Origin of the sequence: Glutamicibacter creatinolyticus (assembly GCF_006094275.1) — a bacterium.
In the GTDB taxonomy this organism is placed as follows: domain Bacteria; phylum Actinomycetota; class Actinomycetes; order Actinomycetales; family Micrococcaceae; genus Glutamicibacter; species Glutamicibacter creatinolyticus.
In genome coordinates, this window is sequence record NZ_CP034412.1 from 1 (window position 1) to 56,961 (window position 56,961).

51 protein-coding genes, 3 tRNA genes and 1 riboswitch (1 of these 55 only partly in view) are annotated in these 56,961 nt (G+C 65.9%); of the genes, 33 read left to right on the forward strand and 21 right to left on the reverse strand.

Annotated elements, in window-relative coordinates; all coding sequences use genetic code 11:
* The 10 genes from dnaA (at window position 1) to GcLGCM259_RS00045 (ending at window position 10,968) form a co-directional block, all read left to right on the forward strand.
* On the forward strand, window positions 1-1,443 hold the full coding sequence (gene dnaA, locus GcLGCM259_RS00005) for a chromosomal replication initiator protein DnaA (RefSeq protein ID WP_054820493.1): 1,443 nt from the start codon (window positions 1-3) through the stop codon (window positions 1,441-1,443).
* Window positions 1,444-1,973: 530 nt separating this feature from the next.
* Window positions 1,974-3,101: a DNA polymerase III subunit beta gene (gene dnaN / locus GcLGCM259_RS00010; RefSeq protein ID WP_138176445.1), complete on the forward strand. Its 1,128-nt coding sequence runs from the start codon at window positions 1,974-1,976 to the stop codon at window positions 3,099-3,101.
* A 54-nt stretch (window positions 3,102-3,155) separates the two neighbouring features.
* The gene (recF, locus tag GcLGCM259_RS00015) at window positions 3,156-4,319 is read left to right on the forward strand and encodes a DNA replication/repair protein RecF (protein ID WP_138176443.1); all 1,164 of its coding nucleotides are present in this window, start codon (window positions 3,156-3,158) and stop codon (window positions 4,317-4,319) included.
* Window positions 4,309-4,836, forward strand: coding sequence for a DciA family protein (locus GcLGCM259_RS00020; protein WP_138176441.1), 528 nt, complete (start codon window positions 4,309-4,311; stop codon window positions 4,834-4,836). The genes recF and GcLGCM259_RS00020 overlap by 11 nt, the downstream gene beginning before the upstream one ends.
* Before the next feature lie 343 nt (window positions 4,837-5,179).
* Complete coding sequence (gene gyrB, locus GcLGCM259_RS00025) at window positions 5,180-7,180, forward strand: DNA topoisomerase (ATP-hydrolyzing) subunit B (protein WP_138176439.1); 2,001 nt, start codon at window positions 5,180-5,182, stop codon at window positions 7,178-7,180.
* Window positions 7,181-7,259: 79 nt separating this feature from the next.
* Window positions 7,260-9,890 (forward strand): DNA gyrase subunit A, encoded by a 2,631-nt coding sequence (gene gyrA / locus GcLGCM259_RS00030; RefSeq protein WP_138925378.1) that lies wholly within the window; start codon window positions 7,260-7,262, stop codon window positions 9,888-9,890.
* Window positions 9,887-10,540, forward strand: a complete 654-nt coding sequence (locus GcLGCM259_RS00035; protein ID WP_138925379.1) for a DUF3566 domain-containing protein — start codon at window positions 9,887-9,889, stop codon at window positions 10,538-10,540. Before gyrA ends, GcLGCM259_RS00035 begins: the two co-directional genes overlap by 4 nt.
* A gap of 121 nt (window positions 10,541-10,661) precedes the next feature.
* Window positions 10,662-10,735 (forward strand) — tRNA-Ile (locus GcLGCM259_RS00040).
* A 30-nt stretch (window positions 10,736-10,765) separates the two neighbouring features.
* Window positions 10,766-10,885, forward strand: coding sequence for a DLW-39 family protein (locus GcLGCM259_RS15330; protein ID WP_212743898.1), 120 nt, complete (start codon window positions 10,766-10,768; stop codon window positions 10,883-10,885).
* A gap of 7 nt (window positions 10,886-10,892) precedes the next feature.
* Window positions 10,893-10,968: transfer RNA gene (locus tag GcLGCM259_RS00045), tRNA-Ala, on the forward strand.
* 81 nt (window positions 10,969-11,049) lie between these two features.
* Here GcLGCM259_RS00045 and GcLGCM259_RS00050 read toward each other — a convergent pair.
* The gene (locus GcLGCM259_RS00050) at window positions 11,050-12,195 is read right to left on the reverse strand and encodes a glycosyltransferase family 4 protein (protein WP_138925380.1); all 1,146 of its coding nucleotides are present in this window, start codon (window positions 12,193-12,195) and stop codon (window positions 11,050-11,052) included.
* Between the two features lie 98 nt (window positions 12,196-12,293).
* Between GcLGCM259_RS00050 and GcLGCM259_RS00055 the strand changes: the two genes are divergently transcribed.
* Window positions 12,294-13,286: a bile acid:sodium symporter family protein gene (locus GcLGCM259_RS00055; RefSeq protein ID WP_217496545.1), complete on the forward strand. Its 993-nt coding sequence runs from the start codon at window positions 12,294-12,296 to the stop codon at window positions 13,284-13,286.
* A gap of 84 nt (window positions 13,287-13,370) precedes the next feature.
* The gene (locus GcLGCM259_RS00060; protein WP_138925381.1) at window positions 13,371-14,258 is read left to right on the forward strand and encodes a DMT family transporter; all 888 of its coding nucleotides are present in this window, start codon (window positions 13,371-13,373) and stop codon (window positions 14,256-14,258) included.
* Between the two features lie 60 nt (window positions 14,259-14,318).
* Here the strand turns inward: GcLGCM259_RS00060 and GcLGCM259_RS00065 are convergent, their stop codons facing one another.
* Window positions 14,319-14,525 (reverse strand): hypothetical protein, encoded by a 207-nt coding sequence (locus GcLGCM259_RS00065; RefSeq protein WP_054820821.1) that lies wholly within the window; start codon window positions 14,523-14,525, stop codon window positions 14,319-14,321.
* Window positions 14,526-14,707: 182 nt separating this feature from the next.
* Here GcLGCM259_RS00065 and GcLGCM259_RS00070 point away from each other — a divergent pair, with 182 nt between their 5' ends.
* Together GcLGCM259_RS00070 and GcLGCM259_RS00075 are read left to right on the forward strand one after the other, a co-directional pair.
* A complete protein-coding gene (locus tag GcLGCM259_RS00070; protein ID WP_138176427.1) occupies window positions 14,708-15,253 on the forward strand; it encodes a peptidylprolyl isomerase in 546 nt (181 codons plus the stop codon).
* 348 nt (window positions 15,254-15,601) lie between these two features.
* Window positions 15,602-16,225: a rhomboid family intramembrane serine protease gene (locus tag GcLGCM259_RS00075; protein WP_246049659.1), complete on the forward strand. Its 624-nt coding sequence runs from the start codon at window positions 15,602-15,604 to the stop codon at window positions 16,223-16,225.
* A 570-nt stretch (window positions 16,226-16,795) separates the two neighbouring features.
* On the opposite strand, the gene GcLGCM259_RS00080 is transcribed toward GcLGCM259_RS00075, so the two are convergent.
* Window positions 16,796-17,407, reverse strand: a complete 612-nt coding sequence (locus tag GcLGCM259_RS00080) for a LysE/ArgO family amino acid transporter (protein WP_138176423.1) — start codon at window positions 17,405-17,407, stop codon at window positions 16,796-16,798.
* A gap of 71 nt (window positions 17,408-17,478) precedes the next feature.
* On the opposite strand from GcLGCM259_RS00080, the gene GcLGCM259_RS00085 reads away from it, so the two are divergent.
* Window positions 17,479-18,363 (forward strand): ArgP/LysG family DNA-binding transcriptional regulator, encoded by an 885-nt coding sequence (locus GcLGCM259_RS00085; RefSeq protein ID WP_138925382.1) that lies wholly within the window; start codon window positions 17,479-17,481, stop codon window positions 18,361-18,363.
* A gap of 37 nt (window positions 18,364-18,400) precedes the next feature.
* On the opposite strand, the gene GcLGCM259_RS00090 is transcribed toward GcLGCM259_RS00085, so the two are convergent.
* Window positions 18,401-18,652: a cell division protein CrgA gene (locus GcLGCM259_RS00090; protein WP_054820827.1), complete on the reverse strand. Its 252-nt coding sequence runs from the start codon at window positions 18,650-18,652 to the stop codon at window positions 18,401-18,403.
* A 207-nt stretch (window positions 18,653-18,859) separates the two neighbouring features.
* Between GcLGCM259_RS00090 and GcLGCM259_RS00095 the strand changes: the two genes are divergently transcribed.
* Window positions 18,860-19,624, forward strand: coding sequence for a class E sortase (locus tag GcLGCM259_RS00095; protein ID WP_138925383.1), 765 nt, complete (start codon window positions 18,860-18,862; stop codon window positions 19,622-19,624).
* Window positions 19,625-19,797: 173 nt separating this feature from the next.
* On the forward strand, window positions 19,798-20,439 hold the full coding sequence (locus tag GcLGCM259_RS00100) for an anthranilate synthase component II (protein WP_138176417.1): 642 nt from the start codon (window positions 19,798-19,800) through the stop codon (window positions 20,437-20,439).
* Between the two features lie 28 nt (window positions 20,440-20,467).
* On the opposite strand, the gene pknB is transcribed toward GcLGCM259_RS00100, so the two are convergent.
* From pknB to GcLGCM259_RS00135, 7 genes are read right to left on the reverse strand one after another with little or no spacing between them, the layout of a single operon-like run.
* On the reverse strand, window positions 20,468-22,318 hold the full coding sequence (pknB, locus tag GcLGCM259_RS00105) for a Stk1 family PASTA domain-containing Ser/Thr kinase (RefSeq protein ID WP_138925384.1): 1,851 nt from the start codon (window positions 22,316-22,318) through the stop codon (window positions 20,468-20,470).
* On the reverse strand, window positions 22,318-24,138 hold the full coding sequence (locus tag GcLGCM259_RS00110) for a protein kinase domain-containing protein (RefSeq protein WP_138925385.1): 1,821 nt from the start codon (window positions 24,136-24,138) through the stop codon (window positions 22,318-22,320). The genes pknB and GcLGCM259_RS00110 overlap by 1 nt, the downstream gene beginning before the upstream one ends.
* A complete protein-coding gene (locus GcLGCM259_RS00115) occupies window positions 24,135-25,586 on the reverse strand; it encodes a penicillin-binding transpeptidase domain-containing protein (protein WP_138176412.1) in 1,452 nt (483 codons plus the stop codon). Before GcLGCM259_RS00115 ends, GcLGCM259_RS00110 begins: the two co-directional genes overlap by 4 nt.
* A complete protein-coding gene (locus GcLGCM259_RS00120; protein ID WP_054821388.1) occupies window positions 25,586-26,971 on the reverse strand; it encodes an FtsW/RodA/SpoVE family cell cycle protein in 1,386 nt (461 codons plus the stop codon). Before GcLGCM259_RS00120 ends, GcLGCM259_RS00115 begins: the two co-directional genes overlap by 1 nt.
* Window positions 26,968-28,365, reverse strand: a complete 1,398-nt coding sequence (locus tag GcLGCM259_RS00125; protein WP_138925386.1) for a PP2C family protein-serine/threonine phosphatase — start codon at window positions 28,363-28,365, stop codon at window positions 26,968-26,970. Before GcLGCM259_RS00125 ends, GcLGCM259_RS00120 begins: the two co-directional genes overlap by 4 nt.
* Before the next feature lie 3 nt (window positions 28,366-28,368).
* Complete coding sequence (locus GcLGCM259_RS00130; protein ID WP_054821811.1) at window positions 28,369-28,848, reverse strand: FHA domain-containing protein FhaB/FipA; 480 nt, start codon at window positions 28,846-28,848, stop codon at window positions 28,369-28,371.
* Entirely contained in the window at window positions 28,845-29,687 is an 843-nt protein-coding gene (locus tag GcLGCM259_RS00135; RefSeq protein ID WP_138176408.1) for an FHA domain-containing protein, read from the reverse strand. The genes GcLGCM259_RS00130 and GcLGCM259_RS00135 overlap by 4 nt, the downstream gene beginning before the upstream one ends.
* 268 nt (window positions 29,688-29,955) lie before the next feature.
* Between GcLGCM259_RS00135 and GcLGCM259_RS00140 the strand changes: the two genes are divergently transcribed.
* A tRNA-Leu gene (locus GcLGCM259_RS00140) sits at window positions 29,956-30,039 on the forward strand.
* Window positions 30,040-30,162: 123 nt separating this feature from the next.
* On the forward strand, window positions 30,163-30,666 hold the full coding sequence (locus tag GcLGCM259_RS00145; RefSeq protein ID WP_138925387.1) for a metallophosphoesterase family protein: 504 nt from the start codon (window positions 30,163-30,165) through the stop codon (window positions 30,664-30,666).
* Window positions 30,667-30,713: 47 nt separating this feature from the next.
* Here GcLGCM259_RS00145 and GcLGCM259_RS00150 read toward each other — a convergent pair whose 3' ends face one another.
* Both GcLGCM259_RS00150 and GcLGCM259_RS00155 read right to left on the reverse strand, forming a co-directional pair.
* Window positions 30,714-31,781, reverse strand: coding sequence for an ABC transporter ATP-binding protein (locus tag GcLGCM259_RS00150; RefSeq protein ID WP_138925388.1), 1,068 nt, complete (start codon window positions 31,779-31,781; stop codon window positions 30,714-30,716).
* 114 nt (window positions 31,782-31,895) lie between these two features.
* Entirely contained in the window at window positions 31,896-32,939 is a 1,044-nt protein-coding gene (locus tag GcLGCM259_RS00155) for a LacI family DNA-binding transcriptional regulator (RefSeq protein ID WP_246049664.1), read from the reverse strand.
* A 166-nt stretch (window positions 32,940-33,105) separates the two neighbouring features.
* Between GcLGCM259_RS00155 and uriH the strand changes: the two genes are divergently transcribed.
* The 12 genes from uriH to GcLGCM259_RS00215 all read left to right on the forward strand — a co-directional run bounded on the left by uriH (window position 33,106) and on the right by GcLGCM259_RS00215 (window position 43,228).
* Window positions 33,106-34,101 carry a uridine-preferring nucleoside hydrolase UriH gene (uriH, locus tag GcLGCM259_RS00160; protein WP_138173190.1) on the forward strand — a complete coding sequence of 332 codons (996 nt, stop codon included), beginning with the start codon at window positions 33,106-33,108 and terminating at the stop codon, window positions 34,099-34,101.
* Between the two features lie 11 nt (window positions 34,102-34,112).
* On the forward strand, window positions 34,113-35,519 hold the full coding sequence (gene uriT / locus GcLGCM259_RS00165) for a uridine transporter UriT (RefSeq protein ID WP_138927123.1): 1,407 nt from the start codon (window positions 34,113-34,115) through the stop codon (window positions 35,517-35,519).
* Window positions 35,516-36,472, forward strand: coding sequence for a ribokinase (locus GcLGCM259_RS00170; protein ID WP_138925389.1), 957 nt, complete (start codon window positions 35,516-35,518; stop codon window positions 36,470-36,472). The genes uriT and GcLGCM259_RS00170 overlap by 4 nt, the downstream gene beginning before the upstream one ends.
* Window positions 36,473-36,687: 215 nt before the next feature.
* Entirely contained in the window at window positions 36,688-37,095 is a 408-nt protein-coding gene (locus tag GcLGCM259_RS00175) for a four-helix bundle copper-binding protein (protein ID WP_138173186.1), read from the forward strand.
* Between the two features lie 211 nt (window positions 37,096-37,306).
* The gene (locus GcLGCM259_RS00180) at window positions 37,307-38,005 is read left to right on the forward strand and encodes a dienelactone hydrolase family protein (RefSeq protein WP_138925390.1); all 699 of its coding nucleotides are present in this window, start codon (window positions 37,307-37,309) and stop codon (window positions 38,003-38,005) included.
* Window positions 38,006-38,096: 91 nt separating this feature from the next.
* Window positions 38,097-38,528, forward strand: coding sequence for a universal stress protein (locus GcLGCM259_RS00185; protein WP_138173182.1), 432 nt, complete (start codon window positions 38,097-38,099; stop codon window positions 38,526-38,528).
* A gap of 62 nt (window positions 38,529-38,590) precedes the next feature.
* Window positions 38,591-39,280: a LysR family transcriptional regulator substrate-binding protein gene (locus GcLGCM259_RS00190; RefSeq protein ID WP_138925391.1), complete on the forward strand. Its 690-nt coding sequence runs from the start codon at window positions 38,591-38,593 to the stop codon at window positions 39,278-39,280.
* A 67-nt stretch (window positions 39,281-39,347) separates the two neighbouring features.
* Window positions 39,348-40,136, forward strand: a complete 789-nt coding sequence (locus GcLGCM259_RS00195; RefSeq protein ID WP_138173178.1) for an enoyl-CoA hydratase/isomerase family protein — start codon at window positions 39,348-39,350, stop codon at window positions 40,134-40,136.
* Window positions 40,133-40,813, forward strand: coding sequence for an alpha/beta hydrolase (locus GcLGCM259_RS00200; RefSeq protein ID WP_138925392.1), 681 nt, complete (start codon window positions 40,133-40,135; stop codon window positions 40,811-40,813). Before GcLGCM259_RS00195 ends, GcLGCM259_RS00200 begins: the two co-directional genes overlap by 4 nt.
* Window positions 40,810-41,712 (forward strand): carbohydrate kinase family protein, encoded by a 903-nt coding sequence (locus GcLGCM259_RS00205; RefSeq protein ID WP_138173173.1) that lies wholly within the window; start codon window positions 40,810-40,812, stop codon window positions 41,710-41,712. The genes GcLGCM259_RS00200 and GcLGCM259_RS00205 overlap by 4 nt, the downstream gene beginning before the upstream one ends.
* A gap of 5 nt (window positions 41,713-41,717) precedes the next feature.
* A complete protein-coding gene (locus GcLGCM259_RS00210; RefSeq protein ID WP_175419469.1) occupies window positions 41,718-42,503 on the forward strand; it encodes an HAD family hydrolase in 786 nt (261 codons plus the stop codon).
* Window positions 42,500-43,228 carry a glycerophosphodiester phosphodiesterase family protein gene (locus GcLGCM259_RS00215; protein WP_138173169.1) on the forward strand — a complete coding sequence of 243 codons (729 nt, stop codon included), beginning with the start codon at window positions 42,500-42,502 and terminating at the stop codon, window positions 43,226-43,228. Before GcLGCM259_RS00210 ends, GcLGCM259_RS00215 begins: the two co-directional genes overlap by 4 nt.
* Window positions 43,229-43,354: 126 nt before the next feature.
* Here the strand turns inward: GcLGCM259_RS00215 and GcLGCM259_RS00220 are convergent, their stop codons facing one another.
* Window positions 43,355-44,335, reverse strand: a complete 981-nt coding sequence (locus GcLGCM259_RS00220) for a hypothetical protein (RefSeq protein ID WP_138925394.1) — start codon at window positions 44,333-44,335, stop codon at window positions 43,355-43,357.
* 89 nt (window positions 44,336-44,424) lie between these two features.
* Here GcLGCM259_RS00220 and GcLGCM259_RS00225 point away from each other — a divergent pair, with 89 nt between their 5' ends.
* Window positions 44,425-47,622 carry a beta-phosphoglucomutase family hydrolase gene (locus GcLGCM259_RS00225; protein ID WP_138925395.1) on the forward strand — a complete coding sequence of 1,066 codons (3,198 nt, stop codon included), beginning with the start codon at window positions 44,425-44,427 and terminating at the stop codon, window positions 47,620-47,622.
* 10 nt (window positions 47,623-47,632) lie between these two features.
* Here GcLGCM259_RS00225 and GcLGCM259_RS00230 read toward each other — a convergent pair whose 3' ends face one another.
* The 6 genes from GcLGCM259_RS00230 to GcLGCM259_RS00255 all read right to left on the reverse strand — a co-directional run bounded on the left by GcLGCM259_RS00230 (window position 47,633) and on the right by GcLGCM259_RS00255 (window position 55,104).
* Window positions 47,633-49,039 carry a sugar porter family MFS transporter gene (locus GcLGCM259_RS00230; protein ID WP_138173163.1) on the reverse strand — a complete coding sequence of 469 codons (1,407 nt, stop codon included), beginning with the start codon at window positions 49,037-49,039 and terminating at the stop codon, window positions 47,633-47,635.
* 60 nt (window positions 49,040-49,099) lie between these two features.
* Window positions 49,100-50,392, reverse strand: coding sequence for a uracil-xanthine permease family protein (locus GcLGCM259_RS00235; protein WP_138925396.1), 1,293 nt, complete (start codon window positions 50,390-50,392; stop codon window positions 49,100-49,102).
* A gap of 34 nt (window positions 50,393-50,426) precedes the next feature.
* The gene (locus tag GcLGCM259_RS00240; RefSeq protein WP_138925397.1) at window positions 50,427-51,869 is read right to left on the reverse strand and encodes a bifunctional hydroxymethylpyrimidine kinase/phosphomethylpyrimidine kinase; all 1,443 of its coding nucleotides are present in this window, start codon (window positions 51,867-51,869) and stop codon (window positions 50,427-50,429) included.
* The gene (gene thiE, locus GcLGCM259_RS00245; RefSeq protein WP_138173157.1) at window positions 51,866-52,507 is read right to left on the reverse strand and encodes a thiamine phosphate synthase; all 642 of its coding nucleotides are present in this window, start codon (window positions 52,505-52,507) and stop codon (window positions 51,866-51,868) included. Before thiE ends, GcLGCM259_RS00240 begins: the two co-directional genes overlap by 4 nt.
* A 69-nt stretch (window positions 52,508-52,576) precedes the next feature.
* A complete protein-coding gene (gene thiM / locus GcLGCM259_RS00250; RefSeq protein WP_138925398.1) occupies window positions 52,577-53,362 on the reverse strand; it encodes a hydroxyethylthiazole kinase in 786 nt (261 codons plus the stop codon).
* A riboswitch (TPP riboswitch) is annotated at window positions 53,354-53,448 on the reverse strand. It overlaps the preceding gene by 9 nt.
* Window positions 53,449-53,514: 66 nt before the next feature.
* Complete coding sequence (locus tag GcLGCM259_RS00255; protein ID WP_138925399.1) at window positions 53,515-55,104, reverse strand: hypothetical protein; 1,590 nt, start codon at window positions 55,102-55,104, stop codon at window positions 53,515-53,517.
* Between the two features lie 76 nt (window positions 55,105-55,180).
* Here GcLGCM259_RS00255 and GcLGCM259_RS00260 point away from each other — a divergent pair, with 76 nt between their 5' ends.
* Complete coding sequence (locus tag GcLGCM259_RS00260) at window positions 55,181-56,614, forward strand: aldehyde dehydrogenase family protein (protein WP_138925400.1); 1,434 nt, start codon at window positions 55,181-55,183, stop codon at window positions 56,612-56,614.
* A gap of 21 nt (window positions 56,615-56,635) precedes the next feature.
* Here the strand turns inward: GcLGCM259_RS00260 and pgm are convergent, their stop codons facing one another.
* Window positions 56,636-56,961 carry the 3' end of a phosphoglucomutase (alpha-D-glucose-1,6-bisphosphate-dependent) gene (gene pgm / locus GcLGCM259_RS00265; RefSeq protein WP_138925401.1) on the reverse strand. The gene runs 1,279 nt beyond the window's last position, so the window shows 326 of its 1,605 coding nt (coding positions 1,280-1,605); the start codon falls outside the window, past its right edge; the stop codon is at window positions 56,636-56,638.

Below are 56,961 nucleotides of genomic sequence, written 5' to 3' on the forward strand. Positions count from 1 at the left end.
GTGAGCACCGACGAGACCAATACCATTGGCAGCTCATGGCGTCAGGTGATCCGCCAGATCGAGGATGACGACCGGGTCAAGGCGCGCTACCGCCCGTTTGTATCGCTGGCCAAGGCCCAGGGTCTGATCGGCAGCACTCTCTTGGTAGCAGTGCCCAACGATCTCACACGCGATATTCTCCAGACGCAACTGCGCGAACCTCTTGACGATGCACTGCGCATTGTCTTCCAAGACGAGATTCGCTGTGCAGTCAGTGTTGATCTGACGCTGGCAGATTCTGAGGAAGAAGAGAAGGCCGAGGATGTCGCTGCTGCCGCAGCCATCGAAGAAGACACCGGGCCAGAGCCTACCGGCCCACGTCCCAAGCCGGCGCCGCAGCCGACTCCCCCATCGAATTCTCAAGAGTTCGGTCGTCTGAATCCGAAGTACATTTTTGACACGTTTGTGATCGGTTCCTCCAACCGCTTCGCCCACGCCGCAGCGGTGGCGGTCGCTGAAGCGCCGGCCAAGGCCTACAATCCTTTATTCATTTATGGAGATTCGGGACTGGGCAAGACTCACCTCCTGCACGCCATTGGGCACTATGCTCGCCACCTGTATAAGGGCATCCGGGTTCGCTATGTAAATTCCGAAGAATTCACAAATGACTTCATCAATTCAATTCGGGATGACGAGGGCGCAAGCTTCAAGCAGACCTATCGCAACGTGGACATCCTGCTCATTGACGACATCCAGTTCCTTGCGAATAAAGATGCCACCCAGGAAGAGTTCTTCCATACCTTCAATGCGTTGCACAACCACAACAAGCAGGTAGTGATTACCTCCGACCTGCCTCCGAAGCAGCTACAGGGCTTCGAAGACCGGATGCGTTCCCGCTTCGAATGGGGTCTACTCACGGATATTCAGCCTCCGGAGCTGGAAACACGTATCGCCATCCTGCGTAAGAAAGCAGATGCCGAGAACCTGTCCGCGCCCAGTGACGTCATGGAGTACATCGCTTCCAGGATCTCTACAAATATCCGCGAACTGGAGGGTGCCCTGATTCGGGTGACGGCGTTCGCTTCCCTGAATAATCAGCAGGTTGACCTGACGCTGGCGGAAACCGTGCTGAAGGATCTCATCAGCGAAGACGGCGCGCAGGAGATCACTCCCTCCACCATCATCAAACAGACCGCCGAATATTTTGGTTTGACTATTGACGAGCTGAACAGCAAGTCGCGAACGCGTACTTTGGTCACCGCGCGACAGATCGCCATGTACCTGTTGCGGGAATTGACCGACATGTCGCTTCCTAAGATCGGTGCGGAGCTGGGCGGACGTGATCATACGACGGTGATCCACGCCGATCGCAAAATCCGCGAACTTATGGCTGAACGTCGTGCCATCTTCAACCAGGTCACAGAGCTAACTAACCGCATCAAACAGAGCCAGCGAGAACATTAGGACCGAAAACCACAGCTGTGGATAGATTTGTGGATGAACTGGTGACAGCTCCAGAGGTCTCTGCGGATAACTCAGGGGGTCGCTGTGGATCTAAAAAACCGTGAAACTGAGTATCAACACCTTCGTGGAACTGAGTTCCACTTGAAACCACAGACTGTTCACATGCACAATCTGGGTTCGATCTGCCCTTTAATCGGTTATCCACAGGATCCACAAGGGTTATTAACACTCCCCCTTTAAACCCTTAGGCCTTCAAATAACGAGTCCTTGTTCCCCTGACCTATGCCTCTCACCGAACACCAAGATCAGCTGTCGCTGATGTCGGAGACATTCTGGACAACGCAGGAACCTCGTGACATCACATCGAGCCACTTACCGGAGCGATCAGCTTTTCTCGGTGAGAGCAATAGCTCTAAACATGGCAAGATTGACCTTGCTCCGTGGTTCGTTGTCTATGCTTAAGAACTCGGTAGAGATTGACCTCAAAGGCTTGCTGGCAAGCTAGTGCGCTCCGAAAGGCGGATTGATTCGTGAAGTTCAGCGTTGAAAAGGATGTGTTGGCTGAAGCCGTGTCCTGGACCGCTCGGTCTTTGTCTCAGCGTCCGCCGTCTCCGGTCCTAGCCGGTATTTTGCTGACCACCAATCAAGGAATGGTTCGGCTTGAAGGATTCGACTACGAGATCTCCTCGCATATCCAAATTCCCGCTGACATTTCCGAAGAAGGCTCGATTCTCGTTTCGGGACGCCTCCTGGCGGACATCACCCGAAGTTTGCCTCAGTCCACCGTGACGATTGAAACCGAAGGGTCAAAGATCACGGTGACCTGCGGTCGCTCACGGTTCCATCTGGCAACGATGCCAGTGGATGAATACCCTGAACTGCCCAAACTCCCGGAAGTCTCGGGAACCGTGGACGGTCAAGCTTTCGCCGAAGCAGTTTCACAGGTGATTGTTGCTGCCTCAAAGGACGACACCCTTCCGGTTCTGACCGGGATCAAGGTTGAAATTGAAAATGACCTGATAACGTTCCTGGCCACCGACCGTTACCGATTGGCCATGCGTGAGCTGCACTGGAAGCCTGCCCAGCCGGAAATCTCAACCTCACTGCTCATCAAGGCCAAAACGCTCAATGAAGTCGCCAAGACCTTGGCTTCAGCGGGAGAATTGAAGATTGCCATTGGCGAGAACGGCGAAATGGTCGGTTTCGAAAGCGCCAACCGGCGCACCACCTCGCTGCTGATCAACGGCGATTACCCCAAGATCCGATCGCTCTTCCCCGAAAACACCCCGATTCATGCGACCGTGCGCACCAACGAACTCATTGAGGCGGTTCGCCGCGTCTCGGTGGTGGCCGAACGAAATACTCCAGTACGCATGGCATTCACCGACGGACAGCTGACATTGGATGCTGGAACCGGGGAAGACGCCCAGGCCGAAGAAGCAATCGAAACCCAGCTCTCCGGTGAAGACATCACCGTCGCCTTCAACCCCACCTACCTGGGTGAAGGGCTGGGATCCTTCAACACTGACTACGTGCGCTTCTCATTCACCAGTGCACCTAAGCCGGCAATGATGACCGGACAGGCCTCGGCCGAGGATGACGATCAGGACCAGTACCGGTATCTGGTCATGCCTGTGCGCCTTCCGAACGCGAACTAACTACCTTTGCGGTGGGGGCAGGCAGCCCTCACCGCTTTCATTTCAGGACTCTTGGTGTACATCTCGCAACTCTCCCTCACCGACTTTCGCTCCTACGCGCAAGCCGATGTGCGGTTGGCTCCGGGGATCAACGTACTGATCGGTCCCAACGGGGTCGGCAAAACAAATATCGTCGAGGCCGTCGGCTACCTCGCCACCTTGTCATCGCACCGGGTGAGCAACGATGCGCCGCTGATCCGTTTCGGTGCCGAGCGGGCCATTATCCGCGGAGCCCTGCATCGAGCCGAGCGCGTCACCTCGCTGGAGGTTGAAATCACCAGCGGGAAGGTCAACAGGGCGCGGATCAACCGCGCCAATCCGGTGCGGGCGCGAGAAATCGTGGGGATTGTTCGCACCGTACTGTTCGCCCCCGAGGATTTGGCCTTGATCAAGGGTGACCCGTCCAACCGCCGCAAGTTCCTAGATGACTTGTTGCTTTCCCTGCGCCCAGCGGAAGTGGCCACAAAGAACGACTACGAACGCATCGTCAAGCAGCGCAATGCGCTGCTGAAGTCGGTGCGCGGACGCACCACCCTCAACTCATCGCAAGAAGCAACCCTGCAGGCATGGGACCTGCAACTGGCCGCCATGGGCGCAAGGTTGATGCACGGACGGCTTCGGGTGCTGGAACTGCTCGAGCCCTACATGGCGGCGGCCTACGCCGACTTGGCCGACGGCGCCAAGAGCGCGAGCACCCAATACCTCAGTTCGATCAGTGGAGAGGGTCCGGAGGCGGAACTGGATCATTCGCAGTTGCCCGGCCTCACCCAGCAGCAGCTGCAGGAACAGCTGCTGCACATGGTTGAATCCAACCGGGACCGTGAGCTGGAGCGGGGGATCACCTTGTTTGGCCCGCACCGCGACGACGTGGCCTTGTATCTGGGCAGCACCCCGGCCAAGGGCTACGCCTCTCACGGCGAAACCTGGTCCTTCGCACTGGCGCTGCGCCTGGCCGCCTACCGCGTGTTCGGCGATGACGACCCGCGTCCGGGATCCGGGCCGATCCTGATCCTCGACGACGTTTTCGCCGAATTGGATGCCACCCGCCGCGATCGCCTGGCCCATATTGTTGCCGGCGCGGAGCAGGTGCTGGTCACGGCGGCGGTGCCCGAGGATGTACCATCCACGCTCAAGGGCAGTTTCTTCCAGGTTAGTCCGGGACACGTCGATGACGTCTGAGGAAGAGATTGACCCGGCCAAGGCACTGCTGAACCGGATGCGCCGTCTGGCCGAGGAACGCGGGGAAACCCGCATCGATGCCGCACGCATGGCCCGCGTGCAGCAGCGCCAGGCGGCACGCAAGTCCGGGGACAAGGCTCCCCGCAAGGCCGCCGACGGGGGCCGGGACCCCAGGGTCATTGGCGAAGTGATTTCCCGTTTATCCAAAACCCGCGGCTGGGGAACCCAGGTGGCCGTGGGCTCGGTGCTCGGACGCTGGGAAGAGATCGTGGGTCCCGACGTGGCTGCCCACTGCAAGCCCGAGTCCTTTGCGGATACGGTGGTGGTGGTGCGCTGCGATTCCACCTCGTGGGCCACCCAGCTGCGGCTGCTGACCCACCAACTGCTCAAGCGCTTCGACGCGGAGCTGGGGCCAGGAATTGTCACCGTGATCAAGGTGCTGGGTCCCAACGCCCCCTCCTGGCGCCATGGCAGTCGTTCGGTCGCCGGCCGTGGTCCGCGGGACACCTACGGGTAGAAATTGCTGGCGTGCCATGTGGCGCTCTCACGCCCCCGGTGCATGCATCCCCCCTCAGTTGCGGTCCCCGAACCTCTTAGATGCAGGATTTTGTGCGTTTAGCGGCCTGTTTTGAGACGCCGATCCCAGCATTTTTCCATAAACCGGGTAGAATTGGTGTAAGTGTGCCCGCGCGGGAGTGTTGCGATTCATTCCGGTCAGGGCATAGGAACATGGCCGCGTCTTTCCGGATCAACCGGAAGCATCGGCCAGCGCATCAAAATTCGAGGAGTACGTAGCACCCGTGTCTACCGAAAACGCTTCACCGCAGGAGCCAGCGAACAGCCCCAGCTCCACGGAATCGATGTCTTCCAAAGTTGAACACACCTATGGAGCCCAGGACATCACGGTGCTCGAGGGCCTGGAGGCCGTCCGCAAACGCCCCGGCATGTACATCGGCTCCACCGGACCGCGCGGGCTGCACCACCTGGTCTATGAAGTCGTGGACAACTCTGTGGACGAGGCCCTGGCCGGGTACTGCGACACCATCGAGGTGACCCTGCAGGCCGATGGCGGGGTACGCGTGGAGGACAACGGCCGCGGAATCCCGGTGGACGTGCACCCCACCGAGGGCAAACCCACCGTTGAGGTCGTCATGACGATCCTGCACGCCGGCGGCAAGTTCGGCGGTGGCGGCTACGCCGTGTCCGGCGGCCTGCACGGTGTAGGCATTTCCGTGGTCAACGCGCTGTCCCGACGCGTGGAGACCGAGGTCCGCCGTGAGGGCTATGCCTGGCGGATCTCCTTCGCCAACGGCGGGGTCACCCAGCAGGAGCTGACCCGGGGCGAGGAAACCCAGGAAACCGGCACCATCCAGACCTTCTACCCGGATCCGGACATCTTTGACACCACCGAGTTCGACTTCGAGACGCTGCGGGCCCGCTTCCAGCAGATGGCGTTCCTGAACAAGGGGCTGCGCATCCGGCTGACCGACGAACGGGTGCTGCACACCGAGGACGCGCTGGAGGACGACGAGGCCGGGCAGGACGCCGACCCCAAGCCCCGCGTGGTGGACTACCTGTACGAAAACGGCCTGCTGGACTACGTCAAGCACCTGAACCAGGCCAAGAAGGTCGAGCTGGTGCATGATGAGGTCATCGCCTTCGAGGCCGAGGACACCGAACGCGGAATCAGCATCGAGGTGGCCATGCAGTGGACCACCGCGTACGCCGAATCGGTGCACACCTACGCGAACACCATCAACACCCATGAGGGCGGCACCCACGAAGAGGGCTTCCGTGCCGCGCTGACCAGCCTGATCAACCGCTACGCCCGGGAAAACAAGATCCTGCGCGAAAAGGACGACAACCTCACCGGCGATGACGCCCGTGAGGGGCTGACCGCGGTGGTCTCGGTCAAGCTTGCCGAACCGCAGTTCGAGGGGCAGACCAAGACCAAGCTGGGCAACTCGATTGCCCGCGGCTTCGTGCAGGGCGTGGTCAACGACCAGCTCGGCGACTGGTTCGGGCGCAACCCGGGCTCGGCCAAGGACATCATCCGCAAGGCCCAGCTGGCCTCCCAGGCCCGCGTCGCCGCCCGCAAGGCGCGTGACAACGCCCGGCGCAAGTCCCCCATGGAGTCCTTCGGCATGCCGGGCAAGCTCTCGGACTGCTCCTCGAAGAACCCCGAGGAATGCGAGATCTTCATCGTCGAGGGTGACTCGGCCGGCGGTTCGGCCAAGCGCGGGCGGGACCCGCACACCCAGGCGATCCTGCCGCTGCGCGGCAAGATCCTGAACGTGGAGCGCGCCCGCCTGGACCGCGCACTGGGCAACGCCGAGGTGCAGGCGATGATCACCGCCTTCGGCACCGGCATTGGCGAGGAATTCGACATGGCCAAGCTGCGCTACCACAAGATCGTGCTGATGGCCGACGCGGACGTGGACGGCCAGCACATCACCACGCTGCTGCTGACCCTGATCTTCCGCTTCATGCGCCCGCTGATCGAACAGGGCTACGTCTACCTGGCCTCCCCGCCGCTGTACCGGATCAAGTGGTCCAACGCGCCGCACGAGTTCGTCTACACCGACAAGGAACGCGACGACGCGCTGCTGGCCGGGCAGGCCGCGAACAGGCGCCTGCCCAAGGACAACGGCATCCAGCGCTACAAGGGCCTGGGCGAGATGGACTACTCGGAGCTGTGGGACACCACCATGGACCCCGAACACCGCACCCTGCGCCAGGTGGCGATGGACGACGCGGCCGCCGCCGACGAGGTGTTCTCCGTGCTGATGGGCGAGGACGTCGAATCCCGGCGCAGCTTCATTCAGCAGAACGCCAAGGACGTGCGCTTCCTGGACATCTAGTCCCAGGTGCGCTCCGCGCAGACACTTCGCCGCATGACGGCGTGACTACCTAAAAGCTTGACTTACCCAAAGGGATGAAATGAGCGACGAGCAGACTCCTGGCAGCGAACCGGTCGACGGGGAGATCGTGGCCGACGGCGGCGACGTGCTGGACCGCATCGACCAGGTTGACTTGCAGACCGAAATGCAGCGGTCCTACCTGGACTACGCGATGGCCGTGATCGTCGGGCGTGCGCTGCCCGACGTGCGCGATGGGCTCAAGCCCGTGCACCGGCGCGTGCTGTACGCGATGTACGACGGCGGCTACCGTCCCGAACGCGCCTACAACAAGTGCGCCCGCGTGGTCGGCGAGGTCATGGGCCAGTACCACCCGCACGGCGACAGCGCGATCTACGATGCGCTGGTGCGCCTGATCCAGGATTGGGTGATGCGCTACCCGCTGGCCCTGGGACAGGGCAACTTCGGCTCCCCGGGCAACGACGGGGCCGCCGCCCAGCGTTACACCGAAACCAAGATGGCCCCGCTGGCCATGGAAATGGTCCGGGACATCAACGAGAACACCGTTGACTTCCAGGACAACTACGACGGGAAGAACCAGGAGCCGGTGGTCCTGCCGGCCCGCTTCCCGAACCTTCTGGTCAACGGTTCCTCAGGCATCGCGGTGGGCATGGCCACCAACATTCCGCCGCACAACCTGCGCGAGGTCGCCGAGGGTGTGCAGTGGTACCTGCAGAACCCGGAGGCCTCCCGCGAGGAGCTGCTGGCCGCGCTGATGCAGCGCATCAAGGGCCCGGACTTCCCGTCCGGATCGATGATCCTGGGCACCAAGGGCATCGCCGACGCCTACCGCACCGGCCGCGGCTCGATCACCATGCGCGCGGTGGTCAACGTGGAGGAAATCCAGGGCCGCACCTGCCTGGTGGTCACCGAACTGCCGTACATGGCCAACCCGGACAACCTGGCGATGAAGATCGCCGACCTGGTGCGCGACGGGAAGATCTCGGGCATCGCGGACATGCGCGACGAGACCAGCGGCCGCACCGGCCAGCGTCTGGTGATCATCCTGCGCCGCGACGCGGTGGCCAAGGTGGTGCTGAACAACCTCTACAAGCACACCGAGCTGCAGTCCAACTTCTCCGCGAACATGCTCGCCATCGTCGACGGGGTGCCGCGCACCCTGCCGCTGGACGGATTCATCCGCCACTGGGTCACCCACCAGATCGAAGTGATCGTGCGCCGCACGCAGTACCGGCTGGCCAAGGCCGAGGAGGAAGCCCACATCCTGCGCGGGCTGCTCAAGGCCCTGGACGCGCTGGATGAGGTCATCGCGCTGATCCGCCGCTCCTCCACCACCGAGGCCGCCCGCGACGGGCTGATGGAGCTGCTGGACATCGACGAGGAGCAGGCCCGCGCCATCCTGGACATGCAGCTGCGCCGCCTGGCGGCCCTCGAGCGCCAGAAGATCCAGGACCGCCATGCGGAGTTGGAAACCATGATCACCGAGTTCAAGGCGATCATCGCCGACCCGGCCCGCCAGCGGGAGATCGTCTCGGAGGAACTGGCCGAGATCGTGGACAAGCATGGGGATGAGCGCCGCACCCGGATCCTGATGGGCTACGACGGGGACATGAGCGTCGAGGACCTGATCCCCGAGGAGGAGATGGTCGTGACCATCACCCGCGGCGGCTACGTCAAGCGCACCCGGATCGACAACTACCGCTCCCAGGCCCGCGGCGGCAAGGGCATCCGCGGGGCCAGCCTGCGCGGGGACGACGTGGTGGAGCACTTCTTCGTCACCTCCACCCACAACTGGCTGCTGTTCTTCACCAACCACGGCCGCGTCTACCGCACCAAGTGCTACGAGCTGGCCGAGGCCAGCCGGGACGCCAAGGGCCAGCACGTGGCCAACGTGATGGCCTTCCAGCCTGATGAGCACATCGCCCAGGTGTTGGATCTGCGCACCTACCAGGACGCCGAATACCTGATGCTGGCCACCCGCGACGGGCTGGTGAAGAAGACCCGCCTGGAGGACTACGACACCAACCGCACCGCCGGGGTCATCGCGATCAAGCTGCGGGAGGGCGATGAGCTGGTCTCCGCCCAGCTGCTGACCCCCGAAGATGACGTGATGCTGGTCTCACGCAAGGGACAGTCGGTGCGCTTCACCGCCACGGACACCGCCCTGCGCCCAATGGGCCGGGCCACCTCCGGGGTGACCGGCATGAAGTTCCGCGACGGGGACGAGCTGCTGGCCGCCGATGTGGTGCGTGATGACTCCTACGTCTTCACCGTCACCAACGAGGGCTACGCCAAGCGCACCGAAGTCTCCGAATACCGTGTGCAATCCCGTGGTGGCTTGGGCATTAAGGTGGCCAAGCTGAACGAGGAGCGCGGCGAACTGGTCGGCGCACTGATCGTGGAGGAAAGCGACGAGGTGCTGGTGGTGATGCAGTCGGGCAAGGTGGTGCGTTCGGCCGTTTCCCAGGTCCCATCCAAGGGGCGTGACACCATGGGCGTGATCTTCGCCAAGCCCGGCAAGAAGGACCACATCATCGCGGTGGCCAAGAACTCCGAGGAAGAGCTCGAAGAGAACTTGGAGGAAAGTGCAGTACCGTTGAACCCAGAAAATACGACCACTGAATCATCCGAGGACGATCACACCCCCACCGAGGGCACCGCGGATGAAAGCACTGACGGAGGTAACGCATGAGTACACCATCGACGCCTCGCCCGAGCGGTAATGGTGAATCAGGCAATGCGACACCACGGACCACTCAGGTGAAAAGGCCGGCGCAGGGCACCGCCCCGCGCGGCAACCAGCCCCGTCCGGCGGCCCGCCCGGGCACCGGCACCGCGCGTCCGGCCACCGGTTCCCGGCCCGCCGCCGGCCAGGCCCGCCCCGCAGGCGCCGCCCGCCCGGCAGCCGGTCGTCCCGCCCCGGCCAATGCCCGACCGGCCGGCAGCCAGGAGAAGCTGGTGCGTCCGGCTCCGAAGGCCAAGGTGCGCAAGGCCCGGCTGCTGGTGTCGAAGGTGGAGCCGTTCTCGGTGCTCAAGCTCGCCTTCCTGCTTTCGGTCGCCTTCGGCGTGGTCACCGTGGTGGCCGCGGTGGCGTTCTGGGCGGTGCTGGATCTGACCGGCACGTTCGACAGCTTCAACCAGCTGATGCGCGACGCGATCGGGGCCGACAGCGGCTTTGACCTGCGTGACGCGTTCTCGCTGGGCCAGGTCGCCTCCTACGCCACCATTCTCTCGGTGGTCAACGTGGTGGTCATTTCGGTGCTCTCGATGCTGGGCGCGGTCCTGTACAACATCGCTGCCTCGCTGGTCGGCGGCGTCGGAGTCACCCTGACCGACGACTAAACACGCACCGCAACGCGCTTTTCGAGCCCTGGAGGGATCTGTGATGGATGCCACCAGGGCTCGATTTGTGTCCGGGCCAAAACCCCGGTAATGTTTTATTTCGTTCCGAAGGGAATGGCAAGGGCGTATAGCTCAGGCGGTTAGAGCGCTTCGCTGATAACGAAGAGGTCCCAAGTTCAAGTCTTGGTACGCCCACGGAAACCTTGCCACTGGGAAAGAGGGAAAATGAAAAAGATCCTGATTCTCGGCTCGATCGCGGCCGCTGCAGCGGTTCTGATCAAGAAGGCCAAGGGTTCTTCGGAAACCAAGGAGACCTGGCAGCAGGTCACCGACAAGGTATCCTGATCCCTGCGGGGGTATGGCGCAATTGGTAGCGCATCTGCTTTGCAAGCAGAGGGTTAGGGGTTCGAGTCCCCTTACCTCCACCAGCACATAGAATCCCATCCCACACCGGATGGGATTTTTGCTTTAACCACGCCAGGTTCCCGGCGCCTGCCAGGAGAAAACGCTCAGCGGCCCGTCCATGCGTGCTCTGCGGCGGCAACGTAGTGGCCGAGCAGCTGATCCCCGATGCGGCCCCAGGAGCGCTCCTGGACGCTTTCCAGCGCCGCTGCGGAGAACGCCGCGCGCTTGGCGTCATCATAGATCAGATCGGCCACCTGGGAACGCAGCTGCATCAGGTTCCCGGGCTGATACAGCCAGCCGTTGTGCGAGGAAGAGACCAGGTCCACCGGTCCCCCGCGTCCAACCGCCACCACCGGGACCGCACTGGCCATGGCCTCCTGGATGGTCTGGCAGAAGGTCTCCGACTGCCCCGGGTGCACGAACAGATCCAGGGAGGCCAACATCTCGGCCAGCTCGATGCCGCGCAGGAAGCCGGGGAAAACGGCACCGGGCAGCTGCTGCTGCAGGCTTTCACGCAACGGCCCGTCACCGACGATCACCAGCCGCGTGCCGGGAAGGCCAGCCAGTACCCGCAGGTCGCCGACCTGCTTCTCCGCTGCCAGGCGTCCCACGTAGCCGATGATCCGCTGTCCGCCGGGCGCCAGGCGCTGCCGCAGTTGCTCGTTTCTTCGCACCGGGGTGAATAGGGCGGTGTCCACGCCCCGGCGCCACAGCTTGACGCGTCCCACCCCCAGCTGCTGCAGCTGCGAACGGGAGAACGTGCTGGGGGCCAGGGTCAGGTCCGCCGCCAGGTGAATGGCCCGCACATGTTCCCACAGCCGGGCCTCGAGCCAGGGCACGCGGTACGGACGGGCATAGGCCGGCACCTCGGTCTGGTAGACCGCCACGGTGGGCAGGCCCAGCTCCCCCGCGGCCCGCAGTGCCCGCCAGCCCAGCACGAAGGGACTGGCCAGGTGGACGACATCCGGGGCCGAGGCGTGGAACATGCGGCGCAACACCCCGACCGGGCCAGCGGCCAACCGGACGCCGGGATAGCTGGCTAGGGACATGGAGGGCAGGGTGCGTACCGGAAAGCCGCAGTACTGCCCCGGAACTCCCCTCCCGCGACGCTGCAGCGCATGGGAGGCGGCAGGGGCGATCACCTCGGCCTCGTGGCCGGTGGCCCGCAGATGCTCCAGGGTGCGCAGCACCGAATTGGTGACTCCGTTGGTGTGGGGCAGGAACGATTCGGCGACGATGCTAACCTTCACGCCACCCATCGTGGAAGGCGCATATGGCCGCTTCATGAACCGCTCGGCTCCCCGGGATGAACTTCGCGTTCGTGCACCGCCGTGCCATGATATTGCACATGCCCACGCACGACCAATATACCGCTGATGCCGCGCAGGAAAACGAAACCCGCAGTGCACGCACCGCGGTACTGCTCTTTCCGGCCTTGATCCTGCTTGGCGGGCTGACCGGCATGCTGATGCCCGCAGCCTTCCAGCCGCTGTCCCCGTTGATCAATCCGCTGCTGATGGTGATCATGTTCGGCATGGGACTGACCCTGACCCTGCCGGACTTCGGGATGGTGCTGCGTCATCCGCTTCCGGTGCTGGGCGGGGTCTGCGCCCAGTTTGTCATCATGCCGCTGGTGGGTTGGGCCATCGCCGCGCTGCTGGGCCTGGATCCCGCGCTGGCCGCCGGCGTCATCCTGGTCGGCTGTGCCCCCGGCGGCACCGCCTCCAATGTCGTGACCTACCTGGCACGCGGCAATGTGGCACTGTCCGTGGCCATGACCAGTATCTCCACCCTGCTGGCACCACTGCTCACTCCCCTGCTCACGCTTTGGCTGGCCGGGCAGTACCTGCCGGTGGCTGCCGGGTCGATGGCCGGCACCGTAGTTCAAATTGTGCTGATTCCGGTCCTGCTGGGCCTGGTCATCCGGTTGCTGTTCAACCGGGCGGTGGAAGCCGTCCTCAAGGCCCTGCCCTGGGTTTCCGTACTGGCGATCGCGTTCGTGGTCACCATCATCGTTGCCGGCAGCGCCCAGACCATTTTGCAGGCCGGACTGTTGGTGCTGGTTGCGGTGGTCCTGCACAACGCGGCAGGACTGCTGCTGGGTTATGGAGTCGGAGCCGCACTACGGTTGCCCGAGGGGTCCAAGCGCACCGTATCCATCGAAGTGGGAATGCAGAACTCGGGATTGGCCGCCGGATTGGCAACCCAGTACTTCTCCCCTGAAGCCGCTCTTCCAGGCGCGGTGTTCTCCGTCTGGCACAACCTCTCAGGAGCCCTCGTGGCCGCGTTCTGGCGACGTCGGCGCCAGAACGCCGAGGCAGCAGGCGCCTCCAAGAACTAGCCGGCCACAGGCGGCTACAGCACCTTGCGGCAACATAGGACTCGCGAGGCGGTCAACAGCGGGACGGAAATGTAGCCTTGATTGGTGACCATCCTTCTTGTGATCGTAGGCGTCCTGGGAGTCTCCGCCTCCGGCCCACTGATTGCGGCGTTTCCCGGTGTTCCCGTCTTGGCGATGGCCTTGTGGCGGAACTTCGGCGCCACCGCGGTGCTGGTGGCGCCGACACTGCACCGGGATCCGACCTCGTTTCGCCGCATGGGTCGACGCGAATGGGCCTTTTGCTCCATCGCCGGAGTCTGCTTGGCTTTGCACTTCGTCTGCTTCATGTACGCAGTGCGCATGACCTCGGTGGCTGCCGCAACGGCCTTGGTCTGCATCCAGGGTGTCTGGATTGTGGTGTTCCAACGGTTGCGGGGAGTTAGCTGCACCCGCATGGTGTTCCTGGGAATTGCGCTGTCCATCACCGGCGTCGTGATCATCACCGGTTTTGATCTCGGGCAGGGGCGTGAGGCCATTCTCGGTGACCTTCTGGCTATCCTCGGAGGAATGCTTGCAGGAGCATATACCCTAGCGGGGTCGTTGGCGCGGCGGACAATGTCAACCGGTGCCTATGCATCGGTCTGCTATGCCGTGACCTCCCTGGTACTGCTGGCGATTTGCCTCCTGGCCGGGGAGCGGATCTGGGGTTTTGACGCCTGGGGATGGTTTGGCATCGTCGCGCTCACCGTGTGTTCGCAGCTTCTGGGTCATACGGCCCTAAACCATTTGCTGAGCATCCTCGGTCCACTGACGGTCTCGACTCTCATTTTGCTCGAGATCCCCGGTGCGGCATTCATCGCGGCGCTGATGATCGGCCAGCTCGTGCCCGCCGGAACCATTCTGGGCCTGATCGTGATCCTCGGCGGCCTAGTTCTCGTGGTCCGCGGACAAGCCAAGCCCGAGCCACCCACTGTGCCCCTCGAATCACCGTAAAACTAGTCAAGCACGTGCATTCCCTTAAAGGAATACACGTGCTTGGCTTGGTCTTTTTTGCTATTCGGACGCCAGCTTGCGAATGTCTTCGGTCTCGGCTTCCGTGGACTTTGCCACTGGAGACTGCGGCTCAGTCGAAGGGGCCGGCATTTGCCAGGGGTCTTCAATCGGCTTTGACGCCTTCCACACCGCTACTAACGCGGCAACGGCCGCGGCGAGCACACCGATCATCATGAACTTGCCGAACCCGAACTTCTTCTTTTCCATGTGAACTCCTTTAGCTAGGCCACGCGCTGGCCCAATGGAAGACCTTCGACTCATCCAGCCTATGCACTTTCTCCCTGTCGCACCATGCGGGAATCGCCAGACCACGCCTTTACGGCGTTTTTCACTCAACGCGTACAGGTGTCTTTGGCGGTCGCCGGTCTCAACGTGGGAGAATAAGGAGCATGACCGCAATTGCAACGCATAAAGCCACAATCCACACCAATAAGGGCGACATCGTCGTCAACCTCTTTGGCAACCACGCCCCGAAGACCGTGAAGAACTTCGTGGGACTGTCCACCGGTGAGCAGGAATGGGTGCATCCCGAAACTGGCGATAAGAAGACCGATACCCCGCTGTACAACGGCACGATCTTCCACCGCATCATTTCCGACTTCATGATTCAGGGCGGCGATCCGCTGGGCCAGGGCTTTGGCGGCCCCGGCTACCAGTTTGATGACGAGATCAACCCTGAGCTGGACTTCAACGCGCCCTACAAGCTGGCCATGGCGAACGCCGGCATTCGCATGGGTCGTGGAACCAACGGATCCCAGTTCTTCATCACCACCGTTCCCACCACCTGGCTGCAGGGCAAGCACACCATCTTCGGTGAGGTTGTTGACGAGGACTCGCGCAAGATCGTTGACTCGCTGAACGCAGTGGCCACCGACGGGCGTGACAAGCCGCTTGAGGACGTCGTCATCGATTCGATCGATATCGAGACCCTCTAGGATCTTCGCGTCATCGACGCCGCGGGCTCCGGTCGCCATTGAAGTGGCGGTCGGAGCCCATACCTTTAACGTCCCCGCCGCTTCCCCAACACTAAATATCTGAGGAACACCCCCATGTCCTACGGGCAAGTCTCACCGGAATCAACGCAGGTACCGACGTGCTACCGGCATCCAGACCAGATCTCCTACGTGTCCTGCCATCGATGTGGGCGACCAGTATGCCCACGGTGCCAGGTCTCTGCCCCGGTAGGGGTGCAATGCATTGAGTGTGTCCGCAACGCCAACAGGGCCATACCCAGTGCGAAGACCGAGTTTGGTGGGACCGCCCGCTCGAGTGCAAAACCGGTGGTGACCTACACCCTGATCGGCGTAAATTTGCTGATATATGTCCTGCAATGGGTCATCCCCAATTTCACGCAGCAAATAGTGCTCGTCGGCGCACTGGCTTACTGGGAGCCCTGGCGTGTACTGACCAGCGCTTTCGCCCACTCGCAGGGGTCTTTGCTGCATATCGCCATGAATATGTACGGCGTGTATATCTGCGGGGTGCTGCTGGAACCGCGTCTTGGACGCATGCGCTTTGGCTGGCTCTATTTCCTCTCGGCCTTGGGTGGTTCTCTGGGCGTCTTGCTTCTCAGTGACCCGTACACTGCGACTTTGGGTGCATCGGGAGCGCTCTCGGGTTTGTTCCTGGCCTTGTTTGTGGTTTTCCGTACCAACCGGACCGCGTTGCGCCAAATGGGAATTGTCCTACTGCTAAATGTCGTTATGGGCTTCGTGGTGCCCGGAATCTCCTGGCAAGGCCACCTAGGCGGAGCAGTGCTTGGCCTAGCTGCCGCAGCGTCCATCGTACTTATCCCCAAGGGATCCCAGCGGACGACCTTGCAATTTGTTCTGCTCGGTATTCTCAGCGTGGTGGTAACGGGCATGCTCTATCTGGCAGCGGTGACCGTTCGTTTTCCACTGGCCTAGTTCGAACACTACTCCAGTGCCTTATCCACACTGCTTATCCACACTGTTAATAACTTACACACATGTAATTCCCGAGCCGAACCGGGTTGTTAGATGCCGTGGATTCCCTTGTTGCCGGGGCTGGAGGGCAGACGTTCAACTATTTTACACAGGAATCTCCACACCTGTGGATAACTTTTAAACAGGGCCTGTAGATTCACGTTTTCCGAGCATGGAAGCATTCGGATCGCCTGATTCGAATTTTTAAACGACTCAAGGCTGACATGTACTTATATGGACTTCTGGTGACTCAAAGTGCTCGTATCCACAGCGGTAATCCACACTGTTAATAACTTACAGGCGTGTAATTCCCCTCCCTCCACTTCCCGGGATCCCCGGGTTTTCGGTTCTTTTGGGGGAGGCGCCGACGGACTTCTCCCCAGCTGTGGATAACTTTGTGAACAAGTTGTCGCGAAAGATTCCCACAGGTGCTGTGGATAGATGTGGGGAGCTGTTGATAACTGCGCAATCAAATCGCCCGCCTATTAGGCAAGGAGGATGTCGCCGGCGGCTCGGGGCGGGATTTTCCGCCTAGAACAGGGGGAGGATCAGGCGGATCGCAAAGTAGAGCATGAACAGGCAGATGAACCCGTCGAGCAATTGCCAAGCGCGTGGCTTGGCGAAGATGCGCGCCAAATAACGCGAGCCAACACCGAGGGCCATGAACCAGACCAAGCTGGCGACGATGGCACCAGCACCAAACTGCCAACGGGCACCGGCAAATGAGTTGCCGATAGAACCCAAGAGCAGAACGGTATCAACGTAGACGTGAGGGTTGAGCCAGGTGAGGGCGAGGGTGGTCAACGCCACTCTCCATGCCGAGGATTCGCTGGGGGAGTTCTTGGTAGCCATGCTCGTGGGAGAGAGCGCGCGGCGTAGCGCGAAGAGGGCATAGAGTGCCAGAAAAAGTGCTCCACCTATGCGTGCCGCACTCATGATCCATTCCGCGCGCTCTATCAGGGCACCCAGGCCGGCAATACCCGCAGAGATCAGGACAATGTCCGAGAGCATGCAGATGATGATCGCCACCCAAACGTGCTGACGAGTGATTCCCTGGCGCAGGATGAAGGCATTTTGGGCGCCGATCGCGACGATGAGCGACAGTCCGGTGCCGAAGCCCAACAGGGCAGGTGTAGCAAGCATGTAGCAACAGTAGAAAAACCCCAGAACTGTTGTCGAACTTAAAAGTCTTAGGACACTTTAGAGTTGCTAATGTGAACTTCGATTTTGAGCAGCTGGAGACTCTCCTGGCGGTCATCGAGGCTGGCAGCTTCGATGGCGCCGCCATTGACCTGGGGATCAGCGCTTCAGCGGTGAGTCAGCGCATGAAGGCACTGGAGAAACGGGCCGGGACCATTCTCGTGTTGCGTAGTAAGCCGGTGCGGCCCACCGAGCCCGGTGTCACGGTGCTGCGCTACGCGCGCCAGATCGTCTCCCTGGGCAGAGAGCTGAACACGCATCTGGGGGAAGGGGAGCATGCGGAAACGCCCCAACGGATCACCATTGGCGTCAATGCCGATTCCCTGGCAACTTGGTTCATCGACGTTCTGCGGGAACTGGGTCGCCGCGAGGACCTCATTTGTGATTTGCGCAGGGGAGATGAGCACCGTAACGCGGAACTGCTGAGGAAGGGCGAGGTCAGTGGGGTGGTGACGACCGGCGCCGATGCGGTGCAAGGATGCGCGGTGCAAAAGTTGGGAACCATGCGCTACTGGGCGGTGGCATCAACGGAATTCATTGCCCGCCGAGGCGGAATGGCGCCACGTGACTGGCTGGCGGTGGCCCCGGTGGTGATCTTTGACCGCGACGATCCGCTGCAAGCCCAGCTGCGTGGGCGAGTGACCGGACAGTCAACGTGGGACGGAGTGGCGACGCACTATGTCCCGGACTCGTGGCGTTACGCTACGGCAATTGAGGCAGGTATGGGCTGGGGGATGCTGCCGGAACTGCAGCTGCGGCAGCTGCCTGAGCTGCACCGTCTTGACGATGCATGGAGCATTGAGGTGCCGCTGTACTGGCAACGGTGGTCCATGGGTTCGCGGGCACTGGACAGTTTCGGTCGGATTCTGATGTCCGCGGCACAGGCCGCCGGGCTTTAGGCTGTCTACGCTGCGGACCACAGCGGTGTTGCGGAAACTATTTCCAATTTGTGGTCATGAAGAAGCCGATCATGGCAATGCCAAAACCGATCACGATGTTCCAGCCACCAATGTTGGGGATGGGGAAGAGCGTCTGCGAAATGTAGTACACCATGACCCAGACCAGGCCAAGGAGCATCAGCCCGAACATTACCGGCTTGTACCAAACCGGATTCGGGCTCTCAGCGCTGCGCGCCGCGCGCTCCGCGGCGGCCTGGGGCTTCTTCGTGCGACGCTTCGATTCCGGCAATGTATAGCTCCCTAGCTTCATCAGCTCATTGTATTAAACAGGACTCGCCACGGCGTTCCCGGTAGTCTTAGGAACGAAGTATCACCGACAAGACGATCCATACTTCGCGTAGCTTCCATACTAGCCGTTGCGCCGCTTCCCGCGGGGGCTAACTGGCTATGATGCGAACAACTTTGCTCCAAGTATCCCGTGCTAAGGACCGCCCCTTTGAACCGAACGCTTGCCCGGCCCGGACGCCGAACCGACCGCCGTCCCGTCAGCGTGGGTAATCGTCTGCTCGGGTTTTTCGGGGAACTGCTGATCACCCTCGGAATTGTGTTGATGCTCTTCGTTGTGTGGGAATTATGGTGGACGAATATTGACTCGGCCCACGCGCAGAAGCAGGCCACCGGTGAGCTGGTGCAAAGCCTGGGCGAAGTGAACATCCCCGAGACGGTGGATGAAAAGGACTACGGACCGGCCCCCGTTACGGAGATCGCCGATGCAGAGACCTTCGGAATCATGTATTTTCCGCAGTTTGGCCGAAATGGAACGCATCATCCGGTCACCAATGGAGTGGGCAGCGATGTGATCGACAGCGTGGGCATCGGCCACTATCCCACGACCCAGAAGCCGGGGGAGCAGGGCAACTTCGCGGTCGCGGCCCACCGCCAGACGCACGGACAGGTTTTCTGGGACATCGACAAGCTCGGGGACGGCGACAAGGTCTACCTGCAGACCAGGCAGGGGTACTACACCTACACCTGGCGCAAAACCGAGATCGTCCCGCCCAGCGCCGGAGAAGTGCTGTTGCCGGTGCCCCACGAGTACGGAGCCGAACCGACCACCTCGATCCTGACCATGACCAGCTGCCATCCGCCGTTCACCACCCGTGAACGCATCATCGCCTACTCAGAACTGACCAGCTGGCGACCGCTGGAGGCGGGGCCTCCCGAGGAGATCCGGAACTTGGTCAAGGACGCCACGAGCTAGGGGTAGGAAATGTATTCATGGATTTTTCGTAATTTGCCCGGACCGCTGTGGTTTCGCGTCATCCAGGCACTGATTCTGATTGCCGCAGTCGTACTATTACTGATGGTGTATGTTTTCCCGTGGCTGAGCCAGTTCAGCCCCTTTACCGAGTCGACGATTGGTTTGAGGATACTGTGAGTGCGACAAAGATCCTGGTGATCGACAACTACGACAGCTTTGTCTACACCCTCGTCGGATACCTGCAGGAGCTGGGGGCGCAGACCACGGTCATCCGCAACGACGACCGGGACCTTTCCGGGGCCATTGCGCTGGCCCAGGAGCATGACGGGGTGCTCATCTCGCCTGGGCCGGGGGATCCGGCCGGGGCCGGGGTCAGCATTGACCTGATCAAATGGTGCGGCGAGCACAACAAGCCGATGCTTGGGGTCTGCCTGGGGCATCAGGCCCTCGCCGAGGCCTACGGTGGCACGGTGACCCACGCCGAACAGCTGATGCACGGCAAGACCTCGCTGGTGCGCCATGCTGAGCATCCGGTCTTCGCGCAGGTGGCCAACCCGTTCACGGCAACCCGCTACCACTCACTGGCCGCGGTGCGCTCCACGATCCCGCAGGAACTGGAAATCATCTGCGAAACCGAGGACGGGGTAGTGATGGGTCTGGCGCACCGCACCGCGCCGCTATGGGGGCTGCAGTACCACCCGGAATCGGTGCTGACCCAGGATGGCTACCTGATGCTGGGCAACTGGCTGCAGTTTGTGGGGCTCGAGGGAGCCGCTGCCAAAGCCGCCGGACTCAGCCCGCTCTTCTCCGCGTAGCCTCCCGCCCGGGGCGGGAGACAGGGAACTAGTCCTCCTTGGCCGAGGGCGAAGGGCTCTCGCTGGGGGATTCGCTGGACTCAGCCGATTCATCCGGCGACGGGCTGGAAGAGGCGGCCGCCCGGGCGATGGTCAGCTGGATGGTGCTGCCCTGTTCCACATCCTCGTTCGGGCCGGAGGACTGCTCGAGCACGGTGTCGACGGCTTCGCTGCTCTCCTCATAGGTGTACTGCACCTTCAGGCCGAGGTCATCGGCCTCGAGCTTCGCCTTGGCGTCATCCAGGCTGGACCCGGTGACATCCGGGACGGTGACCTTGCCGGTGGACAGGATCAGGTCTACCTGCGAGCCGACCTTGACCTTGGAACCCATTTCCGGGCTGGTCTGCACCACCCAGTCGGTGGGGATGCTTGGATGGTTGATCCTGGTGACTTCGCCAACTTCCAGCCCGGCTTCACGCAGTGCCTCGCGCGCGGCGACCTCTGTCTGGTTTGCCAGCGAATCGGGGATGGTGCGCTGTTCAGAGCCGTCGGAGATGTACAGGCGCACCAGGCTTTCCTTGGGCACCGAGGCACCGCTCTTCGGGTCGGTGCGCACCACCAGGTCCTCGTCGACGGCGTCGCTGTATTCGTGCTCCACCTGCACGTTCAGGTTCAGCGCGGTCAGCTGGGCGGTGGCTTCCTCCTCGGAGAGCTTTTCCACGTTCGGGATGCCCACCGGGGCGTTGCGCTCCTGGTCCAGCTGGATCATCCGGTAGACCATGAAGCCGGCGACGATGACCGCGATCGCGGCAATGATGGAGATCAGCCAGAACATGCCCCGGTTGGACTTGTGCCGCCGGGTCGCGTCGTGCAGCTGCTGGCGGCTGGCGAACACCGGGTGCTCGTCGGTGGGCGGACGGATGGCGGACGCATCGTATGCGGCGGCCTCGGCGTCCATCGCCTGGGTCGGCTCCTGGTAGAGGGCGACCGTGGGCTGGGTGCTGGTGGCCAGCTGCGGGTCCTGGTAGGGGATGCCGTGCAACGCGTCGTCCAGGGCCCGGGACAGGTCCGCGGCCGAGTCGAAACGGTCGTCGCGTTCCTTGGCCAGCGCCTTGAGCACCACAGCATCGTAGATCTGTGGAACGTCCGGGTTTGCCTCGCTGGGCGGCACCGGGTCCTCGCCGACGTGCTGGTACGCCACCGATACCGGGGAGTCCCCGGTGAAGGGTGGCTCGTGCACCAGCAGTTCATAGAGCAGGCAGCCGGCGGAGTAGATGTCGGTGCGGTGGTCCACGATCTCCCCGCGTGCCTGCTCCGGGGAGAGGTACTGGGCGGTGCCCACCACCGCGGCGGTCTGGGTCATCGTGGCCGAGGAGTCGTTCACGGCCCGGGCGATGCCGAAGTCCATGAGCTTGACGTGCCCGTCGTCGGTGACCATGACGTTGGCCGGCTTGATGTCCCGGTGCACCACGTGGTTCGCGTGCGAGTGCTCCAGCGCCTGGCAGACCCCGTGCATCACGTCCACGGCGAACTCGGGTTCGATCCGCTCTTCCTTCAGCATTTGGCGCAGCGTGCGCCCGGTGACGTACTCCATCACGATGTAGGGCAGCTCATCGGGCCGGGTGTCCCCGGCCGGGATGACCCCGGTGTCGTAGACGCCCACGATGTTCGGGTGGCTGAGCCCGGCCACCGCCTTGGCCTCACGCTCAAAGCGCGCCACCACCATCGAATCGCGCGCCATGTCCGGGCGCAGCAGCTTGATGGCGACCTTCCGGGAAAGCACCCGGTCCATGCCCAGGTACACGTCCGCCATCCCCCCGCGCCCGATCAGCGACTGCAGCTCGTAGCGCCCTGCCACCAGGTCGGGCACGCCCGGCGGAAGCACTGACTGTTCGTTCATCAGTTATCTTCCGTGGCCGATGCGGTGGGCGAGGAGGAGGGGGCGGCGGCAGGGGAGGAAGTCTCGGCCGGTGCCGAGGAGGTGGCTTCGGTCGGCTCGGGGCTGGGCTCCGGGCCGGAGGAGATGACCAGGCTGACCTTGCTCCCCGGGGTCTGGCTGCTGCCGGCGGCCGGGCTTTGGCTCAGCACGGTGCCGGCCGGCTCGTCGCTGGCACGCTCGGTCACCGAGCCGACCGACAGGCCGGCCTGTTTCAGCTGCGACCTGGCGGCACTGGAGGACTGGCCGACCACGCCGGGCACCTCCACGGTTTCCGGGGCAATGGCGTAGGTGACCCGCACGGTCGATCCCGCATTGACGGTGCCCATCGGGGAAATGTCGGTGACGTTGCCCGGATCCTCGTCCTGCATGGGCCGAGCCACCGCGTCCACCTTCAGGCCCAGGTCCCGCAGCTGCGCGGTGACCGCATCAATGTGCTGGCCGAGCAAGGCGTTGCTGACCTGCACCGTCTTCGGCGACTGCGCATCCTCGGAAGGGGAGCTGGCGGCGATGGTGCTCTGCGTCGGCTCGGTGGTTTCCTCGCTCGGCTCGCTGCTGGTCTCGCTCGCGCTCACCGTGGGGGAGACGCTGGACTCATCACCGTCGCTGGCGCCGGTGAACATCGGCATCAGCCAGGCCCCCAGGGCGATCAGCACCGCCAGGACGATGACCACGATCAGCGGGACCAGCCACGGGGCGCGCTTCCTCTCCTCCTGGTCGTGGGCGTCCTCGTTGTCTGCCAGCCCATCGGAGTCGAAGTCCTGGTAGCTGGAGGAGGCCTGCAGCGACTGGGTGGCCGCCGGGGTGACCGGTAGGGCGCTGGTGGCCGGGGCGGCAGCCTGCACCGTGGTGTCCTGGGTGGGCACCGCCTGGGTCTTCTCATCGTCCAGGTTCATCGCCTGGGTGGCGGTGTCCTCGATCCCGGTGCGCAGCATGCCGGGCACCGCGAGCACCGCGGTGTGCGTGTCCTCGTGGCGGAGGGCCTCGGCGGCGTCGGCCAGGGCGTTGGCGTTCTTCGGGCGGTCGGCCGGGTCCTTGGCCAGCATGGACATGATCAGCTGGCGCACCGGGGCCGGAATGGATTCGGGCAGCGGCGGGGGAGTGTCGTTGACCTGGGCCAGTGCGATGGCGATCTGGGATTCGCCGGTGAAGGGCCGGCGTCCGGCCAGCAACTCGTAGCCGATGACACCCAGCGCGTAGATGTCCGAGCTGCCGGTGGCGGTCTGCCCGGTGGCCTGTTCCGGGGCCAGGTACTGGGCGGTGCCCATCACCTGGCCGGTGGCGGTCAGCGGGACCTGGTCGGCCAGTCGGGCGATGCCGAAGTCGGTGATCTTCACCTTGCCCGAGGGGGTGACCAGGATGTTGCCCGGCTTCACGTCACGGTGCACCAGCCCGTGCTCGTGCGCTGCGGCCAGGGCCCGGGCGGTTTGGGCGATCAGCGACAGCGTGCGGTCCACATCCAGCTTGCGGTCCCGTTCAATGATGGTTGACAGCGGCGGGCCGGGCACCAGTTCCATGACCAGGTAGGCCGAGCCCTCTTCCTCGCCGTAGTCGAAGACGCCGGCGATGCCCGGGTGGTTCAGCAGTGCGGTGTGCCGGGCCTCCACGCGGAAGCGCGTGAGGAAGCCCTCGTTGCCGGTGTACTCCTCCTTGAGGATCTTGATGGCCACCAGCCGACCCAGCACCTGGTCGCGAGCCTTCCAGACTTCGCCCATGCCACCGATCGCGATGCGGTCGGTCAGCTTGTAGCGACCTCCCAATGTAGTACCGGTAACTGGTCTCACTGGTTGAACACCGCCTCTGTCATTTGCTTCATAAGGGAAACCGCCAACCGGTGGTTCTTGTCGTAGTCAATTCTTTCAAAGGCCACCGTGATGGCCACTTCGGGGTCATCGCCCGGGGCGAAGCCGGTCACCCAGGAGTTCACCGTGCGCCCCGGCTGGTCATCCGGCACATCCGCGGTGCCGGTCTTGACCCGCAGGTCCACGCCGGGCACGTTGGCCCGCATCGCCGTGCCGGACTGCACCGGGCCCTTCATCAGTTCGGCGACCTTGTTGGCCACCTCCTTGGTGGTGGCCGTGGAGAACTCCTTCGGCTTGGTCTCCTCCAGGACTCGCAGGTCCGGGGCGATGACCTTCTTGACCAGGTTCGGCTGCATGATCACCCCGTCGTTGGCGATGCCCATGGCGACCATGTTCATCTGCAGTGGGGTGGCCTGCACGTCACGCTGGCCAATGACCGACTGGGCCAGTTCGCCGGCGCTCATGTTGGGCTTGAACTGGCTTTCGGTTACCTTCAGCGGGATGTTCAGCTGTTGGTTGAAGCCGAAGCGCTCGGCCACGTCCTCGAACGGTGCCGAACCCAGCTTCTCGCTCATCTGCGCGAACGGCGTGTTGCAGCTCTGCGCGGTGATGAAGCGCAGATCCGCCTGCGTCCGGTTGGCGCAGATTCCCTCGGCGAAGTTGCTGATCTTCGCGCCCTGGATGTTCACCTGCTGCGGGTTGGGGACCGGGGTGTCCATGTCGTACTTCCCGGACTCCAGCCCGGTGACCAGATCCAGGATCTTGAAGGTCGATCCGGGGCTGAACCGGTTGCCCAGCGCCGGGTTGACGTAGGGGCTCAAACCCTTGACGCCGGTCAGCTTCTTCAGGTTCTCCGAGGCGGCCTTGGTGGAATGCACCGAGAGCTTGTTCGGGTTGTAGCTGGGCTTGGAGGCCATGGCCAACACGTCGCCGGTCTTCACATCGGTGACGATGATGGTGCCGCGCAGTCCGTCGGGCAGCATGTTGAACGCCTTGTGCTGCAGCTCGTCGTCGATGGTCAGCTCCACCGAGGCGCCCTCGGTGGTCTTGCCGGTGAACAGCGCGGAGAGCCGGTCAAAGAGCAGGTCGGAGCTCTTGCCGGTCAGCCAGTCGTTCAGCTCGCTTTCCAGATGAGTGGACATGTTGGCCAACGAGTAGAAGCCGGTCAGGTGCGCGTACACCTCCGGGTCGTTGTAGACGCGCTGGTAGGTGAACTGCCCGTCCTCGGTTGGCACCGACTCCGCGATCGGCTTGCCGTCCACCAGGATCGCCCCACGGGGCATGTCGAATTCACGGTACAGCTCACGCTTGTTCAGGGCGTTGCCCGCCAGCTGGTCGGCGGCGAAGAACTGGATATAGCTCAGCGCCCCGAAACAGACCAGGAACATCACCATCAGGGCAACCCAAACGCGCCGAATGGCCTGATTCACTAGCTTTTCACCGCCTTCGGATCGCTGGCACCGGGGGTGGCCACTTCATCGGTCGGGCCCACATGCCCGGTCATTGGTCTGCGTGAGTTGTGGGAGATCAGCAGCAGCAGCGCCACAATGATCCAGTTCGCCAGCAGTGAGGATCCGCCGGCCGCCATGAACGGGGTGGCCAGACCGGTGAGCGGGATCAGCCGGGTGACCCCGCCAATGATCACGATGCACTGCAGCGCCAGGGTGAAGGACAGGCCGGTGGCCAGCAGCTTGCCGAAGCTGTCTCGCGATCCCAGTGCGGCGCGCAGCCCACGGGAGACCAGCAGCAGGTAGAGCATGATGATGGCGGCCACGCCGATCAGCCCCAGCTCCTCGCCGAAGGAGGCGATGATCATGTCCGAGTTGGCCAGCGGCACCCGGTAGGGCGAACCGTTGCCCAGCCCCGTGCCGATCAGCCCGCCGTCGGCCATGCCGAACAGGCCTTCGACGATCTGCATGCTGCCGCCGGTGGCGTAGTAGATGTCCGGGTTGAACGCGTCCAGCCAGGTGGTCAGGCGTCGGGTCACGTGGCTCATGGTGGTCGCGGCGAACACGCCGCCGACCGCCACCATCAGCAGGCCGATGACCACCCAGGAGATGCGGGCGGTGGCCACGTAGATCATCACGATGAACAGGCCGAAGAACAGGATCGAGGACCCCAGGTCGCGCTGGACCACCAGCACGCCGATGGACAGGATCCAGGCGACCACCATGGGCGCCATGTCCCGCATGCGCGGCAGCTGCATGGGACCGACCTTGCGCCCGGCCATCAGGATCAGGTCGCGGTTGGAGGAGAGATAGCCGGCGAAGAAGATCGACAGGGTGATCTTGGCCAGCTCACCGGGCTGCAGGGAGAACCCGGCCACCCGGATCCAGATCCGCGCGCCGTTGATGGTCACCCCGAGCCCGGGAATCATCGGAAGCAGCAGCAGCACAATGGATGCCAGCAGGGCGATATAGGTAAAGCGGCGCAGGTTGCGGTGATCGCGCACCGCCCACATCACCACCGCGGCGATGAGCATGGCGATGCCCGTCCACAGCAGCTGGCGGAACGATTGCTCCGTGGACTTTGCCAAGTCCAGGCGGTAGATCATGGCCAGACCCAGCGAGTTCAGGGCGATCGTAATCGGAAGTATTACCGGATCAGAATATTTGGCGAAAAGCCGCAATAGGATGTGGACCAGCAGCGCCAGGCCACTGAGGATCCCCATCTCCAACACGAAGCCGCTGCGGTCGGTTTCCTCGGTGGCGGTCCCGATCAGGTAGAAGGCGGCGAAGCCAACTCCCAGGGCGAGCACGAGCAGGAGGAGTTCGAAATTGCGCCGGGGAACCGGTGCTGTCTGCAATTCGCTCATTGCATGATCTCCTCACAGTAGGCGGGCACGGGTTCCTGGTCATTGTTCTGGTCGTCCTTGGACGGGGCCTGCACCGGACATTTCTGCTTGGCGGTCACCAGCAGTTCGTGCACCATCGCCTGGGCGTGGTTCAGGTCCTGCGCGTAGAGCGAGGACTCGACCCGCTGACGCGAATAGGTGGGCAGGGCCTCGAGCGGGATATTGCTGACCGACTCCACCTCGGAGAGGGAGATCGGCCCCAATTCCTGGGGCACCCCGCGGTAGATGGCCACATTGCCGTCCTTGGGAGCCACGAAATACTGGGTTTGGGTCCACAGGTAGCCCCACGCGCCGACGATCACCACCAGCACGCTCATCAGGGTCAGCAGCGCCGGCAGGAACCAGCGTCGACGCGGGCCGTGGCTCTCGAGCGGGTCGAGCATGTCGCCCGCTTCCGGTGAACGGTGGGTGAGCAGGGCCGCGGCGCGGCGCTCACCGGTGCTCTGGGTTACCACCGGGATCTGCCCGGTCTGGGTGGCCAGGTCGGCGGCGCCCACCAGTACGTGCGGGCGCTGGGAGATCTCATGGCGGATCAGCGAGGCGCTGGCCTCGATGTCACCCTCCACGGCGATCGTCAGCTGTCCGGTGTCCGGTTCCGGCTCCCCGGAGACCGCCTGGACCGGGGGCAGGTCAGGAGTTTCGACAATGTCGAACAGGACGATGGTGACGTTGTCCGGCGCCCCGTTGTGCAGGGTCGTGGCCACCAGGTCGGCCGCGATCTCCTCCAGGTCCGCGGTGGTGCGCATCGCCTGCTCAATGATTTCGTCGGGCACCACATCGGTCAGGCCGTCGGAGCACAGCAGCCAGCGTTCACCGACCGCGGCCGGCAGCTGCTGGATGTCCAGTTCGGGGGAGGCATCCGAATCGCCAAGGACGCGCAGCAGCACGTTCTTGTGCGGGTGCACCGATGCTTCCTCGGGGCGGATTCGGCCTTCCTCGACCAGGCGCTGCACGAACGTGTGGTCCCGGCTGATCTGCTCGAACACCCCGTCCTTCAGCCGGTAGGCGCGCGAGTCGCCGATGTGCGCCAGGTGCAGCGTTTCCTCGGAGAGCAGCAGCGAGGTCACGGTGGTGCCCATGCCCGAAAGCTTCGGGTTCGCGCCCACCAGTTCGTTCAGCACCAGGTTCGCCGCCTGGATCTCATCGGGCAGCGCGTTCTGCGGGTCCGGGGTGTAGCGGCGGTCCAGGTGGATCAAATCCAGCACGGTGGAGGCCGAAGCCACGTCGCCACCGACATGCCCGCCCATGCCGTCGGCCAGCACCGCCAGGTACTCGCCAACGTAGGCCGAATCATCGTTCTTTGAACGCACTCGGCCTACGTCTGACAGGGCGGCAAACTTGAGCTTCAATGCCATAGGCTAGGCCTTCAACTCCAGCACAGTCTTGCCAATGCGGATCCGCTGGCCCAATTCCACGGGCTGCGGACGCGACAGCTGGTTCTCCCCGATAAAAGTGCCGTTGGTGGATCCCAGGTCCTCCAGGAACCAGCGCGAACCCTGCGGGAAGAGCCGGGCGTGGCGACCGGAGGCGTAGTCGTCTTCCAACACGACGGTTGCATCCTGGGCGCGCCCAAAGAGGATCGGCTGGCCGTCAAGCTTGATTTCGCGGCCGGAAAGTGGGCCTTCCACCACCTGCAGGGCGGTGGCCGTCTTGCGGGCGGTCGGTTCGGGTTCAGCCAGTGTCGGGTTCTTCTTGATCGCCCGGGCGCTGGGCTGGCCGGTGCGGGCGCGGGTCCCGATGACCAGGTCACGGCGCATGGCGCCCACGACGCTGAGCACCAGAAGCCACAGCAGAACCAGGAAGCCCAGGCGGAACAGGGCGAGCAGCAGGTCGTTCATGCGCGTCCCTTCTGCCCCTGGGCGATGAGTCGGAAGACAACCTTGGTCTTGCCCAGGGAAATGACCGAGCCATCGCCCACCCGGGTCTCGCCGTTGACCTTGCGGCCGTCGACGAAGGTGCCGTTGGTGGACCCCAGATCGAGCACCACGTAGTCATCTCCTCTTTGTTCGACACGGAAATGTTGCCGGGAAACGCCCGGGTCATCGATCGGGATGTCGGTGGAGGCTGAACGGCCCAGCACAATCGAATGATGGTGCAGGGCATAGCGCTGGCCATCAACCTCCAGCACGGCCTGTTTGGCCACCGGTGCCGGGGCGGCGCGTGCCGGTTCGGGGCGGGCCGCGGCCCGCGGCTGGGCGGTGGTGCGTGGCTGCTCGGCCGCCGGGGTTGCCGGAGCCGGTGCTGCGGCCGGTGTGGGAGCGGGAGCTGGATTCTTTACCGACGCGGAGGCGGCGGCGCCTGCCGCGCCTTCCTTGATGGAGGCGCTGATCTCGACTTCACCGCGGCGGCGGTCCTCTTCGCCCACGAAGTGAATGCGGATGTTGTCCCGCACCGAGTATCCCTGGCTCATCGCGTGCTCGGCGGTAACCTTGGCCATTTCGTTGACAACCGAGGAACCCCAGGCCTTGGCGGTCTGGTAGTCATCGTTGCTCAGGTGTACGACAAAGTCGTTGGGGGCAAGGCTGCGCCCTTCGCTGATGGCCAGGATGCCCCGGTCCATTTCATTGCGCAGGGCAGTAGTCAGTTCCACCGGTTTGATCTCCGCGCTGCTGTTGCCACGAAAGAAGCTGGTGACGACCTTCTCTAGACCACGTTCGACGTTGTCGAGAAAGCTCATTTCGAGCGCTCCTTTCTTAGATTCACGCATGTCGCAGGGCAAGTGCTTGGTTCCTGCGACCCGTGTGGCGCGGAACGTCTCTGTCGATCTTACTGTTTTCGGCTGTGGAAATGCAGGATGCCAACTGCACGCAGTCCGACGATACGGCAACGATTTGGACACCTAAAGAGTTTCAATTGTGTCGCTAACCACATTTGCCCATTTCGATTAGGAGAATCGAATCGAGTGTGTATAAGATTATTTTCGTTGCTGCGAGAGTAGCGAACAAGCGCGAGTGGCGGAATTGGTAGACGCGCTGGCTTCAGGTGCCAGTGCCCGCAAGGGCGTGGGGGTTCAAGTCCCCCCTCGCGCACACACCGGATATCCCGGGACATCACATAGTTGATGTCCCGGGATATTTCTTTAACCCAGGCCCCGCGAGCCAGTCTGGATTCGGCGCTTGTCCCCGGCGCGCCGAGGCCTGAAGATGTAAGGCATGGCCACACGACTTCTTCTGCTCGCCGACACCCACGTCCCCGCCCGGGCAAGGAAACTGCCCTCTGCGGTGCTTCAGGCCGTTGCGGCCGCCGATGCCGTGATTCATGCGGGGGACTGGATCGATCTGCCGACCTATGAACTGCTCTTTAACCGGGCCCGCCAGCTCCATGGGGTCTACGGGAACAATGACGGTCCGGATTTGCGGCAGCGGCTGCCGGAAGTCGCGCACTTCACCGTGGAGGAGCTGAAGTTCTCCCTCATTCACGAGACCGGGCCTGCCCGGCGCCGTGAGGAACGCGCGGACGCGGCGTTTGCCGGCAGCGACGTACTGGTGTTCGGGCACTCGCATATCCCCTGGGATACGGTTTCTCCCGGCGGGATGCGCCTGCTCAATCCCGGTTCCCCCACGGGCCGGCGCCGCCAGCCACACTGCACCATGATGAGCGTGGTGGTGACGGGGCGCCGCCTGGAGGTCGAATTGCACCGGGTGGAGCGCGACTAGGCCGGTCCTGGCCACCGGGCCCGGCGGCCAGGACCATCAGTGGGAAGTCAGGCCTGGGTCAGGCGCTGGCCCGAGGCGGTGTCGAACAGGTGGATGTGTCCGGGCTCCGGGACGATGTTGATCTTCTCGCCCCGCTGCGGCGGCTTGCGCCCATCCACCCGCATCACCACCGGGTGGTCCTTGCCCTCAAGGTGCACGCTGCCGTAAATGTAGGCGTCCGCGCCGAGTTCCTCCACCACGTCCACGTGCAGTTCGACACCCTCGCCCGGGGCTGCCCGGCGCAAATCCTCGGGACGGATGCCGAAGGTGGTGCCGCCGGAGGCTCCCGGGGCGGGGTAGGCCGTATTGCCGAAGGCCACCTGGCCCCCGGTCTCGGTGAGCTCCAGCAGGTTCATGGACGGGGAGCCGATGAAACCGGCGACGAAGACGTTGTTGGGCCGGTCATAGAGTTCACGCGGGGTTCCCACCTGCTGCAAGGTGCCTTCCTTCAAGACCGCCACACGGTCTCCCATGGTCAGCGCCTCCACCTGGTCGTGGGTGACGTACACGGTGGTGACCCCGAGCCGGCGGGTCAGCGAGGAGATCTGGGTGCGGGTCTGCACGCGCAGCTTCGCGTCCAGGTTCGACAGCGGTTCATCCATGAGGAACACCTGCGGTGAGCGCACAATCGCCCGGCCCATGGCCACCCGCTGGCGCTGGCCGCCGGACAACGCCTTCGGCTTGCGGTCCAGGTACTGTTCCAGATCCAGCAGTTGCGCTGCCTCGCGCACACGCCGGGCCCGTTCTTCCTTGTCCACCCCGGCGATCTTCAGCGCGAAGCCCATGTTCTCCGCCACGCTCATGTGCGGGTACAGCGCATAGTTCTGGAAGACCATGGCAATATCCCGGTCCTTGGGCGGAACGTTCGTGACGTCCCGGTCCCCGATGCGGATGGTCCCGCCGTCCACCTCCTCCAGCCCGGCCAGCATGCGCAGTGTGGTGGACTTGCCGCAGCCCGAGGGGCCGACCAGGACGAGGAATTCCCCATCGGCGATTTCCAGGTCGATGCCGTCCACCGAGGGAACCAGTGCACCGGGATAGATACGCGTGGCTTTCTCAAAAGTCACAGATGCCATGACGACATTCCTTTCACGGGCAGGTACGTGCCCGACGATCCGTAGTGAAAGTGATATGGGTAACAGCATTCTTGCACACTTCTGCCCCGGGTTCCGGCCTGGTGTTGTTGGCCCCTAGGCTTGGGCGACGGTGGAGCCGCGCACCACGAGCTGTCCGGGCAGCACCAGATGCGAGGCATCCAGCGGTTCACCCTCGATGAGCCGGCGCAGCTGCCGGGCGGCCCCGCTGCCCAGCCCTTCGGCGTCCAGGTTGATGCTGGTCAATGGAGGATTGGTGGTGGAGGAGTAGGGAAGGTCATCGAAGCCGGCCACGGCCAGCTCGTCGGGAAGCTGCAGCCCGGCCACCCGGGCCTCCTGCAGCACCCCGTAGGCGTGGGTGTCGGTGGCGCAGCCGATCGCGGTGATCCCCTGCGCCTGCCACTGCGGCCACGCCGCGGCGAAACCGGCGGCCGCCTCTCCCACGTCGATGGTGGTGGCGATCACCGCCCCCTCGGGTAGCTGCATTCCGTGTTCGTGCACGGCATGGGTGAAGGCCTGCTGGCGCTGGCGCAGGGTGGCGGTCCCGGTGTTCGCGTCCAGGTACGCGACCTTGCGGTGCCCGAGTCCGGCGAAGTGTTCGACCATGTCCCGGGCCCCCTGGGCGACATCCAGGTTGACGGCCGGCACCTGCGGCGGGGCGTCGGGGGCGTCGATGGCCACCACCGGGATGGGCGAACCCAGTTCGCTCAGGAACTGCCGGTTTGGCGCATCGATGAGCAGACCCGCCGGACGCAGGCCCAGCAGCCGGCGCACCTCCGGGACGCTGGGGGACTGGCCGGGATCGGTGACCGAGAGCAGCAGCTGGTAGTCCGAACCCAGGACCTTGCGCACCCCGGCGATCAGCCGGGCGAAGAAGGGGTTGGAGATGTCCGGGGCGACCATGATGACGGTGGAGCTCACACCCCGGGCCAGGGAGCTGCCGATCCCGTCCACCACGTACCCCAGATCGCTGATGGCCTGGCGCACCTTTTGCACGTTGCGCTCGGAAACCCGTCCGCTGGCCTTGCCGTTGGCCACCAGGGAGACGGTGGCGGTGGAGACCCCGGCCGCGCGGGCCACCATGGCCGCGGTGACGGGGCGTGGCGGCCGTTCGCCGGCGTTGGGGTCCTTGGGATTCATGTCACTATCCTATCCGCTGCGCCCTCTGGGGCAGGTGGGCGCGGGAACCCCAAACCCGAAGCCAAGTTAAGCGTTTGACGTAAAGCGCTTAACGGAGCAGAATCTTCCCAGAACCAAGCTCTGTACCGGCCCAAGCGGCCGGTTCCCCAATGATGTGGAGGACCTGATGGCCGTGACGAACCCCGATGCGCCGCGCAAGATCATCCTGGACTGCGACCCCGGGCATGACGACGCGGTGGCACTGCTGCTGGCCCATGGCAACCCGCGGATCGACCTGTTGGCCGTCACCACCGTGGTGGGCAACCAGACCCTGGAAAAGGTCACCGCCAACGCGCTGGCCGTGGGAACCATCGCCGGAATCACCGGTGTTCCCTTCGCCGCCGGTTGTGCCCGGCCGCTGGTGCGCACCATTGAAAACGCCCCCGACATCCACGGGGATTCGGGGATGGATGGACCGCTGCAGCCGGAACCGGCCATTGAACTGGATCGGCGCCACGCCGTGGACCTGATCATCGAGACGATCATGAGCCACGAACCGGGGGAAATCACCCTGGTGCCCACCGGCGGGCTGACCAATATTGCGCTTGCCGCCCGCAAGGAACCACGCATCGTCGAGCGCGTGCGTGAAGTGGTGCTCATGGGCGGGGGCTGCCATGTCGGCAACTGGTCGGCCGTGGCCGAGTTCAACATCAAGATCGACCCCGAGGCCGCGCACATCGTCTTCAACGAATCCTGGCCGGTGGTGATGGTGGGCCTGGACCTGACGCACCAGGCGCTGGCGACCGACGAGGTCATCGAACGGATCGAAGCGGTGGGCACCGCCCCGGCCCGCTTCGTGCGCGAACTGATGGACTTCTTCAAGGCCGCCTACAAGGACGCCCAGGGCTTTGACGCCCCACCGGTGCACGACCCCTGCGCAGTTGCCTACGTCATCGACCCCACCGTGGTCTCCACCGTCAAGGTGCCGGTGGACATTGAACTGTCCGGCGCACTGACCCTGGGCATGACCGTCGCCGACTTCCGCGCCCCGGCCCCCGCCGACTGCAACACCTCGGTGGCAATGGAGCTGGACCACGAACGCTTCTGGGACCTGGTGATCCAGGCGCTGCACAACATCGGTGAAGTCCAGCTGCCCACCGCACAGAACGCCGGTGCCCGGTGAGCGCCCCAGCGATGCCGGGAACCGACCGGCGCAATGCCGCGGGGTTGATGATCGCCCTGCTCACCGCCTGCGTGGCCTTCCAGCTCAACGCCTCCATGCTGTCCCCGGCCCTGGTCACCATGGGCGAGGAACTCAACGCCGACCAGGCCTCCATCGGGCTGAGCCAGACCTGGTTCTTCACCACGGCGGCACTGTTCTCCCTCTTCCTGCCGCGCTTCAGCGATGTGGTGGGGCGCAAGCGGGTGCTGGTGGGCATGATGCTGGCCACCGCCGTCGGTTCGATGATCGCCGCGCTGGCCCCCAACATCGGGTGGCTGTTCGTCGGGCGCATCATCCAGGGCGTCTCCGGGCCCACCGTGCCGCTGTGCCTGCTGATGCTGCGCAGCGCGGTGAGCGACCCGAAACGCTACGGCACCCTCATGGGATTGATCCTGGCCGTGAACGGCGGGGTGGCCGGGGTGGACTCCTTCCTCGGCGGCTACCTGGCTGAGAACTTCGGGTTCCGCTCGATCTTCTGGTTCATGGTCGTGCTCGCCCTGCTGGCCACCGTCGCGGTGGCGATGCTGTGCGCCGAAAGCAAGCCGCAGGCGGGGACCGGCATGGACTGGCGTGGAGTCATCTACATTGTGATCGCCGTGGGTGCGCTGCTCACGGCCCTGAACGAGGCGGCCACGCTCATTGGCGCCTTCAGCACCGACACGCTGCTGATTTCACTGGCGCTGCTGGCGCTCGCCGGACTGTGCTTTGCCGCGTTCTGGCGCACCGAACAGCGGGTCGCCGAGCCGATGGTGCAGATCCGCCATCTGCGCCTGCGTTCCACCTGGGCGCCGTTGTTGACCACCCTGCTGACGATGACCGGTATTTTCGCCGTCATCAACGGGATCATCCCGGCCTTCGTCCAGGCCGCCGAGCCCGGCTTCGGCATCGGGGCCACCCAGACCGCGCTGCTGATCCTGACCCCGTACGCCCTGCTGGGCTGGGTGTTCGGCCCCATCAGCGGACGGCTGGCCCCGGTCCTTGGCTACACCACGGTGCTGCGCGCCGGAATGATCGGCTCCATCCTGTCCCTGGTGCTGATCCTGGTCCTGGGCCTGAACTCCCTGCCGTGGATGATCGCCGGCAGCGCGTTGTTGGGCATCTGCTATGCCGGTACGGTGAACATCATGCTCAACGGACTGGGCGTGGTCCTCTCACCCCCGGGCAACCCGGGCTTCCTGCCGGGGATGAACGCCGGGGCGTTTAACCTCGGTGCCGGGGTCAGCTTCCTGCTGCTGCCGGCCGTGCAGGTGGCCGCGGCGCCGCTGGGCGTACACGGGTCCTACCTGGCCGTGCTGGTCACCGGCCTGGTCATTACCGTGCTGGCCCTGGCCACGTCGTTGTTGATTCCCAAGCCCGTCGATGCGGAGGTCGAGGCATGAACGCCACACCAGGACGAGAAATTATCGTAGTCGGATCGCTGAACGCCGATTTGGGGATCTACACCCACCGCCACCCCCAGCCCGGGGAAACCCTGCACGGGCACGGCTTCAACGTCGGGCCGGGCGGCAAGAGCGCCAACCAGGCCGTGGCCGCCGCGAAACTGGGGGGCCGGGTGGCCCTGATCGGAGCCGTGGGCAACGACGCGAACGGTGCGATGCTGCTGGATTCCTGCCGGGCCGCCGGAGTTGACGTCTCCAGCGTCTACCGCCGGGGACAGGTGGAGACCGGGGTCGCGGTGATCACGGTGGATGCCAGCGGGGAGAACACCATTGTCATTTCCGCCGGCGCGAACGGCACCCTGGACCGTGAGGATGTGGAGCAGGAGGAGCAGCGCTTTGCCCAGGCCGGCGTGGTCTGCCTGTGCCTGGAGGTTGCCCCCGATACAGTGCTGGCCGCCGCGCAGGCCGGCCAGCGGCATGGCGCCACCGTGCTGCTGAACCTTTCCCCCTACGCGGAGGTGGACCCGGCGCTGGTCCAGGCCACCGACGTGCTGCTGGTCAACGTGCATGAGGCTTCCCAGTTCCTGGGCGGGCAGCCGCTGCCCGATGCCCAGGCGCCCCTCGCGGCCTGGTCTGCGGTGACCGACCTGCTTAGCACGCGGGGGATCAGGAATGCGGTCATCACCCTGGGCAGTGCAGGCTCGGTGGTGCTCCAGGCCGGGATCGAGGCGGTGCGCATCGCTCCGACCAAGGTCAAGGCGATTGACACCACTGGTGCCGGGGATGCGTTTACCGGGGCGCTGGCCGCGCGGCTGGCCGCCGGGGATCCGCTGCACAGCGCGGCGGCCTACGCTTCGCGCAGCGCCGCGCTGGCCACCACCGCCAAGGGAACCCAGGCCGCCTACCCGGATGCGGGCCGCCTGGAAAGCAGCTTCGGCACCTCCCAGGTCTAAGGCCACTGCGGCGTCATTCTGCAACGCCTCGGGAGTCGTTGACTTGGCTGTATTCCAAGAATGGAATGTGATGTCGGAGCATGGTCATGGGAGAGATCGTCACGTCGCCTTGGTAAACGCTCAATCGGGTGTACTGCTCCTGGGGTTATCCCTAGTGTCATGAGCAAGGTGAGCCGGAGCCACCGGCGCACCGCGCTTGTGGAAAGGGGAACATCATGACGCACGTAAGCTCGATGCTCGAGACCTACCCGAAGGACCTGGCCGGGGTGGATCGCGAAAAGTTGGCCGCCTGCATTGCCGCCTGTTTTGAATGCGCCCAGGTCTGCACGGCCTGCGCCGACGCCTGCCTGGCCGAGGACATGGTGGCAGAGCTTCGCACCTGTATCCGCACCGACCTGGATTGTGCCGACATCTGTGCCGCCACCGGCGCGGTGCTGACCCGGCAGACCGGGGCGAACCCGACCCTGCTGCGCTCCATCCTCGAAGCCTGCCAGGCCGCCTGCGAGGTGTGCGCCGAGGAATGCGAACGCCACGCCGAGATGCACGAGCACTGCCGCATCTGCGCCGAGGCCTGCCGCCGCTGCGCCCTGGCCTGCGCCGACCTGCTGGCGTCCATGGCCTAGGCAAAGCGCCCCCGGCGTCGGCGCTGCCGCCGGCGCCCCGCCCAACGCCGTCGAGTCCCCGCCCCGTGGCGGTGCCCGGCGGCGTTGTCTCATTCCGGGGGGCGAATACGTGCGGAAACCGCTGGATTTTGTGATACCGATTAATGCCAAAGGCTCCGGCGATTACATAGACTGTTATCAAAGTTCAAGTCACCCCGACTAAGGATGTGTCATGGCTGTCAAAACTCCCCATCAGAACGTCACCTTCGACTCGGTCGACGGCGAGGCCCACGGATACCTGGCGGTGCCCGAATCCCGGCGCGGACCCGGGGTGATTGTGATCCAGGAATGGTGGGGCCTGACCGACCACATCCGCGACGTGGCAGACCGACTGGCCGCCGAGGGGTTCGTCGCCCTGGCCCCGGACCTCTTTGGCGGCTGGATCACCCATGACGGGGATGAAGCGGCCAAGATGATGAGCGAGCTGCCCGAGGCCGAAGGCGCCCGGCTGCTGGCCGGAGCCGTGGACTACCTGCTGGGGCGCGAGGAGGTCACCTCCACCAAGGTCGGTGCGATCGGCTTCTGCATGGGTGGTGGCTTCGTGCTGAACCTGGCTGCCCAGCAGGGGGAGAAGATTGCCACCGCCGTCCCGTTCTACGGGGTGGGCCAGGCGGTGCCGGATGACTACACGGGCGTCAAGGCCGCCATCCAGGGCCACTACGCCATCCATGACGGGTTCTACCCCGTCGAGGACGCCCGGGCCCAGGAAGAGCAGATCCGCCGCGAATCCGGGGCGGAGGTCACCTTCTACTACTACGACGCGGACCACGCCTTCCACAATGACCAGAACCCGGCGGGTAACTACAAGCCCGAATACGCCCGGCAGGCCTGGCAGCGCTCGGTCGAATTCCTCAAGAAGCACGCCGGCTAAGGACTTTCACGTGGCACGCATCACATAGAGTGGTGTGCACAAGCGCGTGCTACGCACAGAACTGGAACATCAACCCAAGGAGAAACGCATTATGTCTGAAACCATCATCGTGGGCGTTGACGGCTCGGAAACCGCACTGAAGGCCGCGCGCCGCGCCGCCGACCTGAGCGCCAAGCTCGGTGCCGAACTGGTCGTGGTGACCGCCCACGCCTCGGACAACACCGAGGTCGTCTCCATCGGCTCGGACACCTGGATCCTGGATGACGCCGAGCAGGCCCGCAAGCTGGCCGAGCGTGTGGCCCGCGACGTGCGCGACGCCCAGCCCGAGGCCAACGTCTCCGCCGCCGCCGGACACGGCAAGCCTGCCGAGGTGCTGATCTCCGAGGCCAACTCCCGCAACGCCTCGATGATCGTGGTCGGCAACGTCGGCATGCGCGGCCTGGGCCGCGTGCTGGGTTCGGTCGCCTCCTCGGTCGCCCACTCGGCACCGTGCGATGTGCTGGTTGTGAAGACCGACAAGTAGGACACTGCGCACCGCAGATGCGTGGCCACCGGGATCCGGCGGCCACGCATTAGTCTTTAAGCGTGCAACAGCTACGCATTACCTACGCCGCCGGGGTGGTTCCGGGCAAATGGATTGACCGTTTCGCCCAGCGCTACCCGCAGATCGAGCTCAGCGCCCGGCGCCACGACGCCGGGCCGATCCTGGAGGAACTGTCCGCCGGGCGCGCCGATGTGGTGTTCGTGCGCTACGCCCCCGGGCAGTCGCCGAAGGACGAGACCCGCCACGTGATCCCGCTCTACCAGGAGCTGGAGGTGGTGTGCGCCGCCCGTGAGCACGACGTGGAGTACTACGACGAGAGCATTCCGGCCGCCGAGGTGGAAAAGTTTGCGCTGCTGGACCTGGCGGACTACCCGCCCGAGCGCGGCGGGGTGGAGATGGCGCTGGAGGTGGTGGCCAGCGGCGCGTTCGTGGCCCGCATGCCGATGAGCCTGGCCCGGCTGCACGCCCGCAAGGACGTCATCCACCGCGTGATCGAGGACGGGCAACCCACCCAGATTGGCATTAGCTGGCCGGTGGACGCGGCGAACCTTGAGATCGTGGAGGAGTTCATCGGGGTTGTGCGCGGGCGCAGCGCCACCAGTTCCCGGCAGGCCTCGGTGCGCCAGAAGCAGCAGCACCAGGCCCGCACCGAACGCAAGGCCGGGCGCAAGCCCGCGGCGGGCGGCAACCCGTCCCCGGGACGCCACCCCAAACCCCGCAAGCGCCGCTAGCCCCGCCCCGGTGCGCCGGCCGCTAAAAGTCTAGTGGGGCAGGGGTTGGGCATGAGAAGGTGGGGTCATGGAGCAATTTGAGACACTGAGCCTACGCACCCAGGGCAGCGCCCTGATCGTCACCATCAACCGCCCCGCGTCGATGAACGCACTGGCCCTGGAGGTCGTGGAGGACCTGGAGAAGCTGGTCACGCACCTGGCGGGCACCGGGTTCGAGCACCGCGGCGTGGTGCTGACCGGGGCCGGGGAGAAGTCCTTCGTGGCCGGGGCGAACATCGTGCAGATGAAGGACATGGACGCCGACGCCGCCGACGCCTATGGCCGGCGCATGCACCGGGTCACCGAGGCGCTGGAGGCCCTGCAGGTCCCGGTCATCGCCGCGGTCAACGGCTTCGCCCTGGGCGGGGGCTGCGAACTGGCGCTGGCCTGCGACTTCATCTACGCCGCGGAGAACGCCAGCTTCGGCCAGCCGGAGGTCAACCTGGGCCTGGTGCCCGGGTTCGGCGGGTCGGTGCGCCTGCCGCGGCGGGTGGGCGTGGCCATGGCCCGCGAACTGATCTTCACCGGCCGGCGCATCAAGGCCGCCGAGGCGCTGCGCATTGGACTGGCCAACCGGGTGGTGCCGGCCGCGGAGCTGATCGACACGGCGGTGGCCACCATCGAGGAGATCGCCGCCGTCTCCCCGATGGCGGTGGCCAACGTGAAGGGGGCGATCAACCAGATCGCCGACACCGACGTGCACGCCGGACTGGACCTGGAGGCCGCCAGCTTCCGCAAGGCCTTCACCACCGAGGATTCGGTGGAGGGCCGGGCGGCGTTCGTGGAGAAGAGGAAAGCGCAATTCCCGGGCAAGTGATCCGCTACGGCACGCACCCGGACCAGTACCTGGAGGCGCACCTGCCCGCGGCGGCCACCGGGTCCGGGGCCGTGCTGATCATCCACGGCGGCTACTGGCGCACCGGCTACGACGCCGGCCTGGGCCGGCCCCTGGCCGCGGACCTGGCCCGGCGCGGGGTGGCGGCCTACAACCTGGAATACCGCCGCGGGCCGGGCAGCGCCCGGCAGATGGTGCAGGACGCGCGCACCGCGCTGGGGCTGATTCCCGCCGACGGGCCGCTGAGCGTCATCGGGCATTCGGCCGGCGCCCAGCTGGGTTGTGTGCTGGCCGCCGCCGAGCCGCGCATCACCCAGGTGATCAGCCAGGCCGGGCTACTGGACCTGCAATTGGCCCAACGGCTGCGGCTCAGTGACGACGCGGTGCCCCTGATGCTGGGCGACACCCCGTTGGCAGAGGTCAACCCGGTGGCGCTGTGGCCGATGAGGGCGCGTGTCATAATCTTTCATGGGAGCCAGGACGAGGATGTTCCGCTGCAGCTGGCCGAGCAGGCCGCCGCACAGGCCCGCGCCCGCGGCCAGGAGCACCGCACCGAAATTTTCGGCGGGGACCACTACACGTGGATTGACCCGGCCAGCGACCAGTGGCGGGCCTGCGTCGCAGAACTGGCACCCTGGCACTTTGGAGGAAGCACATGAACCCGACGGTGATCGGCGAGGCGCTGGTCGATGTCCTGGCCCCCGGGATTTCCCCGCCCCAGGAGTTCGTGGGCGGCAGCCCGCTGAACGTGGCCGTCTCGCTGGCCCGGCTGGGCTACCCCGGCACCCTGGTTTCCCGGTGGGGGCAGGACGAGAAGGGGCGCACCATCGAGCAGCACCTGGCCGAGAACCAGGTGAAGTTCCTGGGCGGCGCCGATGACAAGCCCACCGTGATCGCCCATGGCGTGCTGGACCCGGCCGGGGGAGCGACGTTCGCCTTCAACGCGTTCTGGCAGATGCCCACCCTGGTCACCGAACTGGATCCGGGCAGCCAGCTGGTGCACACCGGCTCGATCGCCACCCTGTTCAGCCCCGCGGAGCTGCTGCCGCTGATCACCCGCGCCCGGCAGCACGCGACCATCAGCTATGACCCGAACCTGCGCCCCTCGCTGGTCTCCAACCACGCCCAAACGGTGGCCGAGGTGGAGCAGTTCGTCGCCGCCGCGGACGTGGTGCGGGTTTCGGGCATCGACCTGCGCTGGCTCTACCCGATGCGCTCGGTCAAGCAGACCGCCCGCGCCTGGCTGGAGCTGGGACCTGCCATGGTGGTCTCCACCGCCGGGTCGGCCGGGTCCTTCGGGGTGGTGCGCGCCGGAACCGTGGAACAGCAGTCCAGGCTGGTGGAGGTCACCGACACCGTGGGCGCCGGGGACTCGTTCACCGCGGCGCTGCTGTGCTGGTTCGCCGACCACGGGCTGATCGGCGCCGGGCAGCGTGAGCGGCTGGCCGCGGTGAGTCTGCAGGAGCTGCAGGCCGCCCTGGACTTCGCCTCGAAGGCCGCTGCCGTCACCGTCACCCGGGCCGGGGCGAACCCGCCCTACCGCCGGGAGCTGGCGTGATCAAGATGATCGCCTCCGACCTGGATGGCACGATCGTCTCGGGAACCGGGCAGATCTCGGCCCGCACCCGGGACGCATTCCTGGCCGCCCGGGCCGCCGGGATCCACATCGTCTTCGTGACCGGACGGCCCTACCGCTGGCTGACCCCGATCGTGGACGCCTTTGGCGGGCTGGGAACGGTGATCTGCTCCAACGGGGCGGTGCTGTACGACCTGGAAAACGACCAGGTGCTGTGGGCGCAGACCATCGACATCGCCACCGCCCGCCAGGCCCAGCAGATCATCCTGCACCATGAACCCCAGGCCAGCTTCGCCGCCGAAACCACCAAGGGCCTGCACCTGGGCCAGGGGTTCGCCCAGGCCGGGCGCACCCTGGGCTCCCTGGCGGAACTGGACCTGCACAGCCAGGAGCTGGACACGGAGGGGATCGTGAAGTTCCTGGCGCGCTCGCCGGGGCTGCCGGTCGAGGAGTTCTACCAGGCCGTGTACCCGGATTTGTCCCAGCTGCTGTGGCTGACCCATTCGGCCACCGACGTCTCGCTGCTGGAGATGGCGCACCTGGAGATCCACAAGGCGCACACGCTGAATGAGTACGCCCGCAAACTGGACATCAAGCCCGAGGAGATCATGGCGTTCGGGGACATGCCCAATGACATTGAAATGCTGCAGTTCGTGGGGCATGGGTATGCGATGGCCGATGGCCACCGCGAGACGCTGGCCGCCACACGGCTGACCGCCCCGCCGTTTTCCCAGGACGGGGTGGCCCAGGTGATCGAACGGCTGCTGAAGTGAAGTTCGGTTTCAGCCACCGCGGGTACCGCCGCGGCGCCGAGGAGAACACGCTGGCCGCGTTTCAGCGCGCCTATGCGGCCGGGATCCGCCATTTCGAGACCGACGTGCGCGCCACCAGCGACCAGACCGTCTATGCCTTCCACGACGAAACCCTGGAGCGCATCACCGCCGGGACCGGCCGGTTCAACGACCTGAGCGCCGAGCAGGTCGGCGCGCTGCGGGCCGGCACCGAGCCGCTGGCCACCCTGGAAGAGCTCATCAACGCCTTCCCCGATGTCATGTTCAACATCGATGTGAAGGACGTGGCGGTCATTGCGCCGCTGGCCAAGGTCATTGAGCGCACCGCTAGCCATGACCGGGTGGCGCTGGCCTCCTTCGACACCGCCCGCACCCGGGCCACCGCCCACCTGCTCTCCCGCCCGGTGCGCACCAGCCCGGGCACCCGGGAAATGACCCGCATCTGGCTCTGGGCCCATCTGATCGGGCGGGTTCCGGCGAAATACCCCAAGGAGTTCTGGGCCGTCCAGGTTCCCCGGCGCCACGGCATGATCCCGGTGACCACCGGGCGCTTCATCCGCGCGGTGCGTCGTTCGGGCATGCAGGTCCATGTCTGGGTGGTCAATGACGAGCCGAGCATGCGGCGGCTGCTGGATCAGGGGGTGGATGCACTGGTCAGCGATGAGGCGCAGCTGCTCAGCCGGGTGCTGCAGGACTACCCCAGGTAGCGCTGCCGCCAGCTGAATTATCCGGCAAACCGCAGCCTCGCGCGCATGCCTCAGCTTCGATCGCCAAGCTCCTCCCCAGCAGCCCCGTGGCCTGGGACTCTGTGCGGGTGAACGCGGCCGGGACCGCTACCCGGAGATCTGCAGGGTCTGCAGGATCTGCGGGGCAAAGTGCTCGATCTCCGCCGGTTCGGCCTCCACCAGCAGCCGCAGCCAGGCCTCATGCTGGGCCAGCGGGGCGATCAGGCAGGCCGGGTCGATCAGCGCGTAGAGCTCGTCCGGGGTGCCGTAGGCGGAGAACTCCTCCAGGTAGGCGAACAGCGCCCGCATGATGCGCTCGTCCTGGATCTCGCAATCCCACCGCTGCTGCATCGCCGCCAGCGGCTGGGCCAGGGAGGAGAACGGGTGGGCCCAGTGCCCGGCCCCCAGGTTCAGGATCCGCCCGTGCAGCCCCACCTCCGGGGGAATGACCACCTGGTCCAGGCCGAAGGCGCCGTGTTCCACGCTCAGGGGAACCGGGGCCTGGGCCAGCACCTGGCAGGCTTCGGCCAGGGCCGGGGTGCCGGCATACAGCTCGTCGGCCTGTTCACCGGTGATTGCCAGCGGGTGCCCGTTTTCCAGGGACACGTGCAGCATCAGGGCCTGGTCGAACTGCTCGGGCAGGAACTGCGGATCCACCACCGGCATCCCGGCGTCAAAGAACGTCTGTTCCTGGCCCATCAGCCCCACCTGCAGCGAGGCCAGCGAACGCAGGGCAAATTCCCAGCTTTCCACGGTTTCCCCCAGGGCCTGCACCGTGTGCCCGAAGTCGGGGCTGAGCAGGTAGCCGGCGGTGCGGTCGATGGCCAGGGGCATGACCACCCGTTCGGGCAGCAGCTGCCCGGCCGCCACGGTGATCGCCGCCTCGGCCGTGAGGCCCGGGGCGGTGGCGGTGAAGATCAAATCGGCGGCGTCGGTGCGCACCAGGGCGCTGATCTGCTGCAGGGTGGCGGGCCAGAAGTCCACGTCCCCCTCACGTTGGATGCCATAGGCCTCGCACGCGGCATCGATCCAGGCGGCGGTGTCCTCACGCCATTCATTGCTGTTCCACACGTCTATCCAGTGAGCCACGTATTCCATCGTAGTATGTCGCCGCAAGCCCCCGATGTTGCTACCGTGGGGCTGACGGCCAGTTTGTCCTCCACCAAAGGATTTTGCCTGTGAACTCTTCGCGTCCGATGTACCGACACCGTGACTTCAAAGCCGTGCTCTTCGACCTGGACGGGGTGCTGACCCCCACCGCCCAGGTGCACCGCGAGGCCTGGCAGGAGCTGTTTGACCGGTTCCTCTCGGCCCGCCACCCCGAGGCGGCGCCCTACACCCTGGATGATTACTTCACGCTGGTTGACGGGCGCCCGCGCTACGACGGGGTGCAGGCGGTGCTGGATTCGCGCGGCATCAGCCTGCCGCACGGCACCGGGCGGGACCTGCCCGGGTTTGAGACCGTGTGCGCGCTGGGGAACCTGAAGAACGACGTGTTCATCGACATCCTGGAACGGGAGGGCATCGCCCCCTACCAGGGGTCCTTGGACTTCTTGAACCAGGTGCTGGATGCCGGGCTGGACGTGGCGGTGGTCTCCTCCTCGCGCAACGCCCGCACCGTGCTGAACGCCGCCGAGCTGGCGGACTTCTTCCCCACCGTCGTCTCGGGCACCGAGGCGACGCTGCGCCAGCTGCCGGGCAAGCCGGCGCCGGACACGTTCCTGGCCGCCGCCCGGGACCTGGGCTGGCGCCCGGAGGAGTGCGTGGTCATCGAGGACGCGGTCTCCGGGGTGCAGGCCGCGGTGTCCGGCGGCTTCCGAGTGATCGGGGTGGCCCGGGAAAACAACGCCGCCTCGCTGGCCGAGGCCGGCGCGGACTTTGTGGTCACCGACCTGTCCGAGGTGATGACCGACGAATCCGGGGATGCGCTGAGCTACGACCCGTGGTCCATCACCCTGGATGAGGCGCGCGACGACGAGGGCGCCCAGGACACCGTATTCTCCCTGGGCAACGGCTTTTTGGGGACCAAGGCCCCGATGCTGGGCGTGGGGGACCAGGCGGGGGGCAGCTTCATCAACGGACTGCACGAGACCTGGCAGATCCGCTACGCGGAGAACGCCTACGGGCTGGCCTCCACCGGGCAGACGATGATCGCGGCCCCGGACTTCCGCACCATGCGTGTGTACATCAACGACGAGGCGCTGGAGGTGGGCCGCACCGAGATCGTGCGCGATGACCTGCGCCTGGACTTCCGGGACGGCACCCTGGTCTCCACTACGCTGTGGCGCACCGCCGAGGGCCACCGGGTGGCGGTCACCAGCCGCGCCATGGTCTCCTTCACCGACCGGCACCTGGCGGTGATTGATCTAAACGTGCGCCTGCTCGACGCTCCGGGGCACGTGGTGGTGCAGTCCTCGGTGATCGGCATCCCGCCCACCACCCTGGTTCCCACCCCGGCGGACCTGGATGCGGGGGAACCCTCATCGTTGGATCCGCGCAAGTCCGAATCCACCGGGCAGAACCCGCTGCAGCCGGCCGGGCATTATGAGCGTAACGGGCAGGCAGGATTATCCTACATTGTGCGCGGCTCGGGAATGAGCGTGGCCACCGTCGCCGAACACCGGGCCAGCCTCACCGGCGGCTCATCCTCGGAGATTCAGAGCACCACGCATGTCAACGAGGAACGTTCGGACCACGTAGTGAGCGTTACACTGCAGCCTGGCCAGGGACTGCGGCTGAGCAAGTTCGTGGCTTACCACGCTTCGCGCCGGCACACGGCCCGGGAAATGGTGGCCCGCTCGCACCGTGCCCTGGGCCACCTGGTGCCGCGCGGCGCCGATGACCACTTCCGCGGCCAGCGCACCTACATGGGCGAGTTCTGGCAGCGCAGCGACGTGCGGGTGGACAGCGACGACAAGACGCTGCAGCGCAAAATCCGCTGGAACATCTTCCAGCTGGCCCAGGCCTCGGCCCGCGCCGACGGGCTGGGGATCTCGGCCAAGGGCACCAGCGGCAACGGCTACTCCGGGCACTACTTCTGGGACACCGAGATCTATGTGCTGCCGTTCTTGACCTACACGAACCCGCAGTGGGCGCGCAACGCGCTGCGGGCGCGGGTCTCGATGCTGCCGGCCGCGACCCGCCGCGCGCAGATCATGAACGAGGACGGGATCCTGTTCCCCTGGCGCACCATCAACGGTGAGGAGGCCAGCGCCTACTACCCGGCCGGTACCGCCCAGTACCACATCAACGCGGACATCGCCTACGCGCTGAACCGCTACATGAACGCGACCGGGGACGTGGAGTTCCTGCGTTCGGGCGGCGCGGAGATCCTGGTGGGCACCGCCCGGATGTGGTCCTCGCTCGGGTTCTGGCGGACCACCGGAAGCCGGCAGAGCTTCCACATCCACGGGGTGACCGGACCGGATGAGTACACCGCGATAGTGAACGACAACGTCTACACGAACGTGATGGCGCGCTTTAACCTGCGCTGCGCCGCGGACATGCTCGACACCCTGGCCAACCGCTTCCCGCGCTTCCACGCCGAACTCACCGAGCGCCTGCAGATCCGCGAGGGGGAGGCCGAGAACTGGCGCAAGGCCGCGCACTGCTTCCACATCCCGTTCTCCGAACGGGTGGGCATCCACCCGCAGGACGAGCACTTCTTGAACCGGGAGATCTGGGATGTGTCCAACACCGACCCGGCGAAGCTGCCGCTGCTGCTGCACTACCACCCGCTGGTGATCTACCGTTTCCAGGTGATCAAGCAGGCGGACACGGTGCTGGCCCTGTGGCTGCGCTCCAGCGACTTCACCGATGCGGAGAAGCTGGCGGACTTCAACTACTACGACCCGCTGACCACCGGGGACTCCTCGCTCTCCGCGGCCGTGCAGTCCATCGTGGCCGCGGAGGTCGGCTACCGGGACCTGGCCTACGAGTACTTCCAGGCGGCGCTGAACGTGGACCTGGAGAACTCGCACCGCAACACCGCCGACGGGGTGCACGTGGCCTCCACCGGCGGGGTGTGGGCGACGCTGATCTACGGATTCGCCGGCATGCGCGATGACGGGGACGTGCTCAGCTTCGACCCCCGGCTGCCGGCCAGCTGGTCCACGCTCTCCTTCCGGCTGGCGTGGCGCGGCTCGATGATCACGGTGCGGCTGAACAGCGATTCCATGCGGCTGAGCATGGAGGGCGGGGCCACCTTGTACTTCGCGGTGCGCGGGAAGAACTACTCGCTCTCGGCCTCCGAACCGGTGGAGATCGAACTGGACGCCCACGGCCAGGTCCGCGAGGGCAAGCCCAGCATGGAGCACGTGGTGGCGCTGCACAGCGAGGACTCCGCCGACGTCATGCAGCCCCCGCGCGGGTTCTGACCCGCGCGGGCTAGAGCGTCATCTCCTCCAGCTTGCGTCCCTTGGTCTCCTTGACCATGAACAGCACGAACAGGAAGGAGAGCAGCGCGAAGCTGGCGTAGATGCCGTAGGCCAGCTGCAGCCCGGCCTCGGCCAGGGACGGGAACGTGGTGGAGACCAGGAAGTTGGTCAGCCACTGCGCAGCCGCCGCCACGCCCAGGGCCAGGGTGCGGATGGAGTTGGGGAACATCTCCCCCAGCAGCACCCACACCGCCGGGCCCCAGCTGGCGCCGAAGCCGATCACGAACAGGTTCGCGCTGATCAAGGCGATGGTGCCCCAGGCCCCGGGCAGGCTCAGCGCCCCGTCGACGGTCACGGCCTGGGAGAACGCGAGCGTCATGGCCCCCAGGGACAGGGTCATGATCCCGGAGCCGAGCAGCAGCAGCAGCTTGCGCCCCAGCACGTCGATGAGCGAGATCGCGATGATGGTCGCCACGATGTTGGTCACCGAGGTGATCAGCGAGATGGTGAAGGAGTCCGATTCGGCGAAGCCCACCGACTTCCACAGGGTGGTGGAGTAGTAGAAAATCACGTTGATGCCCACCAGCTGCTGGAACATCGAAAGCAGGATGCCGATCCACACCACCGGGTGGAAGCCGAAGCGCCCGATCAGATCGGAGAAGGTCTGGTGGCGCTCCAGGTGCACGGTGGCGCGGATCTCCTCGATCTTCTGCTCGGTCATGGCGCCCGGCTCCATGCCCACATCCCGGGACAGGACCTGGGCGGCCTCCACGTAGCGTCCGCGTTCGACCAGGTAGCGCGGGGACTCGGGCAGCCGGGCGGCCAGCACCCCGTAGACCACCGCGGGCACCAGCAGCGACAGGTACATCCAGCGCCAGGCCTCCAGGCCGAACCAGCCCACCGCGTCGGCCGAACCCATCACGTACACCAGCAGCGCGCTGACCAGGAAGGCGATGAAGATGCCCACCACGATGCTCATCTGCTGCAGCGAGCCCAGCCGGCCGCGGTGCGCGGCCGGGGAGATCTCGGCGATGTAGGCCGGGGCGATCACCGAGGCGAAGCCCACGCCCAGCCCGCCCACGATCCGCCAGATGATCAGATCCACCGGACCGAAGCAGAATCCGGCGCCCAGGGCGGAGGCGCCCAGCAGGACGGCGGCGATGATCATGGTGCGCACCCGGCCCACCCGCTCGGCCACCACCCCGGCCACCCAGGCGCCGATCGCGGCGCCGATCAGGGCGCAGGAGACGGTGAAGCCGATGGTGACCGCGTTCAGCCCGAACTGTTCCTGCACCGCATCCACGGTGCCGTTGACGATGGAGCTGTCATAGCCAAAGAGCAGCCCGCCCAGGGCCGCGCCCAGCGCGATCCCGATCAGGCGGGCCGATATCTTGCCATCCGTTGTGTGTGAGCTCATGAGCCGATCGTAGCGCGTGGACGGTGCCAACCCTAGGCTTTCGCGTGCGCTGGTTTCCGGCTACCGCTGTTCGCCTGCGGCCGGGGCCGGGGCGTGGGCCGGATCGCTGCCGCGCCAGCGCGCCACCAGGGACATCAGGTGGTAGACCACCAGGGTGGCGATGGTCCCCAGCGCGATCCCGCCCAGCTGGAACTGGCCGAAGCTGATCTCGGAGGTGACCGCGATGGCGATGATCAGGCCCACCCCGGCGGTCATCAGGTTGATCGGGTTGCCGAAGTCCACCCGGTGTTCGATCCACAGCCGGGCCCCGATGATGCCGATCATGCCGTAGAGCACGATCCCGGCCCCGCCGATGACCCCGGCCGGGATGGTGCCGATCAGCGCCCCGAACTTGGGCAGGAACGCCAGCGCCATGGCGGCGATCGCCGCCACCCAGTAGGCGGCGGTGGAGTAGACGCGGGAGGCGGCCATCACCCCGATGTTCTCCGCATAGGTGGTGGTCGCCGAGCCGCCGCCCAGCCCGGCCAGCACCGAGGCAGCACCGTCGGCCATCAGCGCCCGGCCGTTGAAGCGGGACAGGTCCCGCCCGGTCATCAGCCCCACGGTGCGCACGTGGCCGATGTTCTCGGCGATCAGCACGAACACGGCCGGCAGGAACATCAGCGCGGTGTCCAGGTGGAAGCTGGGGGTGTTGAATTCGGGCAGCCCGAACCAGGGGGCGTCGGCCACCGGGGCGAAGTCCACCTGCCCCTGGGCCAGGGCCACCAGGTAGCCGAGCACCAGGCCCACCAGGATCGAGAGCCTGCCCAGCAGCCCCTTGAACACGACGGTGGCCAGCACCACGGCCAGCACCGTGGCGAAGGTGGTCAGCGGAACCTGCTTCATCGGCTCCAGGGTCGCCCCGGCCAGATTCAGGCCGATCAGCGCCACGATGGTGCCCATCACCACCGGCGGCATCAGCGCGTGGATCCAGCCGGTGCCGGTCTTCTGCACCACCAGCCCGACCACGAACAGCAGCGCGCCGGTCATCACGATCCCGCCCAGGGCCGCGGACATGTCATGGCTGGACATGGTGGCCATCACCGGGGCGATCAGCGCGAAGGAGGAACCCAGGTAGCTGGGCACCTTGTTCGCGGTGATCAGCAGGAACAGGATGGTGGCCACCCCGGTGAACAGCAAGGTGGTGGTGACCGGGAAGCCGGTCAGCGTGGGCACCAGGATGGAGGAGCCGAACATCGCCAGGATGTGCTGGGTGCCGATGGAAATGGTCTGCGGCCAGTGCAGCCGCTCATCCGGGGCGACCACCTCACCGGGGGTGATGGACTTCCCGTCGCCGTGGATCGACCATTTCATGCGTGTTCCTCCTGATTATGGGCCGGGAAGTATCTTACGCTTCGGCCCCCGATTGCGCGAAAAACGCCAGCTCGTGGCGGCTGGAGGTCTCAAAGGCCCGCCACATTGCCTGCCGGGTGCGTTCATCGGCCCGCCGGTAGGCGGCACGCACCATGCCGATCGCCGCCGCGGTGGCCGCATCGAACTCGGCGGATGAGTAGGTGGCCAGCCACTGCCGGTAGGGGTGTTGCCCGTGCCCGGCCGCCGCCAGCCGGGACCCGACGTCCTGGTAGATCCAGTAGCAGGGCAGGATCGCGGCGATCAGCACCGGGTAGTGGTGCCCGGCCGCCGCCAGGTGGTTCACGTAGTTCGCGGTGGTCTCGCTTCCGTGCGCCGCGGTGTCCAGCGCGAATTCGCGGTGCAGCGCCATTTCCTCCTCGAACGTCGCCGAGGCGGCGGCGGCCCAGAAGCGCTGGGCGGCCGCGTCCGGGGCGATGATGCTGGCCTGGGCCAGCACCTGGGCGTAGCCGCGCAGGTACAGGGCGTCCTGGTTGATGTAGTAGTCGAAGTTCGCCCGCGGCAGGGTGCCCGCCCGCAGCTGGCGGATGAAGTCCAGCTCATCGATCCCCTCCCGGATCCCGGCGATGTCCTGCCACCACTGCTGCATCGGGTCCTGCGCCGGCGCCAGCCCCTGCCCGGACCACAGCCCGGCCAGGTGGTGCACCGGCCCGTGCCCGGCCCCCACTGACAGCTGCCCGGAGGCGGCGATCGCCTCGGCCAGGTACTCCTTGGCCGCGCCCAGCGCCGCCGCCCAGTTACCGCCGCGCGCGTACAGGCTGGCCAGGGCGCTGGAGAGCGTGCACCCGGTGCCGTGCGTGTTTTCGGTGTCGATCCGCGCGGCCGGGAAGTCGGCCAGCACCCCGGTAGCGTCCACCAGCGCGTCCGGGCACTGCTCCCCGCCCAGGTGCCCGCCCTTGGCCACCACCAGCACGTCGTGGGCGGCGGCCAGGCGCTGCGCCTGGGCCAGCACGCCATCCCAGGTGGTGGCGCGCGCTTCACCCAGCAGCACCGCCAGTTCGTCCATGTTCGGGGTCAGCACCGTGGCCCGGGCCAGCAGCCGGGACATCGCCTGGTGGGCCGCGTCATCCAGCAGCCGGTCCCCGCTGGTGGCGATCATCACCGGGTCGAGCACCACCGGCAGCCCGGCCGGCTGTTCGCCCAGCCACTGCTGCACCGCGTCGATGATCCCGGCGTTGGCCAGCATCCCGATCTTCACCGCGTCGATGCGCACATCGGCGGCGATGCTGCGCAGCTGGGCGGTGACGAACTGCGGCTCAACGGCCTGCACCGCGTCCACGCCCCGGGTGTTCTGCGCGGTCAGGGACGTGATGGCGGCCATCCCGTAGCCCCCGGTCGCGGCGATCGCCTTCAAGTCCGCCTGGATTCCGGCGCCCCCGGAGGGGTCGGAACCGGCGATGGACAGGATGTTGTGGATCATTTCGCCTCCTGCCAGGCGCGCAGCAGCCCGCCGGCGGCCGCACCGGGGTCGGTGCTGGAGCAGATGGCGCGCACCACCGCCATGCCCTCGGCCCCGGCCGCGCGCAGCGCCGGGGCGTCCTCGGCCTGCAGCGCACCGATGGCCACGCAGGGCAGCTGGGCGATCTTCCGGGCCCGGGCGAAGCCCTCGATCCCGATCGGGGTGGGGTGGTCCTTCTTGGTGGGGGTGGCCCGGATCGCCCCGACGCCCAGGTAGTCGATCATCGAGGCGTTCGCGTTCGCCGCCGCCAGCTGCTCATCGGTGGAGGCGCTCAACCCCAAGGTGGCGTCCCCGATCAGTTCGCGCACCCGCTGCACCGGCAGGTCCTGCTGCCCGATGTGCACCCCGGTGACCGCGGCCCCGGCGGCCCGTGCCGCCAGGTACACGTCCACCCGGTCGTTGACCAGCAGTTCGGCCCGGCCCGCGGTGAGCTGACCGGCGGCCAGGGCCAGTTCATAGAATTCGCGCGCGCTTTCCTCCTTGGCGCGCAGCTGGATCCACTGCACGCCGGCCTGCACGGCGGCCTGGATGACCTCAAGGGTGCGGTGCGGGGTGCAGCTGGCGGTGTTGGCGACCAAATATACGCCGAGATTTCGCATGATTGTCCTTAAACCGCCCCCCTGCGGGGCCGGCGGGTTGACTCGTGGGCGGAATGAAGAATGAGGGATCTAGAGTTCCTCGATGCGCACCGCACCCAGTTCCTGCGGATCGGTCAGGGCCAGGGCGTCGAGGAACTGCGCGGCAAAGCTGCCCGGCCCCAGGGACAGGGCGGCGGCGCGTTCGGCGGCCCGCCCGTAATAGGCGTGGGCGGCCACGGTGGAGGTGAACACGTCCTGCCCGGCGGCGATCGCCGCCGCGGCGAACGCACCCAGAGCGCACCCGCCGCCGGTGACGCGGGTCAGTTCGATCCCGTCGGTGTGCACCATGACCGTGCGCTGGGCACTGACCACGGCGTCGGCCGGCCCGGAAATCGCGACCACCGCGCCGTGGCGTTCGGCCAGTTCCCGCCCGGCGGCGATGGCCGCGGCCACGGGGTCGGCCGAATCCACCCCGCGCCCGGTGGACCGGTGCCCGGCCAGGGCCATGATCTCCGAGGCGTTGCCGCGGATCAAGGCGGGGCGCAGCGAAACGATGCGCTGGGCGTAGCGCGTGCGCACCGGCAGCGCACCAACGGCCACCGGGTCCAGCACCCAGGGCGTGTTGGCCTGGTTCGCGGCCTCGATCGCCTCATCCATGGCGGCCAGCTGTTCGGTGCTGGGGGTGCCCAGGTTCACCAGCACCGCGCAGGCGGTCTTCGCGAACGGCCCGGCCTCCCCGGGCAGGTTCGTCATGGCCGGGGCGGCGCCGGCGGCCAGCAGCGCGTTGGCGGTGAAGTTGGCGACCACGGTGTTGGTCAGGCAGAACACCAGGGGGCTGGTGTGGCGCAGTGAATGGATCACGGCAGGCAGGGTCATGTGCGACATCCCTCCGCTAGTTTGAACTAGTTCAGGTTCGACGGGTGTCATCTCAGTCGGCGGCGCCGACACCCCGTGTCACTCGTGACCGAGCGTACGCAATCGCCCACCCGTTGACAAACCTGTGACGCGCCGCACCGCGCCGCCCCCGGTCAGGGCCGGCCCGGCGCGCCCGGCGGTGCTGCAGGGCCGGCAGCAGCCGGGCGCCCATGTGCCGCTGCCGGGTGCTTTTCGGGGCCGGGGTGCGGGATGAGCAGCCGCGCCGGGAAGCACAGCACCGCCAGGCTGAGCCCGACCCATCCGTAGTCAAACCCGTAGCCGCAGAACAGCAGGGCGCCCAGGGCGGCGGTCACGGTGCGCAGCGAACGCAATTCGATCACCTGCCGGTACCAGCGCTCCCAGTGCCCATCCACCGCCCAGGCCACCTGCATCCGCCGGCTGGCCAGACGCACGGCGGCGTGGGCCAGCAACAGCACCGCCACCAGCAGCAGGATGAACGCCGCCGGGGCGGTGACCAGCCCCCACAGGTAGTCCAGTGGCGGGCGCAGCAGGAAGTAGACGCTGGCGGCCATCAGCAGCCCGGCCACCGGGTAGATCCAGCGCGGAAGCGGCCCCCAGTGCCGGGGCCCGGTCCGACCGGCCTTGCCGTGCACGTACCCCATGCTGCTGCCGGTAATCACCAGGTAGAGCAGGGCGGCGCCGGTGATCAGCGCCATCAGGTGCATCCCCGGCCGTGCATCGGGCAGGGCCTGCGGCTGCGGTGAGTGCGTGGGCCACAGGACGAGCAGCAGGATCAGTGAGGCGCCCAGCGCCACGTACTGGGTGGCGAACAGGTGATCGCGCAGGGCGCGCACCGGATGCCGCGGCACGGCGGTGACGCCCTCGAAGTTCTGCGGCGGGCGCCAGAACAGCATCACCAGGGCGACGCCGAGCACGGCGTAGTTCCCTACCGAATCCCAGCCGTCGCCCAGCGCGCGCAGCCGCTCAAGGTCCCCGACCGCGGCCTGCTGGTGGAACCACCGGGCCTTGTAGTGCAGGGCGGCCGCGCCGTTGGCGGCCAGGACCACGGCCACGGTGCGGTACAGCCGGTTCAGCCACACCCGGCGCAGCACCCGGTTGTCGTGCCGCGAGATCCCCGGCAGCGGCCTGCGGCGCAGGATCACCAGGCTGGCCAGGAGGGTGGCGGCCACCAGCAGCCCCAGGCAGAGGGCCAGGTACGGCAGCACCTCGCCGGCCGGGCGCAACCCGTCGGCGGCCGGGATGAAGTAGCTCATTTCCTCTTCGCTGAGCTCGCGCTGCGCGGTGGGAGCCCGGTAGGGCACATCGCCCGCCGCCCACAGCGCGGTGAGCGAGCCGGCCAGGACCAGGACGAGGGCCGCCACCAGCTTGCCCGGCACCAGCCCGGTGCGCGGCTGCGGGTCGGCGCTGCGCTGCACGCGCGGCCCGGTGAACTGGGCCAGCACGTAGACGAACCCGACCCACAGCGCCGGGGTGGCGGCCCGCCCCACCGCGCCCGGCCAGCCGCCGGGCACCGCCTGCCCCTCCGCGCTGATCAGGTAGAAGGCATCGAACCAGTCGGTGGAGACGGCGGCGAGGAATCCGATGAGCGCGCACCACCGGGCGTACCGGCGCGCCTGGGACAGCAGGTTCCCGCTCCCGCTCGGGCTGAGGGCCCGCAGGATCAGCGCCACCAGGGCGGCGGCGACGGCGAACGAGCCCAGCGGGGCGCTCAGGTCGGTCATCGGCCCTCCTTTATCCAGCCCAATGTATCAACCCGGTGGCGCAAACGGGGGCCGGGGGATGACGTACGCTCGAGCCATGGGAATCTTCACCTCACAGCAGCCGCCGGAACCGGTCGGGGAAACCGCGCCGCCGGTCGACGAGCACCCGGGCAAGATCGCGGAGATGATCGCGCACCTGCGCCGCTCCGCCGACGCGCGCATCACCCATCCGCGCCGTTTCCGCGCCCAGCAGCTGCGGGCCCTGGAGAAGATGCTGGCCGAACGCGAGGAGGACTTCATCGCCGCGCTCGCCGAGGACCTGGGCAAGAGCGCGACCGAGGCGAAGTTCTCCGAGATCGACTTCCTGCGCACGGAAATCGACGTTGCCCAGCGCCACCTGGCCGAGTGGATGGACTCCACCTCGGTGAAGGTGCCGCTGTCGCTGCAGCCGGCGATGGCCAAGATCGAGCCGCGGCCGCTGGGGGTGGTGCTGATCATCGGCGTCTGGAACTATCCGCTGCAGCTGCTGCTGGCCCCGCTGATCGCCGCGATCGCGGCCGGCAACGCGGCGGTGCTCAAGCCCTCCGAACTGGCCCCGGCCACCTCCGGCACGATCGCCCGGCTGCTGCCGCACTACCTGGACCCGCGGGTGTACGCGGTGTGCGAGGGCGGGGTGGACACCGCCACCGAGCTGCTGGCCGCGCGCTGGGACCACATCTTCTACACCGGCGGGGCGCGGGTGGCGCGGATCGTGGCGCGCGCGGCCGCCGAGCACCTGACCCCCACCACGCTGGAGCTGGGCGGCAAATGCCCGACCGTGGTGGACAACCACCTGCCGGCCACCGCCAAGCGGATCGCGTTCGCCAAGTTCATGAACAGCGGGCAGACCTGCGTGGCCCCGGACTACATCCTGTCCATCGGGGACGCGGACGCGCTGGTTGACCGCCTGGCCAAGGCGATTAGCAGCTTCTACGGCCGGGACCCGATCAGCCACCAGGACTACGGGCGGATCGTCTCACGCCAGCACTTTGAGCGGCTCACCGGGCTGCTGGAGCACGGGCGGGTGGTCATCGGCGGGCAGAGCGACGCCCAGACCCTGCGCCTGGCCCCAACGGTGATGCGCGACGTGGAGCTGGACAGCCCGCTGATGACCGAGGAGATCTTCGGTCCGATCCTGCCGGTGATCGAGGTGGAGTCCTTCGACGCGGCCCTGCAGTTCATCGCCGAACGCCCCGCCCCGCTGGCCGCCTACCTGATGAGCGAGAACCCGCGGCTGCAGTCGATCTTCTCCGACCGGGTGCGGGCCGGGGCGATCGTGCACAACGCGCCGATGACCCACCTGATCGTCCCGACCCTGCCCTTTGGCGGCGTGGGGGACAGCGGCATGGGTTCCTACCACGGCAAGCACGGCTTTGAGCGGCTCTCGCAGATGCGTCCGGAGCTGAACAAGACCACGGTGATCGACACCCTGAACGCCGTCTACCCGCCCTACTCCTGGGCCAAGCGCAAGTTCATCGACAAGCTCATCTAGCCCCGGCGCCGTGGCGGCGGGCTACACCTGGCCGGCCAGCGCGGCGTCCACGATCTGGCGGGCCTCGGCGAGCACCTGCTGCAGGTGCTCCTGGCCCACCGTGGATTCGGCGTAGATCTTGTAGATGTCCTCGGTGCCCGAGGGCCGGGCGGCGAACCAGGCGCGCTGGCTGGAGACCTTCAGCCCGCCGATCGGGTAGCCGCTGGCCTCGGTGGCCTTGGTGGTGATCGCGTCCCCGGCCAGCTGCGTGGCCTGCACCGCCTGCGCATCAAGCCGGCCCAGCACCTCCTTCTGCTGCAGGTCCGCCGGCGCGTCGAAGCGGGCGTAGTAGCTGGTGCCGTGTTCCC

Coding starts and splice junctions, on each gene's coding strand:
- GcLGCM259_RS00020 (WP_138176441.1), top strand. CDS start 4,309: ATGACGTCTGAGGAAGAGATTGACCCGGCCAAGGCACTGCTGAACCGG.
- gyrB (WP_138176439.1), top strand. CDS start 5,180: ATGTCTTCCAAAGTTGAACACACCTATGGAGCCCAGGACATCACGGTG.
- gyrA (WP_138925378.1), top strand. CDS start 7,260: ATGAGCGACGAGCAGACTCCTGGCAGCGAACCGGTCGACGGGGAGATC.
- GcLGCM259_RS00035 (WP_138925379.1), top strand. CDS start 9,887: ATGAGTACACCATCGACGCCTCGCCCGAGCGGTAATGGTGAATCAGGC.
- GcLGCM259_RS15330 (WP_212743898.1), top strand. CDS start 10,766: ATGAAAAAGATCCTGATTCTCGGCTCGATCGCGGCCGCTGCAGCGGTT.
- GcLGCM259_RS00055 (WP_217496545.1), top strand. CDS start 12,294: ATGCCCACGCACGACCAATATACCGCTGATGCCGCGCAGGAAAACGAA.
- GcLGCM259_RS00065 (WP_054820821.1), bottom strand. CDS start 14,525: ATGGAAAAGAAGAAGTTCGGGTTCGGCAAGTTCATGATGATCGGTGTG.
- GcLGCM259_RS00070 (WP_138176427.1), top strand. CDS start 14,708: ATGACCGCAATTGCAACGCATAAAGCCACAATCCACACCAATAAGGGC.
- GcLGCM259_RS00080 (WP_138176423.1), bottom strand. CDS start 17,407: ATGCTTGCTACACCTGCCCTGTTGGGCTTCGGCACCGGACTGTCGCTC.
- pknB (WP_138925384.1), bottom strand. CDS start 22,318: ATGAACGAACAGTCAGTGCTTCCGCCGGGCGTGCCCGACCTGGTGGCA.
- GcLGCM259_RS00120 (WP_054821388.1), bottom strand. CDS start 26,971: ATGAGCGAATTGCAGACAGCACCGGTTCCCCGGCGCAATTTCGAACTC.
- GcLGCM259_RS00125 (WP_138925386.1), bottom strand. CDS start 28,365: ATGGCATTGAAGCTCAAGTTTGCCGCCCTGTCAGACGTAGGCCGAGTG.
- GcLGCM259_RS00130 (WP_054821811.1), bottom strand. CDS start 28,848: ATGAACGACCTGCTGCTCGCCCTGTTCCGCCTGGGCTTCCTGGTTCTG.
- GcLGCM259_RS00135 (WP_138176408.1), bottom strand. CDS start 29,687: ATGAGCTTTCTCGACAACGTCGAACGTGGTCTAGAGAAGGTCGTCACC.
- GcLGCM259_RS00145 (WP_138925387.1), top strand. CDS start 30,163: ATGGCCACACGACTTCTTCTGCTCGCCGACACCCACGTCCCCGCCCGG.
- GcLGCM259_RS00150 (WP_138925388.1), bottom strand. CDS start 31,781: ATGGCATCTGTGACTTTTGAGAAAGCCACGCGTATCTATCCCGGTGCA.
- GcLGCM259_RS00155 (WP_246049664.1), bottom strand. CDS start 32,939: ATGAATCCCAAGGACCCCAACGCCGGCGAACGGCCGCCACGCCCCGTC.
- uriH (WP_138173190.1), top strand. CDS start 33,106: ATGGCCGTGACGAACCCCGATGCGCCGCGCAAGATCATCCTGGACTGC.
- uriT (WP_138927123.1), top strand. CDS start 34,113: ATGCCGGGAACCGACCGGCGCAATGCCGCGGGGTTGATGATCGCCCTG.
- GcLGCM259_RS00170 (WP_138925389.1), top strand. CDS start 35,516: ATGAACGCCACACCAGGACGAGAAATTATCGTAGTCGGATCGCTGAAC.
- GcLGCM259_RS00175 (WP_138173186.1), top strand. CDS start 36,688: ATGACGCACGTAAGCTCGATGCTCGAGACCTACCCGAAGGACCTGGCC.
- GcLGCM259_RS00180 (WP_138925390.1), top strand. CDS start 37,307: ATGGCTGTCAAAACTCCCCATCAGAACGTCACCTTCGACTCGGTCGAC.
- GcLGCM259_RS00185 (WP_138173182.1), top strand. CDS start 38,097: ATGTCTGAAACCATCATCGTGGGCGTTGACGGCTCGGAAACCGCACTG.
- GcLGCM259_RS00195 (WP_138173178.1), top strand. CDS start 39,348: ATGGAGCAATTTGAGACACTGAGCCTACGCACCCAGGGCAGCGCCCTG.
- GcLGCM259_RS00205 (WP_138173173.1), top strand. CDS start 40,810: ATGAACCCGACGGTGATCGGCGAGGCGCTGGTCGATGTCCTGGCCCCC.
- GcLGCM259_RS00210 (WP_175419469.1), top strand. CDS start 41,718: ATGATCGCCTCCGACCTGGATGGCACGATCGTCTCGGGAACCGGGCAG.
- GcLGCM259_RS00230 (WP_138173163.1), bottom strand. CDS start 49,039: ATGAGCTCACACACAACGGATGGCAAGATATCGGCCCGCCTGATCGGG.
- GcLGCM259_RS00235 (WP_138925396.1), bottom strand. CDS start 50,392: ATGAAATGGTCGATCCACGGCGACGGGAAGTCCATCACCCCCGGTGAG.
- GcLGCM259_RS00240 (WP_138925397.1), bottom strand. CDS start 51,869: ATGATCCACAACATCCTGTCCATCGCCGGTTCCGACCCCTCCGGGGGC.
- thiE (WP_138173157.1), bottom strand. CDS start 52,507: ATGCGAAATCTCGGCGTATATTTGGTCGCCAACACCGCCAGCTGCACC.
- thiM (WP_138925398.1), bottom strand. CDS start 53,362: ATGACCCTGCCTGCCGTGATCCATTCACTGCGCCACACCAGCCCCCTG.
- GcLGCM259_RS00255 (WP_138925399.1), bottom strand. CDS start 55,104: ATGACCGACCTGAGCGCCCCGCTGGGCTCGTTCGCCGTCGCCGCCGCC.
- GcLGCM259_RS00260 (WP_138925400.1), top strand. CDS start 55,181: ATGGGAATCTTCACCTCACAGCAGCCGCCGGAACCGGTCGGGGAAACC.